This is a genomic window from Leifsonia sp. RAF41 (assembly GCF_052114085.1).
Taxonomy (GTDB): Bacteria; Actinomycetota; Actinomycetes; order Actinomycetales; family Microbacteriaceae; genus Leifsonia.
In genome coordinates this window covers 2,929,212-2,984,726 of sequence record NZ_JBFREB010000001.1, presented here as the reverse complement: position 1 = coordinate 2,984,726, position 55,515 = coordinate 2,929,212, and the positions used below count along the sequence as shown (strand labels likewise).

General features: G+C 69.9%; 54 protein-coding genes (2 of these 54 running past the window's edge). 20 read left to right on the top strand and 34 right to left on the bottom strand.

Translation table 11 applies throughout. The features are described from left to right. Positions 1–2,035 carry the 3' portion of a DEAD/DEAH box helicase gene (locus AB4Y74_RS14490; protein ID WP_441799762.1) on the top strand. It extends 92 nt beyond the left edge of the window, so only the last 2,035 of its 2,127 coding nucleotides appear in the window; the start codon falls outside the window, past its left edge; its stop codon occupies positions 2,033–2,035. A 98-nt stretch (positions 2,036–2,133) separates the two neighbouring features. On the opposite strand, the gene AB4Y74_RS14485 is transcribed toward AB4Y74_RS14490, so the two are convergent. The 3 genes from AB4Y74_RS14485 to AB4Y74_RS14475 all read right to left on the bottom strand — a co-directional run bounded on the left by AB4Y74_RS14485 (position 2,134) and on the right by AB4Y74_RS14475 (position 5,973). Then, on the bottom strand, positions 2,134–2,607 hold the full coding sequence (locus AB4Y74_RS14485) for a MarR family winged helix-turn-helix transcriptional regulator (protein WP_441799761.1): 474 nt from the start codon (positions 2,605–2,607) through the stop codon (positions 2,134–2,136). Positions 2,608–2,685: 78 nt separating this feature from the next. After that, positions 2,686–4,518: a thiamine pyrophosphate-requiring protein gene (locus AB4Y74_RS14480; protein WP_441799760.1), complete on the bottom strand. Its 1,833-nt coding sequence runs from the start codon at positions 4,516–4,518 to the stop codon at positions 2,686–2,688. 123 nt (positions 4,519–4,641) lie between these two features. Beyond that, positions 4,642–5,973: an NAD(P)/FAD-dependent oxidoreductase gene (locus AB4Y74_RS14475; RefSeq protein WP_441799759.1), complete on the bottom strand. Its 1,332-nt coding sequence runs from the start codon at positions 5,971–5,973 to the stop codon at positions 4,642–4,644. A 238-nt stretch (positions 5,974–6,211) separates the two neighbouring features. On the opposite strand from AB4Y74_RS14475, the gene AB4Y74_RS14470 reads away from it, so the two are divergent. Beyond that, positions 6,212–7,585: an NAD-dependent succinate-semialdehyde dehydrogenase gene (locus AB4Y74_RS14470; RefSeq protein ID WP_441799758.1), complete on the top strand. Its 1,374-nt coding sequence runs from the start codon at positions 6,212–6,214 to the stop codon at positions 7,583–7,585. 154 nt (positions 7,586–7,739) lie between these two features. Next, positions 7,740–8,060: a DUF7882 family protein gene (locus AB4Y74_RS14465; protein ID WP_441799757.1), complete on the top strand. Its 321-nt coding sequence runs from the start codon at positions 7,740–7,742 to the stop codon at positions 8,058–8,060. Positions 8,061–8,072: 12 nt separating this feature from the next. On the opposite strand, the gene AB4Y74_RS14460 is transcribed toward AB4Y74_RS14465, so the two are convergent. Continuing rightward, positions 8,073–8,948 carry an aminoglycoside phosphotransferase family protein gene (locus tag AB4Y74_RS14460; RefSeq protein WP_441799756.1) on the bottom strand — a complete coding sequence of 292 codons (876 nt, stop codon included), beginning with the start codon at positions 8,946–8,948 and terminating at the stop codon, positions 8,073–8,075. Positions 8,949–9,087: 139 nt separating this feature from the next. Between AB4Y74_RS14460 and AB4Y74_RS14455 the strand changes: the two genes are divergently transcribed. After that, the gene (locus AB4Y74_RS14455) at positions 9,088–10,467 is read left to right on the top strand and encodes a pyridoxal phosphate-dependent decarboxylase family protein (RefSeq protein ID WP_441799755.1); all 1,380 of its coding nucleotides are present in this window, start codon (positions 9,088–9,090) and stop codon (positions 10,465–10,467) included. A gap of 63 nt (positions 10,468–10,530) precedes the next feature. Here the strand turns inward: AB4Y74_RS14455 and AB4Y74_RS14450 are convergent, their stop codons facing one another. From AB4Y74_RS14450 to AB4Y74_RS14440, 3 genes are all read right to left on the bottom strand, one after another. After that, a complete protein-coding gene (locus AB4Y74_RS14450; protein WP_441799754.1) occupies positions 10,531–10,785 on the bottom strand; it encodes a DUF6458 family protein in 255 nt (84 codons plus the stop codon). 12 nt (positions 10,786–10,797) lie between these two features. Further along, positions 10,798–10,962: a hypothetical protein gene (locus tag AB4Y74_RS14445; RefSeq protein ID WP_285115337.1), complete on the bottom strand. Its 165-nt coding sequence runs from the start codon at positions 10,960–10,962 to the stop codon at positions 10,798–10,800. Positions 10,963–11,031: 69 nt separating this feature from the next. Further along, entirely contained in the window at positions 11,032–11,523 is a 492-nt protein-coding gene (locus AB4Y74_RS14440; protein ID WP_441799753.1) for a MarR family winged helix-turn-helix transcriptional regulator, read from the bottom strand. Positions 11,524–11,620: 97 nt separating this feature from the next. On the opposite strand from AB4Y74_RS14440, the gene AB4Y74_RS14435 reads away from it, so the two are divergent. Further along, entirely contained in the window at positions 11,621–12,940 is a 1,320-nt protein-coding gene (locus AB4Y74_RS14435; protein ID WP_441799752.1) for a protein kinase domain-containing protein, read from the top strand. 60 nt (positions 12,941–13,000) lie between these two features. After that, positions 13,001–13,981 (top strand): diacylglycerol/lipid kinase family protein, encoded by a 981-nt coding sequence (locus AB4Y74_RS14430; RefSeq protein WP_441799751.1) that lies wholly within the window; start codon positions 13,001–13,003, stop codon positions 13,979–13,981. Positions 13,982–14,048: 67 nt separating this feature from the next. Here AB4Y74_RS14430 and gap read toward each other — a convergent pair whose 3' ends face one another. The 5 genes from gap to AB4Y74_RS14405 form a co-directional block, all read right to left on the bottom strand. Further along, complete coding sequence (gene gap, locus AB4Y74_RS14425; RefSeq protein WP_441799750.1) at positions 14,049–15,047, bottom strand: type I glyceraldehyde-3-phosphate dehydrogenase; 999 nt, start codon at positions 15,045–15,047, stop codon at positions 14,049–14,051. A gap of 211 nt (positions 15,048–15,258) precedes the next feature. Next, positions 15,259–16,203, bottom strand: coding sequence for a GlxA family transcriptional regulator (locus AB4Y74_RS14420; RefSeq protein ID WP_441799749.1), 945 nt, complete (start codon positions 16,201–16,203; stop codon positions 15,259–15,261). Beyond that, complete coding sequence (locus AB4Y74_RS14415; protein WP_441799748.1) at positions 16,200–16,631, bottom strand: MarR family winged helix-turn-helix transcriptional regulator; 432 nt, start codon at positions 16,629–16,631, stop codon at positions 16,200–16,202. Before AB4Y74_RS14415 ends, AB4Y74_RS14420 begins: the two co-directional genes overlap by 4 nt. Positions 16,632–16,688: 57 nt before the next feature. Beyond that, a complete protein-coding gene (argG, locus tag AB4Y74_RS14410; RefSeq protein ID WP_441799747.1) occupies positions 16,689–18,122 on the bottom strand; it encodes an argininosuccinate synthase in 1,434 nt (477 codons plus the stop codon). Between the two features lie 25 nt (positions 18,123–18,147). Then, positions 18,148–18,327: a hypothetical protein gene (locus tag AB4Y74_RS14405; RefSeq protein ID WP_441799746.1), complete on the bottom strand. Its 180-nt coding sequence runs from the start codon at positions 18,325–18,327 to the stop codon at positions 18,148–18,150. A gap of 73 nt (positions 18,328–18,400) precedes the next feature. Here AB4Y74_RS14405 and AB4Y74_RS14400 point away from each other — a divergent pair, with 73 nt between their 5' ends. Then, positions 18,401–18,859 (top strand): hypothetical protein, encoded by a 459-nt coding sequence (locus tag AB4Y74_RS14400; protein WP_441799745.1) that lies wholly within the window; start codon positions 18,401–18,403, stop codon positions 18,857–18,859. 4 nt (positions 18,860–18,863) lie between these two features. Here AB4Y74_RS14400 and AB4Y74_RS14395 read toward each other — a convergent pair whose 3' ends face one another. Next, positions 18,864–19,481: a M15 family metallopeptidase gene (locus AB4Y74_RS14395; RefSeq protein ID WP_441799744.1), complete on the bottom strand. Its 618-nt coding sequence runs from the start codon at positions 19,479–19,481 to the stop codon at positions 18,864–18,866. Positions 19,482–19,652: 171 nt separating this feature from the next. Next, positions 19,653–20,129: a MarR family winged helix-turn-helix transcriptional regulator gene (locus tag AB4Y74_RS14390; RefSeq protein WP_441799743.1), complete on the bottom strand. Its 477-nt coding sequence runs from the start codon at positions 20,127–20,129 to the stop codon at positions 19,653–19,655. Positions 20,130–20,188: 59 nt separating this feature from the next. Between AB4Y74_RS14390 and AB4Y74_RS14385 the strand changes: the two genes are divergently transcribed. Then, complete coding sequence (locus tag AB4Y74_RS14385; RefSeq protein ID WP_441799742.1) at positions 20,189–20,806, top strand: NAD(P)-dependent oxidoreductase; 618 nt, start codon at positions 20,189–20,191, stop codon at positions 20,804–20,806. A 194-nt stretch (positions 20,807–21,000) separates the two neighbouring features. On the opposite strand, the gene AB4Y74_RS14380 is transcribed toward AB4Y74_RS14385, so the two are convergent. Next, positions 21,001–22,701, bottom strand: a complete 1,701-nt coding sequence (locus tag AB4Y74_RS14380) for an amidase (RefSeq protein ID WP_441799741.1) — start codon at positions 22,699–22,701, stop codon at positions 21,001–21,003. Beyond that, the gene (locus AB4Y74_RS14375) at positions 22,698–23,750 is read right to left on the bottom strand and encodes an agmatine deiminase family protein (protein WP_441799740.1); all 1,053 of its coding nucleotides are present in this window, start codon (positions 23,748–23,750) and stop codon (positions 22,698–22,700) included. The genes AB4Y74_RS14380 and AB4Y74_RS14375 overlap by 4 nt, the downstream gene beginning before the upstream one ends. Before the next feature lie 79 nt (positions 23,751–23,829). On the opposite strand from AB4Y74_RS14375, the gene AB4Y74_RS14370 reads away from it, so the two are divergent. Continuing rightward, positions 23,830–24,444: a TetR/AcrR family transcriptional regulator gene (locus tag AB4Y74_RS14370; protein ID WP_441799739.1), complete on the top strand. Its 615-nt coding sequence runs from the start codon at positions 23,830–23,832 to the stop codon at positions 24,442–24,444. Between the two features lie 37 nt (positions 24,445–24,481). On the opposite strand, the gene AB4Y74_RS14365 is transcribed toward AB4Y74_RS14370, so the two are convergent. The 5 genes from AB4Y74_RS14365 to AB4Y74_RS14345 all read right to left on the bottom strand — a co-directional run bounded on the left by AB4Y74_RS14365 (position 24,482) and on the right by AB4Y74_RS14345 (position 29,806). After that, positions 24,482–25,534, bottom strand: coding sequence for an alpha/beta fold hydrolase (locus AB4Y74_RS14365; RefSeq protein ID WP_441799738.1), 1,053 nt, complete (start codon positions 25,532–25,534; stop codon positions 24,482–24,484). Beyond that, positions 25,531–26,448: an alpha/beta hydrolase gene (locus tag AB4Y74_RS14360; protein ID WP_441799737.1), complete on the bottom strand. Its 918-nt coding sequence runs from the start codon at positions 26,446–26,448 to the stop codon at positions 25,531–25,533. The genes AB4Y74_RS14365 and AB4Y74_RS14360 overlap by 4 nt, the downstream gene beginning before the upstream one ends. Continuing rightward, positions 26,445–27,191 carry a 3-hydroxybutyrate dehydrogenase gene (locus AB4Y74_RS14355; RefSeq protein ID WP_441799736.1) on the bottom strand — a complete coding sequence of 249 codons (747 nt, stop codon included), beginning with the start codon at positions 27,189–27,191 and terminating at the stop codon, positions 26,445–26,447. Before AB4Y74_RS14355 ends, AB4Y74_RS14360 begins: the two co-directional genes overlap by 4 nt. 80 nt (positions 27,192–27,271) lie before the next feature. Then, positions 27,272–28,252, bottom strand: a complete 981-nt coding sequence (locus tag AB4Y74_RS14350; RefSeq protein WP_441799735.1) for a Gfo/Idh/MocA family protein — start codon at positions 28,250–28,252, stop codon at positions 27,272–27,274. 30 nt (positions 28,253–28,282) lie between these two features. Continuing rightward, on the bottom strand, positions 28,283–29,806 hold the full coding sequence (locus tag AB4Y74_RS14345) for an ATP-dependent DNA ligase (RefSeq protein ID WP_441799734.1): 1,524 nt from the start codon (positions 29,804–29,806) through the stop codon (positions 28,283–28,285). Between the two features lie 67 nt (positions 29,807–29,873). Between AB4Y74_RS14345 and AB4Y74_RS14340 the strand changes: the two genes are divergently transcribed. Both AB4Y74_RS14340 and AB4Y74_RS14335 read left to right on the top strand, forming a co-directional pair. Further along, the gene (locus AB4Y74_RS14340) at positions 29,874–30,242 is read left to right on the top strand and encodes a cupin domain-containing protein (protein WP_441799733.1); all 369 of its coding nucleotides are present in this window, start codon (positions 29,874–29,876) and stop codon (positions 30,240–30,242) included. A gap of 93 nt (positions 30,243–30,335) precedes the next feature. Beyond that, a complete protein-coding gene (locus AB4Y74_RS14335) occupies positions 30,336–30,917 on the top strand; it encodes a TetR family transcriptional regulator (protein ID WP_441799732.1) in 582 nt (193 codons plus the stop codon). A gap of 129 nt (positions 30,918–31,046) precedes the next feature. On the opposite strand, the gene AB4Y74_RS14330 is transcribed toward AB4Y74_RS14335, so the two are convergent. Both AB4Y74_RS14330 and AB4Y74_RS14325 read right to left on the bottom strand, forming a co-directional pair. Continuing rightward, on the bottom strand, positions 31,047–31,481 hold the full coding sequence (locus AB4Y74_RS14330; protein ID WP_441799731.1) for a VOC family protein: 435 nt from the start codon (positions 31,479–31,481) through the stop codon (positions 31,047–31,049). Positions 31,482–31,520: 39 nt separating this feature from the next. Beyond that, complete coding sequence (locus AB4Y74_RS14325) at positions 31,521–33,071, bottom strand: molybdopterin-dependent oxidoreductase (protein WP_441799730.1); 1,551 nt, start codon at positions 33,069–33,071, stop codon at positions 31,521–31,523. Between the two features lie 147 nt (positions 33,072–33,218). Here AB4Y74_RS14325 and AB4Y74_RS14320 point away from each other — a divergent pair, with 147 nt between their 5' ends. Next, positions 33,219–33,815: a fasciclin domain-containing protein gene (locus AB4Y74_RS14320; RefSeq protein WP_441799729.1), complete on the top strand. Its 597-nt coding sequence runs from the start codon at positions 33,219–33,221 to the stop codon at positions 33,813–33,815. A gap of 56 nt (positions 33,816–33,871) precedes the next feature. Here AB4Y74_RS14320 and AB4Y74_RS14315 read toward each other — a convergent pair whose 3' ends face one another. The 4 genes from AB4Y74_RS14315 to AB4Y74_RS14300 form a co-directional block, all read right to left on the bottom strand. Then, a complete protein-coding gene (locus AB4Y74_RS14315; RefSeq protein ID WP_441799728.1) occupies positions 33,872–34,642 on the bottom strand; it encodes an alpha/beta hydrolase in 771 nt (256 codons plus the stop codon). Then, entirely contained in the window at positions 34,639–35,166 is a 528-nt protein-coding gene (locus AB4Y74_RS14310; protein ID WP_441799727.1) for a hypothetical protein, read from the bottom strand. The genes AB4Y74_RS14315 and AB4Y74_RS14310 overlap by 4 nt, the downstream gene beginning before the upstream one ends. Before the next feature lie 137 nt (positions 35,167–35,303). Continuing rightward, positions 35,304–35,777: a hypothetical protein gene (locus AB4Y74_RS14305; protein WP_441799726.1), complete on the bottom strand. Its 474-nt coding sequence runs from the start codon at positions 35,775–35,777 to the stop codon at positions 35,304–35,306. 68 nt (positions 35,778–35,845) lie between these two features. Beyond that, positions 35,846–36,964: an endo-1,4-beta-xylanase gene (locus tag AB4Y74_RS14300; protein ID WP_441799725.1), complete on the bottom strand. Its 1,119-nt coding sequence runs from the start codon at positions 36,962–36,964 to the stop codon at positions 35,846–35,848. 190 nt (positions 36,965–37,154) lie between these two features. On the opposite strand from AB4Y74_RS14300, the gene AB4Y74_RS14295 reads away from it, so the two are divergent. Both AB4Y74_RS14295 and AB4Y74_RS14290 read left to right on the top strand, forming a co-directional pair. Next, positions 37,155–38,900, top strand: a complete 1,746-nt coding sequence (locus tag AB4Y74_RS14295) for an MFS transporter (protein WP_441799724.1) — start codon at positions 37,155–37,157, stop codon at positions 38,898–38,900. Then, positions 38,884–39,366 carry a MarR family winged helix-turn-helix transcriptional regulator gene (locus AB4Y74_RS14290; protein WP_441799723.1) on the top strand — a complete coding sequence of 161 codons (483 nt, stop codon included), beginning with the start codon at positions 38,884–38,886 and terminating at the stop codon, positions 39,364–39,366. Before AB4Y74_RS14295 ends, AB4Y74_RS14290 begins: the two co-directional genes overlap by 17 nt. Positions 39,367–39,456: 90 nt before the next feature. Here AB4Y74_RS14290 and AB4Y74_RS14285 read toward each other — a convergent pair whose 3' ends face one another. Both AB4Y74_RS14285 and AB4Y74_RS14280 read right to left on the bottom strand, forming a co-directional pair. Then, a complete protein-coding gene (locus tag AB4Y74_RS14285; RefSeq protein ID WP_441799722.1) occupies positions 39,457–40,365 on the bottom strand; it encodes an EamA family transporter in 909 nt (302 codons plus the stop codon). Further along, on the bottom strand, positions 40,365–40,928 hold the full coding sequence (locus AB4Y74_RS14280) for a dihydrofolate reductase family protein (RefSeq protein WP_441799721.1): 564 nt from the start codon (positions 40,926–40,928) through the stop codon (positions 40,365–40,367). The genes AB4Y74_RS14285 and AB4Y74_RS14280 overlap by 1 nt, the downstream gene beginning before the upstream one ends. A gap of 96 nt (positions 40,929–41,024) precedes the next feature. Here AB4Y74_RS14280 and recQ point away from each other — a divergent pair, with 96 nt between their 5' ends. Beyond that, complete coding sequence (gene recQ / locus AB4Y74_RS14275; RefSeq protein ID WP_441799720.1) at positions 41,025–42,998, top strand: DNA helicase RecQ; 1,974 nt, start codon at positions 41,025–41,027, stop codon at positions 42,996–42,998. Between the two features lie 69 nt (positions 42,999–43,067). On the opposite strand, the gene AB4Y74_RS14270 is transcribed toward recQ, so the two are convergent. After that, on the bottom strand, positions 43,068–45,383 hold the full coding sequence (locus tag AB4Y74_RS14270; RefSeq protein ID WP_441799719.1) for a lamin tail domain-containing protein: 2,316 nt from the start codon (positions 45,381–45,383) through the stop codon (positions 43,068–43,070). 301 nt (positions 45,384–45,684) lie between these two features. Here AB4Y74_RS14270 and AB4Y74_RS14265 point away from each other — a divergent pair, with 301 nt between their 5' ends. Next, entirely contained in the window at positions 45,685–46,173 is a 489-nt protein-coding gene (locus tag AB4Y74_RS14265) for a DapH/DapD/GlmU-related protein (protein WP_441799718.1), read from the top strand. Positions 46,174–46,351: 178 nt separating this feature from the next. Then, on the top strand, positions 46,352–48,457 hold the full coding sequence (locus AB4Y74_RS14260) for an acyl-CoA dehydrogenase family protein (RefSeq protein WP_441799717.1): 2,106 nt from the start codon (positions 46,352–46,354) through the stop codon (positions 48,455–48,457). A gap of 208 nt (positions 48,458–48,665) precedes the next feature. On the opposite strand, the gene AB4Y74_RS14255 is transcribed toward AB4Y74_RS14260, so the two are convergent. Then, positions 48,666–49,655: a malate dehydrogenase gene (locus tag AB4Y74_RS14255; RefSeq protein WP_441799716.1), complete on the bottom strand. Its 990-nt coding sequence runs from the start codon at positions 49,653–49,655 to the stop codon at positions 48,666–48,668. Positions 49,656–49,735: 80 nt separating this feature from the next. On the opposite strand from AB4Y74_RS14255, the gene ypfJ reads away from it, so the two are divergent. After that, a complete protein-coding gene (ypfJ, locus tag AB4Y74_RS14250) occupies positions 49,736–50,623 on the top strand; it encodes a KPN_02809 family neutral zinc metallopeptidase (protein ID WP_441799715.1) in 888 nt (295 codons plus the stop codon). 32 nt (positions 50,624–50,655) lie between these two features. After that, positions 50,656–51,624 carry a prolyl aminopeptidase gene (gene pip / locus AB4Y74_RS14245; protein WP_441799714.1) on the top strand — a complete coding sequence of 323 codons (969 nt, stop codon included), beginning with the start codon at positions 50,656–50,658 and terminating at the stop codon, positions 51,622–51,624. Here the strand turns inward: pip and AB4Y74_RS14240 are convergent. The 3 genes from AB4Y74_RS14240 to AB4Y74_RS14230 all read right to left on the bottom strand — a co-directional run bounded on the left by AB4Y74_RS14240 (position 51,613) and on the right by AB4Y74_RS14230 (position 54,213). Next, positions 51,613–52,035 (bottom strand): adenylyltransferase/cytidyltransferase family protein, encoded by a 423-nt coding sequence (locus tag AB4Y74_RS14240; RefSeq protein WP_441799713.1) that lies wholly within the window; start codon positions 52,033–52,035, stop codon positions 51,613–51,615. The two genes, pip and AB4Y74_RS14240, sit on opposite strands and share 12 nt — an antisense overlap. A 23-nt stretch (positions 52,036–52,058) precedes the next feature. Beyond that, positions 52,059–53,579, bottom strand: coding sequence for a sugar transferase (locus tag AB4Y74_RS14235; RefSeq protein ID WP_441799712.1), 1,521 nt, complete (start codon positions 53,577–53,579; stop codon positions 52,059–52,061). 226 nt (positions 53,580–53,805) lie between these two features. Beyond that, positions 53,806–54,213, bottom strand: a complete 408-nt coding sequence (locus AB4Y74_RS14230) for a hypothetical protein (RefSeq protein WP_441799711.1) — start codon at positions 54,211–54,213, stop codon at positions 53,806–53,808. Between the two features lie 188 nt (positions 54,214–54,401). On the opposite strand from AB4Y74_RS14230, the gene AB4Y74_RS14225 reads away from it, so the two are divergent. Continuing rightward, positions 54,402–55,515 carry the 5' portion of an endo-1,3-alpha-glucanase family glycosylhydrolase gene (locus AB4Y74_RS14225; protein ID WP_441799710.1) on the top strand. Its footprint extends 1,004 nt past the window's final position, so 1,114 of the gene's 2,118 nt are visible here — the first part of the coding sequence; it begins with the start codon at positions 54,402–54,404; the stop codon falls past the right edge of the window.

Below are 55,515 nucleotides of genomic sequence, written 5' to 3'. Positions count from 1 at the left end.
CGCCGAAGAGCCGGCCGACGGCAAGAAGGCTCGCTGGAGCACCGAGGAGCGGGCCGCTCGCGGCCGCTCCACGTACGGCACCCGCGACGGCGGCTCCGGCCGCGACGGCGGCTCCTCCCGCGACGGCGGCTCCGGCCGCGGCGCCAGCTCCGGCCGCGGCGCCAGCTCGCGCGGCGACCGCCCCAACTGGGAGCCCCGCGGCAAGGACGCCCGCCGCACCGAGCGCGAATGGGACGACCGTTCGCAGCGCCAGGACCGGCCCCGTCGCTCGTTCGACGACCGCGCCGAGCGTCCGCGTCGCGACCAGGACGACCGTCCGCGCCGTCAGTTCGACGACCGTGCCGACCGTCCGCGTCGTGACTTCGGTGACCGCACGGAGCGTCCGCGTCGTGATCAGGATGAGCGTCCGCGTCGTTCGTTCGACGACCGCGCCGAGCGCCCGCGTCGTGACTTCAACGACCGCGCGGAGCGTCCGCGCCGTGACTTCAGCGACCGCACTGACCGTCCGCGTCGCGACCAGGACGACCGTCCGCGCCGTCAGTTCGACGACCGTGCCGAGCGTCCGCGTCGCGACTTCAGCGATCGTACGGAGCGTCCGCGTCGCGACTTCGACGAGCGTCCGCGCCGTCAGTTCGACGACCGTGCCGAGCGTCCGCGTCGCGACTTCAGCGACCGCAGCGACCGTCCGCGTCGCGACTTCGACGAGCGTCCGCGCCGCCAGTTCGACGACCGTGCCGAGCGACCGCGTCGCGACTCCTCCTTCTACCCGTCGCGCGACGAGAAGCCGGCCTTCACGCCGACCGAGGATGTCGTCCTCGATCGCCTCGAGGCCGATGCCATCCAGGCCAAGGATGTCGAGGGCGTGACCTTCGCCGACCTCGGCCTCGGAGGCAACATCGTCCGTGCGCTCGCCGACCTGGGGGCGGAGAAGCCGTTCCCGATCCAGGCCGCCACCCTGCCCGACGTGCTGGCCGGCAAGGACGTCCTCGGACGTGGCCGCACCGGTTCCGGCAAGACGATCGCCTTCGGTGCCCCGCTCGCCGAGCGGCTGATGCAGCTGTGGGCCGAGTCCGGCAAGGCCGGTGGCAAGCGCCAGCTGGGCCGCGCCCCGCGGGCGCTCATCCTCGCGCCGACGCGCGAGCTCGCGCTCCAGATCGACCGCACTGTGCAGCCGATCGCCCGCAGCGTCGGTCTCTTCACCACGCAGATCTACGGCGGCGTCCCGCAGGGTCGCCAGGTCGGTGCGCTGCAGCGCGGCGTCGATATCGTGATCGGCACGCCGGGCCGCATCGAGGACCTCCTCGAGCAGGGCCGACTCGACCTCAGCGAGGTGCAGATCACCGTCCTGGATGAGGCCGACCACATGTGCGACCTCGGGTTCCTCGAGCCGGTGCAGCGCATCCTGCGTCACACCGCCGACGGTGGCCAGCGTCTGCTCTTCTCGGCCACCCTCGACTCGGGTGTCGCCAAGCTGGTGGACGAGTTCCTCGTCGACCCGGCCGTGCACGAGGTGGCGGGCGAGGACCAGCAGTCCTCGACCATCGACCACCGCGTCCTGGTCATCGAGCACCGCGACAAGGGCGCCATCATCGAGCAGCTCGCGGACCGCGACGGCAAGACCCTCGTCTTCGCCCGCACCCGCGCGTTCGCCGAGATGCTCGCCGACCAGCTGGACGACGCCGGCATTCCGGCCGTCAGCCTGCACGGCGACCTGAACCAGTCCCGCCGTACGCGCAATCTCGCCCAGCTCACCAGCGGTCGCGTGAACGTGCTGGTCGCGACGGATGTCGCCGCCCGCGGCATCCACGTCGACGACATCGACCTGGTGATCCAGGCCGACGCCCCGGACGAGTACAAGACGTACCTGCACCGCTCCGGCCGCACCGGCCGCGCCGGCAAGCAGGGCACCGTCGTGACGCTCATCCCGAAGCAGCGTCAGCGCCGCATGACCGAGCTCCTCGGTCGCGCCGAGATCGCCGCGGACTTCGTCCCCGCTGCCCCCGGCGACGACGTCCTCCTCACCCTCGGGCAGTAACCGCCCGCGCGCACTCCGCCCACCGCCGAGTCCGCGAAGATTGCACAGACACGCCGCCTGGCGTGTGCAGTCTTCGCGGACTCGACGGTGGGCGTTTGTCAGTGGGAGGCGGGCTGCTTCAGGGTGAAGCGGCCGTCTTCGGAGGGCTCGACGCCGGCGGCGGCGGCGAACGCGGCGAACGACAGTGCGGCGGCCTCGCGGTCTGCCGGATCCATCGCTGCGAACACCTCGGCCAGGGCGTTGCGCCGGTGCGCGATCACCCGCTCCACCAGCTTCTCGCCCTCTCGCGTGAGGGTGAGTTGCACGTAGCGCCGGTCCTGCGGATCCTCGCGCCGCTCGAGGAGTCCGGCGCGCACCAGCTTCTCGCTGGTCCGCGTCGCGTTCGACGCGTGGACGCCCAACTCGACCGCGATGTCGCCCGGGTTCTGTGGGCCGCGCGTCGCGATGAAGACCAGCACACGGAGCTGCGGCGAGCTGACGAGGTGCTCGACCTCCATCACCGAGCGTGCGGCGACGTGCATCAGCACATCGGCTGCTCGCAGGGCTGCATCGACCTGTTCCTCGTCGCTCACGACTCCTTTTTACCGTGAAAGCCTTGCGGGGCCGCAAGCCTTGCGCGATTTTGCGCACCCCGCCGCATCCCGGCCTTCCTATTGGACGTCGTCGCCGTCGTGATCGCGCCGCACGGCGCTCTTGACGCGCTCCACTCCCTCCGTGACGAGGGATACGGCCGAGTCCTTGATCGCTCCGAGTCCCTCCGGGTCACCCTTCATCAGCGCCTTGGCGGTGTTCACCGCGAACTCGGCCGTGATGTGCGGCGGAAGCGGCGGGACGTTGCGACTGGTGTGCGCGTCGATCAGGGTCACCCCGCGGTGGGCGAACGCCGCATCCCACGCCGCCGCGACATCGTCATCACCGGTGACGGTGATGCCGTTGAAGCCGAGCAGCCGCGCCCAACCGGCGTAGTCCACCGATTCGACGTCCTGAGAGGTGGACCAGACCGGGTTGCCGTCCTCCGTCCGCATTTCCCACGACACCTGGGTCAGATCGTCGTTGTGCAGGACGAGCACGATGAATGTCGGGTCGGACCAGCGCGACAGGTACTTCTTGAGAGTGATGAGCTCGTTCATGCCGAGCATCTGGAAGGCGCCGTCCCCGATGGTGCAGACCACGGTGCGATCGGGGTACGCGAACTTGGCCGCCTCGGCGTACGGCATCGCCGCAAGCATGCTCGCGAGCCGTCCGGAAAGGTCGCCGAGCATCCCGTCGTGGAGGCGGATGTACTGGCCGTACCAGTCGGCGCTGGTTCCCGCGTCGGCGGTGACCACCGCGCCCGCCGGGAGCCTCTTGTTCAATTCCTGGTACACGCGGCGCGGGTTCACGCCGTCGTCGTAGACCTGCTCCGCCTGCGCGGTGAGCTCGTCGTCCCACTTCGCCATGTCGCTGGCGACCTTCTCCTGCCATGACAGGTCGTCCTTCCGCGTCAGAAGGGGGATGAGTCCAGCCAGCGCCGTCTTCACGTCGGCCCACATGCTGACCTCGGTCGGGTATCGCAGGCCCAGCTGCTCAGGCCGGAGGTCGATCTGGACGGCGCGCGCCTGCCCGGTCGCGGGCAGGAACTGCCCGTACGGGTAGTTGGTGCCGAGCAGGACGAGGGTGTCGCAGTCCTTCATCTGCAGGTAGCTCGCGCGGGAGCCGAGCAGGCCCAGCTGCTGGGTGTGGAACGGCACGTCGGATGGCACCACCTGCTTGCCGCGCAGGCTGGTGATGATGCCGGCGCCGGCGAGCTTCGCCGCCTCCAGTACCTCCGCCGTCGCGCCGTTCGCGCCGTGCCCGACCAGGAAGGTGACACGTTCGCCGGCGTTGATGATGTCGGCGGCCGCCCGAAGCTGCTCCTCCGGCGGTGCGATGGCGGTGGAGGGCGCGACGGCGCTGGAGCGGGAGTGCCACATCTCGGCGCCCGGCTCCACCATCTTCTGGCCCTGCACGTCGTGAGGCAGGATGATCACGGTCGGCTGGAGGCGGGTGATCGCCGTGCGGAAGGCGGTGTCCACCACCGCTTGCGCCTGGGCGGGCGAGACGATGGTCTGCACGTACGCCGCGACGTCCGAGAACGTCCGCTCGAGGTTGCTCTCCTGCTGGTTGAAGGTCCCCAGCGAGTCGAGGCCCTGCTGGCCGACGATGGCGACCACCGGCTGGTTGTCCATCTTGGCGTCGTACAGCCCGTTGATGAGGTGAAAGCCGCCCGGGCTGGAGGTTGCGATGCACACGCCCACCTCGCCGGTGAACTTGGCGTGCGCCGTCGCCATGAAGGCGCAGATCTCCTCGTGCGTCGGCCGGATGTACTCCAGGCCCTCTCCGGCGCGTTCCGCCTTGCCGAGTGCACCGTCGAACTCCCCGATCCCGTCTCCGGGGAATCCGAAGACGCGTCGCACGCCCCACTCCCGGATGCGCTCGATCACGAATTCGCTCACGGTCGTCATGGTCTCTCCTTGTCGTTCGGCTCCCCCTCGCCATCCAACGCTTCGAGGGGCGCGCGTCAACGGCCCATCGCGACGACCGATGGGCGGCGCGGGCGAGCGGCTCCTAGCTGCCTCTCGGCGACCTCAGGGCTCGGACTGCTCGCGAGCTGCCTCTCGGAAGCGCTCGCGAGGCTGCGGGAACGCGCTCACCGGGGCGTCGTCCCGCGGTGTGAGCCCGTTTCCGATCCAGCCGAGGACCAGCCGGAACCGGCGACCCACGCTCGGAAGGGCGATCGCGTGATAGACCTTGTCGACGGCCCACGCGGGGAACCCCCGGAGGGGCACCCCGCGGACGACCGCCGCCCCGTGCATGCCGCCATAGCTGGCCAGCGTGCCGAGCGAGCGGTGCCGGTATTCGACCAGTGGTCGACCGCTGAGTGCTCGACGCAGGTTGTCTGCGAGCACGCTGGCCTGCCGGATTGCGTTCTGCGCGTTGGGCGGGTAGTACGCGGGCTGGCTGGGAGCCATCAGGTCGGGCACTTGCGCGTCGTCTCCGAGCGCCCACACCCCGTCGACCGGTGTGCCGTCGGCGGACACCGCCTGCAGGGTCGCGGCGCACTGCACATGGCCTTTCTTCCCGCGCGGGACGTCCGTACGCTCCAGCACGGGATTCGGCCTGATGCCGGCGACCCACACGATCGTGTCTGACGGATGGGTCTCACCGTTGCTGAGCACGACGTCGCCGTCCTCGCACGAGTTCATCTCGGTGTCCAGGAGCACCCGGATGCCGCGCCGGCGTAGCAGCTGCAGCGTCCAAGCGGAGAGCGCCTCGGTGAGCTCCGCCGCGATCCGGCCCGCCGCCTCGACCAGCAGCCAGGTCATCCGCTCGCCGTCCAGATTCCGGTACCTGCCGAACTCGGCGGACGCGAGACGCTGCAACTCAGCGATCGCTTCGACGCCGGTGTAACCGCCCCCGACGAAGACGAATGTCAGTGCGCGTCGTCGCGCCTCCGGGTCAGCCGTCGCCGCCGCGAAGCGGATGCGCTCGAGCACGTGATCGCGAAGGTATCCAGCCTCCTCGACGCTCGAGAAACCGACGGCGTTGGCGGCGAGTCCAGGGATGGGCAGGGTCTTGGTCACCGCGCCCAGAGCGAACACCACGTGGTCATACCGAAGCGCCCTCTCCGTGCCGTCGAGGACGCGCACGACGGCCACCTTCGCGACTGTGTCCACCGACTCCACCGAACCGGCTACCAAGTCGACATGCTTCAGTTGGCGGCGCAGCGGCACAACGCTGTTGGCCGCCTGTGTCTCGCCGCCGGCCACCTCGGGTAACAGCGGTTTATAGGTGAGGTACGGCTGCGGGTCAACCACGGTGAGTCGGAGGCGTTTCGACGCGGCGTCCCGTCGCAGCGCGCGGGCGAGGGCGAACCCCGCGAACCCTGCTCCCAGGATGACGATGTGCGGCTCAGCCATCGGCCACTCCTTCCCGTTCGGGATACGGCCCTGATCTCACTCCATTGAACGCCGCGCGTGCCCTCATGGGGCGTACCGATTCGAAAGCTCGCGCACGAGGATCCGCGAAGGGGCTCGACGGTTGGACGCGACGTCGAGCGTTCCGGGAGCGGCTGGACGCTGTGGCGAGTCACAGTGGCCCCGGAGGCCGTACTGTGAGGATGGGCTAGACCCGTTTCAGCGAAGAATGAGGAGTGCCATGAGCTACGCCGTGACCAACCCCGCCACCGGCGAGACGGTCAAGACCTTCGACACCATCAGCGACGCCGACCTGACGGCCGCGATCGCCGCCGCCGACGACACGTTCCGCACGTGGTCGCGTTCGACCACCGGGCAGGAGCGCGCCGCTCTCATCCGCCGCGTCGGCGAACTGCACCTGGAGCGCCGCCAGGAGTTGGCGGACATCATCGTGCTCGAGATGGGCAAGCCGGTCGAGCAGGCGCTCGCCGAGGTCGATTTCGCGGGTGCGATCTACGAGTATTACGCCGACCACGCGGACGAGTTCCTGAAGGACGAGCCGATCACGCTGCTGGACGGCGACGGCACCGCCGTCATCCGCCGCTCGGCTCTCGGAGTGCTGCTCGGCATCATGCCCTGGAACTTCCCGTACTACCAGGTGGCGCGCTTCGCCGGCCCGAACCTGGTGATCGGCAACACCATCCTGCTCAAGCACGCGGAGCAGTGCCCGGAGTCGGCGGCCGCGATCCAGCAGATCTTCCTCGACGCGGGCTTCCCCGAGGGCGCGTACATCAACATCTACGCCGACCACGACCAGATCGAGACCGTCATCGCGGACCCACGTGTGCAGGGTGTCTCGCTCACGGGCTCGGAGCGCGCCGGCGCGAAGGTCGCCGAGATCGCCGGCCGCAACCTGAAGAAGGTCGTGCTCGAGCTCGGCGGTTCCGACCCGTTCATCCTGCTCTCCACCGACGACCTGGATGCGGCCGTGCAGAACGCGGTGGATGCGCGTCTCGACAACAGCGGCCAGTCCTGCAACGCGGCCAAGCGGTTCGTCGTCATCGACGAGCTCTACCCGTCGTTCCTCGAGAAGTTCACGGCCAAGCTGGCCGAGGTCGAGGCCAGTGACCCGACCAGCGACGAGTCGGCGCTCGGCCCGCTCTCGTCGCTGAAGGCGGCGGAGAACCTCGACGAGCAGGTGAAGCGCGCGGTCGAGAACGGCGCCACCCTGGTCCGCGGCGGAGGCCGTAACGGAGCGTTCTTCGAGACCACGGTGCTCACCGACGTGACGCCGGAGAACCCGGCGTCGCAGGAGGAGTTCTTCGGACCGGTCGCGCAGGTCTTCCGCGCGCAGGACGAGGAGGAGGCGGTCCGCATCGCCAACGACACCCCGTTCGGACTCGGCTCCTACCTCTACACCACCGACAAGGAGCAGGCCGAGCGCGTCGCGAACCGCATCGAGGCCGGCATGGTCTTCGTCAACGTCGTCCTCGCCGACGGAGCCGAGCTGCCGTTCGGTGGCGTGAAGCGGTCCGGTTCGGGACGCGAGCTCGGCCGGTTCGGCGCCGACGAGTTCGTCAACAAGAAGCTCATCCGCGTCGGCAACGACTGGTAGGGCACCCAGCAGCCTCTAAAAACGGAGGAGGTCACGGTCGATTCGGTCGTGACCTCCTCCGTTTTCCGTTGCCCGGCGCCCAGGCAGCGCTCGACGCCCTCGCGAGCGCTTCAGTAGCGTACGGTGAGCGTGGAGGTGCCTTGTGGGATACCTGATGTACGACAGCAGCACGCAGATCTCGTTCGAGGACCGCGTGCTGGCACACCTCGAGGTGGTGATCGTCTCGAAGCTGCGCCGCAAGGAGTCATTCGCCCTCAGTTGGCGGGAGGCTTCGGAGAACGGGGACGGGCGGACGACCATCTGGATCGACCCGTCGATCCCGCTGCGGTTCCGCTACAGCGGGTCGCGTCTGCCGTCGCTGGATCGCGACTGGGTCGAGCGGCTGGCCACGGCCGCGGCGAGTTCCAGCGGGCTCATCGCCATCGACGAGGACGGCCAGCCGGTGACCGGGTCCACGCACGAGCGCGGGATGTAGCGCCCGCTCCGCTCACTCCTCCAATTGCTCCAGCGCGTGCCGGGCCAGTGCGGCCATGCGCGGATTGTCGTCGGAGGCCGTCGCGAGTGCCGAGGCCATCGCCACGGCCCAGCCGCGCGCACGTCGCCAGGTGGCGGCGTCAGGTTGGTGGTTGAGCGCTCGCCGGAAGCGCCCGCGGGCGTCCCCGTCGAATGTCAGCCACGCGGTCGCCAGATCGGTCGCGGGATCGCCAGAGGTCACATCCCCGAAGTCGAGCACCGCGGCGAGCGAACCGTCGGGACCGAGCAGCAGATTGCCCGGGTGCAGGTCGCCGTGGAGCAGAATGGGCGGACCGTCCCAGGCGGGGGCGTCGAGCGCTCGGCGCCACGCCTCCTCCAGGTGCGCCACCTCCATCCGTCCGGCGAGGGACCTCAGGCGCGTTCGCACTGCCTCGTGCCGCGAGGCGAGCGGCACGCCGCGGACCGGGTTGCGGGGCGCATCCGGCGCGGGGATGGCGAGCTCGCCGACGAAACCGGCGAGCGGCTCCGCCAGGGGCGTGCGGGCGTCCGTGCCCACCGAGGCGCCGTCCGTCCCGTCGAACCACTCGACGACGCTCCAGGGCCACGGAAAGGTCGCAGAGGGGATACCGACGCGGATCGGCACGGGCACCGGTGCGCTGACGCGCGCGGCGATGCCGGGCAGCATGAGCTGCTCATGCTCGATCAGGTGTGCGGCGACCTCCCGGCGGGGGACTCGGACGGCGAACCGCTCGCCCAGCCGGTACAGCTGGTTGTCCCAGCCGTCGGACACCAGGCGGAGCTCCGCCCGAAGCTCCGGATGCTGCTCGGCGATGAGGCGATCGACGAGCGCCGCGTCGGTCGGGATGTCGGCCGCGGGTGTGTCACTCACCGCTCGAACGTAGCAGAACGAGCGATAGCGGAGCCGATCACGCGTGATTCGTGCGTCTGCGCACGCGATGCGCAACGTCGTTGCAGATGAGGGCAAACGGATGCTCGATCTGTGTGAAAGCATATCCGTCGGAGGTTCCATGTCCCAGAAGCCCACCCCGCTCCACGACCGCATGCACGCGGTGACGCCCGAGACCCGGGAGCTCGTCGACCTCGTGCTCGACTACTCGCGCCGCCGCATCCTGAGCGAGGACACCCCGCTCGACAAGCCGTTGCCCGAGTTCGAACTGCGCCGGCTTGCCGGCCAGACCGTCTCCGAGACGGGAATCGGCGCCGAGCGCGCCCTCGCCCTGTTCGAGCACGTCCTCGCGCCCGCCTGCATCACCACGGACCACCCGCGCTACCTGTCGTTCATCCCGACCGCGCCCACGAAGGCGGCGACCGCATTCGACCTGGTCGTGTCCGCGAGTGCCGTCTACGGCGGATCGTGGCTGGAGGGCTCCGGCGCCGTTTACGCCGAGAACCAGGTGCTCTCCTGGCTGGCGGGCGAGTTCGGGTTGCCGTCCACCGCTGGCGGCGTCTTCGTGCAGGGCGGGACGCTCGGCAACCTGTCCGCCCTGGTCGCCGCGCGCGACGCGGCCCGGACCGAGCGCGGGAACCCCGCCGGTCGCTGGGTGATCGTCTGCAGCGCCGAGGCGCACTCGTCCATCTCGTCCGCCGCCCGGGTGATGGATGTGGAGGTCGTCGCCGTCTCGCCCGGCGAGTCCGGCGTCCTGACGGGTGATGTCGTGCGTCCGGCGCTCCAGGAGTACGGGGATGCGGTGTTCGCGGTGGTCGCAACCGGCGGCTCCACCAACTTCGGCATCGTCGACGACATCGCGTCGGTGGCCGCACTGAAGTCGGAGTTCTCGTTCTGGCTGCACGTCGACGGCGCGTACGGCCTCGCCGGCATGCTGTCTCCGCTCGCGCGGGACCGGTTCGCGGGGGTCGAGCACGCAGACTCCGTCATCGTCGACCCGCACAAGTGGCTGTTCGCGCCGTTCGACGCGTGCGCGCTCATCTACCGCGACCCCGAGGCCGGTCGGCGCGCGCACACCCAGCACGCCGAGTACCTGGACACGTTGACGGACAACACCGAGTGGAGCCCCTCCGACTACGCCGCGCACCTGACCCGGCGCGCCCGCGGCCTGCCATTCTGGTTCTCGCTCGCCTCGCACGGTGCGGCGGCCTACCGCGACGCGGTCACCGCGTCCATCCGGCTGGCCGAGCAGATCGCCGACGAGATCGAGCGGCGCGACGGCTTCCGCCTGGTGCGCCGACCGCAGCTCTCCGTGGTGGTCTTCGAACGGGACGGCTGGAGCAAGGAGGACTACGCCGTGTGGTCCGCCCGTCTGCTGGACGAGCAGCGCGCGTTCGTCACCCCGAGCTCGCACGCGGGCCGGCCGAACACGCGGTTCGCCATCCTGAACCCGCTCACGACGTTCGACGACCTGGCGGGCATCCTCGACACGATGGACTGACGCCGGAAATGCAGAAGACCCCGTGCCGTGAGCACGGGGTCTTCTGGGTTTCAGAGAGGGGTGTCAGACGATGTCGTCCGACTCGCCCGTCCGGCGCGTGATCCGCTCACCCGTCGCAGGATCGACGGCCGTACGGGTGGTAGCGACGGAAGTGCGACGCCGGGTGAGCAGCACGATCCCGATGATGATGCCGATGACTCCGGCCACCATCAGGATGTACCCCACCAGGTGCAGGTCGATCCAGCCGACCTGGAGGTTGAGGGCGAACGCGAGGATCGCGCCCACCACGACGAGGAAGATCCCCGCGCCGAGACTCATGGGTGCCTCCGCCTAGACTCGACGGCTCCCCGTGAGCAGCCGCACCAGCCAGACGATCACAGCCAGGACGAGCAGGATGATGCCGACCCACAGGAGGAAGTTCAGCGAGGAAACGAACCCACCGGTGAGCAGCAGGATGATCGCGATGATCGCGACGATGATGAGCAGGATGTTCATGGAGAAGTGTCCTTTCCTAGACGGGATCCACGAAACAACTACTTCAAATGCCTAGCAATCCCCTTGACTTCAGGTTCGTTTGGTTCTAGCGATGCGTTCCGCCGCGATGCGGTCGACCGTTTCGCGCATCTTGGTGAGGAAGCGTGTCACGGTCTCCGCTTCATCCGGGCTCAACTCCGCTGTCGCGGCCGCGATCTGTTCCTGCGCCGCCGCGAGAAGGGGACCGGTGTCGCCCAGAGCCGCGCGGGTCGGGAGCAGCTCGACGGAACGCTTGTCGATGCGGCTCGGCCGCCGCTCGACGAAGCCGGCGCGGGCCAGCCGGTCGACGAGCAGGGTTGTGGAGGCGCTGGAGACGCCGAGGTACGCACTGATGTCCTTCGCGAAGGTGGGCCGCCCGGCCGCCGTGTTGTCGAGGATGAGGCGGAGCGCGAGCAGATCGTTCTCGCCGATCCCCATAGCCGAGCCGGTGCGTCGGCGCATGGCCGCCTCCGCCGCACGATAGACCTGCAGCGCCTCGAGAACGCCCGTGTCGGGCGGAGTCGCTTCCGGTTCGTGCTTCACCCTCCCCAGTGATGCCCTCCTCTGCCCGGGACGCAACGGGGGTGGACCTTACTGTCGGCGGATTCACGGCCACAAGATGGGCGCGTATGCTCGCGCGGTGGATGAAAGAGTGCTCCTCGAGCGGTACGAGTTGCACGACCAACTCGGTCGTGGCGGAATGGCGACGGTTTTCCGTGCGCTCGACCGCCGGCTGAACCGAGAGGTCGCCGTCAAGGTGTTCGCCGCGGGAACCGCCGTGGATGACGCCCGGCGGAGCACCGAAGCCACGATGCTCGCGCGGCTGAGTCACCCGCACCTGGTCGCCCTGCACGATGCCCACCTCGCCTCCGACGGCGACGCGACGCCCAGCTTCCTGGTGATGGAGCTGGTGGACGGCGAGGACCTCCGGAGTCGCCTCCAAGGCGGTCCCCTGCCGACCGAGGAGGCGATCGAGGTGGCCGCCGGTATCGCGGAGGCGCTCGTCGTCGTGCACGACGCCGGGATGGTGCACCGCGACCTGAAACCGGGCAACATCCTGTTCGCCGACTCCAGCATTCCCGGCGGCCGGCCGGTCGTTAAGCTCGCCGACTTCGGCATCGCGCACCTGGTCGGGTCCGAGCGGATCACGACCATCGGCACGGTCATCGGAACGGCCGGCTACCTCAGCCCCGAGCAGATCTTCGCCGGCGAACCGGGGCCGGCGGCGGACATCTACTCCCTCGGACTGGTGGTGCTCGAGTCGCTCACCGGCGTGCGCGAGTACCCGGGCAACCCGGTGGAGGCCGTGGCGGCGCGGGCGGCGCGCGACCCGCGCATCCCCGCATCTCTCCCGGAGGACTGGCGCGGGCTGCTCGCCGCGATGACAGCGCGGGATCCCGATCTGCGGCCGAACGCGATGGAGGTTGCCGTGATGGCCCGGGAGCTTGCGCCGCAACTGGCCGGCTGGGCACCCGAGGCGCCGGAAGACGTGGCGACCGTGCCGATGTCGTCATTCGGCGGTGTGCCGGTCGCGGCGGCTGCGGGCGTGACGACTCCCGTCGCGGAGAGCGAGACCGGGCCGACGCGGGTGCTGCCCGCTCGGCGGACGACGCGCTCGCGGCCGGAGCCGCGCCGCCGTCGCGGTCTCGTCGCCGCCGGTGCCGTCGCCGGGTCGATCCTGGTCGTCGCCTCCGCGCTTGCGCTCGGAAGCGTGATGGCGCCGGGGTCGGCGGAGCCGCAGACCGTTCCCACGACCCCGCGGCCGACCCCGAGCGTGCAGGCCCCGCCCGCGACGGTTGCCCCCGCCGTGGCTCCGACCCAGGAACCGACACAGACCGTCCCGCAGCAGCCGGTGCAGCAGGCACCGGCGAAGCAGGAGCCAGCGAAGCCGGCTCCTGGCCCGGGCAAAGATAAGACTCCTCCTGGGAAGGGGAAGGACAAGGGCAAGGGCAAGGGCTGACCGCCCTTCGCGTCTTCGCTCCGCTTCCGCAGCCGCCCCATCGCCGGTACTGTCCGGGGTATGCCCGAGCAACCGAGAACCGCTGCCATCGTCGTGAACCCGGTGAAGGTGGATGAGCCCGCGTTGCGCGAAGCGCTCGCGGCCGCCGAGAAGCGCTGGGGCTGGGCAGAGACCCTCTGGCTCGAGACGACCGAGGACGACCCGGGGACAGGCCAGGCGAAGGAGGCCCTCGAACGCGGCGTCGACGTCGTGATCGCTGCCGGTGGCGACGGGACGGTGCGCACGGTCGCCGAAACCCTGCGCGGCACGGGGGTGCCGATCGCCTTACTGCCCTCCGGCACCGGCAACCTGCTCGCCCGCAACCTCGATCTGACCCTGGACGACGTGGAGAACGCGCTCGACTCAGCCTTCGACGGCGGCGATCGGGCGATCGACATGGGCGTCGTCGAACTCCGCGACGGCAGCGGACCCACCCGGCGGCACGCTTATCTGGTCATGGCGGGGGTCGGTATCGACGCCCAGATGATCGCCGCGACCGACGACGACCTCAAAGCGCGCCACGGCTGGCTCGCCTACGTGAAGGCGATAGGGAAGGTGCTGCGCGACAAGAACGAGCTCCGCATCCGCTACCAGCTCGACAAGGGCGGGCAGCACTCGGCGCGTGCCCACACCGTCCTGATCGGCAACTGCGGCTCGCTGCCCGCCAACGTCCTCCTGCTTCCCGACGCGGCCGTGGATGACGGCGAGTTCGACATCATCGTGCTGCGGCCCGAGGGCTTCATCGGGTGGGTGCAGATCGCGGTCAAGATCTTCTGGGAGAACGGCGTCCTCCGCCGGACCAGCGTGGGCCGGCGCCTGATGGGCGCCGACCACGAGGTCCGCGCGATGAACTACCTGAAGGGGAGCGAGTTCGTCATGCGGTTGAGCCGCGCTGAGGAGGTGGAGCTGGACGGCGACCTGTTCGGTCGCGCGTCCGCGCTCCGGACCTGGGTCGACCCGTCGAGTCTCACGGTGAAGGTGCCGCGCGCGGTGGAGCTATAGGGCAGCGCGGAGCGGTGCCGCGGCCCCAGCGCCGAGGGAGCCTGCGACCGAGGTAACGGTGGCCTGATCAGGCGCGCGCCAACAGCTCCAGCGTGTCGACGACGCGGTTGGAGAAGCCCCACTCGTTGTCGTACCAGGCGACGACCTTGATGTGGCGGCCGTCCACCCGCGTGAGAGCGGCGTCGAAGATCGACGAAGCCGGCTGACCGGTGATGTCGCTGGAGACCAGCGGCTCGTCGGCGTAGTCCAGGATGCCGCGCAGTCGGCCGTCGGCGGCCGCGCGGTACGCGGCGAGCACCTCGTCGCGCGTGACATCACGGGCGACCGTGGTGTTCAGCTCCACGATGGACCCGACCGGGACGGGGACGCGGATGGAGTCACCCGAGAGCTTTCCGTCGAGCTGCGGCAGCACGAGACCGATGGCCTTGGCCGCGCCGGTCGTCGTCGGGACGATGTTCACAGCGGCCGCACGCGCACGGCGGAGGTCGCGGTGCGGGCCGTCCTGCAGATTCTGCTCCTGGGTGTACGCGTGAACGGTCGTCATGAAGCCGTGCTCGATGCCGGCGAGGTCGTCCAGCACCTGCGCGAGCGGAGCGAGCGCGTTCGTCGTGCAGGAGGCGTTGGAGACGATTACGTGATTCTCCGGATCGAAGGCGTCGGTGTTGACGCCGTAGGCGAGGGTGACGTCCGCGCCGTCGGCGGGCGCGCTCACCAGGACGCGCTTCGCGCCAGCGGCGATGTGAGCGCGGGCAGCGCCGGCGGAGGTGAAGCGTCCGGTGGACTCGAGCACCACATCCACCCCCAGCTCCGCCCACGGCAGGTCGGCGGGCTCGCGCTCGGCGAGCACGCGGATGCGGTGGCCGTCGACCACCAGCGCGTCGCCGTCGACCTCGACGGTGCGGCCCAGGCGGCCGAGGGAGCTGTCGTACTTCAGCAGGTGAGCGAGCGTCGCGGGGGCGGTGAGGTCATTGATGGCGACGACCTCGAGGTGGGAGTCGCGCTCCAGCAGGGCGCGGAGGGTGTTGCGGCCGATGCGGCCGAAGCCATTGATGGCGATGCGGGTCATGGGGTTCCTTTCGTGTACCGCATCCATGCTCCGTGAGCCTCCGTGAGCTCGCCAGAGGCACGAATGACACGTATCGCAAGCATCCCGCCAGACATTGCGCCACCTACCGTAAGTATCCCGCCAGGCACCTCCCGGGGCCGCGGTCGAGTCGTGAGTAGATGCCGTAACGGGGGCCGAGTTGCGACATGATGTCGCAACTCGACGCGAGAGGTCAGGCCGAGAAGGTGTGACGGTACTCCGTCGGCGATGTGCCCAGGATGCGCTGGAAGTGCAGGCGGAGGTTCGCGCCCGTCCCGAGTCCCACGCGGGCGGCGATCTGCTCGACGCCCAGATCCGTCCGCTCCAGCAGCTCGCGCGCCAGGTCGACGCGGGCGCGCAGCACCCACTGCATCGGTGTGTAGCCGGTGTCCTCGACGAAGCGTCGTGAGAACGTCCGAGGGGAGACGTTCGCGTTCCGGGCGAGCTCCTCCAGCGTCAGCGGTTCGGCGAGGCGGGCGAGCGCCCAGTCGCGGGTCTCCGCGAACAGGTCGCCGAGCGGCTCCGGGACGCTGCGCGGCACGTACTGCGCCTGCCCGCCGCTCCGGTACGGAGCCGCAACCAGTCGCCGGGCGACCCTGTTCGACAGTCCGACCCCGTGATCCCGCCGCACGAGGTGCAGGCAGAGGTCGATTCCGGATGCGGCACCGGCCGAGGTGAGGATGTCGCCCTCGTCGACGAACAACACGTTCTCATCGACCCGGACGAGAGGATGCCGCTCCGCCAGCGCGCGCGTGTAATGCCAGTGCGTCGTCGCCCGCTTACCGTCGAGCAACCCTGTCGCCGCCAGGGCGAACGCTCCGGTCGAGATCGCAGCCAGTCGCGCGCCGCGTTCGTGAGCCGCGAGCAGGGCGCCGACGACCGCCGCGGGAGGGTCCGTCGTGGCCGGGTTGCGGTAGCCCGGCACGAACACGGTGTCCGCCTGCGCGAGGGCCTCCAGACCATCGGCCACGTGGTACGACAGCCCGTCCCCTCCCGTCACGAGGCCGGGCGCCGCCCCGCACACGCGCACCTCGTACGGCATGCTCTCCCGGTGCGAGAACACTTGCGCCGGGATGCCGACGTCGAGCGGCTTCGCGCCCTCCAGCACCAGCACGGCGACGCGGTGGGAGGCGGTCATGACCGCGCGGAGACGATCTGCACGAGCGCGGCGCGCAGGGCGGCCGGGTCGCCGACGTCGGGGAAGACCTCGTCCTCCAGGCCCCGCACACCGGCGAACGCCGTGCGCCCCTCCGGCGTGATCGCCAGGACGTGGCGCCGGCGGTCGGCCGGGTCGGGCGTCCGGGTGACGAGCCCCTCCCGCACCAGCCGGTCGACCGTGCCGGACATGGTCTGCGGCTCGACCTGCGCCATCCGCGCCAGATCGGATTGCGAGTCGAAGCCCAGCTCGAGCAGGTGCAGCACGATCAGGCCGGCGTGGGTGAGGCCGCGTGCCTCGAGAGCATCCGCCCAGGCCCGCTCGACCGCCCGGGATGCGGCACCGAGCAGCCGGCCGAGGGGCCAGTTCTCAGGGCGGTGCTCCTCCGCCTCCGCCGCGCGCGCGTCCATACCCTCATGGTACGGATCGAACGAGGATGTGGCGCTCGGTGCGCCGCATCCGACAGCTCAGTCGGTGCCGGAGTCGAACGCCGCGCCCTCGGAGCTGAGGTCGATGTCGCGCGAGAGCGCCTCGTCGATCGGCTCGACGCCTTCGAGGATCGCGCGGGCGCGTCCCGCCTCCAGCTCGCCGACCAGCTCACCGGTCGGGCCGCCGATGAGGCCGGACGCCGCGTACTGCTCCAGGCGGGAGCGGGAGTCGGCGATGTCGAGGTTGCGCATGGTCAGCTGGCCGATGCGGTCGCCCGGGCCGAACGCCGAGTTGCCGACCCGCTCCATGGATAGCTTCTCGGGGTGGTAGCTGAGCGCGGGGCCGGTCGTGTCGAGGATGGTGTAGTCGTCGCCGCGGCGCAGGCGCAGGGTGACCTCGCCGGTGATGGCGGAGCCGACCCAGCGCTGCAGGGACTCGCGGAGCATGAGCGACTGCGGGTCCAGCCAGCGGCCCTCGTACATCAGGCGGCCGAGGCGGCGGCCCTCGTTGTGGTAGTTCGCGACGGTGTCCTCGTTGTGGATCGCGTTCAGGAGCCGCTCGTAGACGATGTGCAGCAGCGCCATGCCCGGCGCCTCGTAGATGCCGCGACTCTTCGCCTCGATGATGCGGTTCTCGATCTGGTCGGACGCGCCCAGCCCGTGACGGCCGCCGATGGCGTTCGCCTCCAGCACGAGGGCCACCGGGTCATCGAACTCGACGCCGTTGATGGCGACGGGACGCCCGGCCTCGAAGCGCACGGAAACCGTCTCCGGCGTCACCTGCACGTCGTCGCGCCACGCCGCGACCCCCATGATCGGGTCGACGATGTCGAGCCCGGCATCCAACTCCTCCAAGCGCTTCGCCTCGTGGGTGGCGCCCCAGATGTTGGCGTCCGTCGAGTACGCCTTCTCGGTCGCGTCGCGATACGGGAAGCCGCGGGCGACGAGCCACTCGCTCATCTCGGTCCGGCCGCCCAGCTCCTCCACGAACGCGGCGTCGAGCCACGGCTTGTAGATGCGGAGGCGCGGGTTGGCGATGAGGCCGTAGCGGTAGAACCGCTCGATGTCGTTGCCCTTGTAGGTCGAGCCGTCGCCCCAGATCTCGACGCCGTCATCCATCATCGCGCGCACCAGCATGACGCCGGTGACCGCGCGGCCCAGGGGAGTGGTGTTGAAGTAGGTCTTGCCGCCCGAGCGGATGTGGAACGCGCCGCACTGCAGCGCGATCAGGCCCTCTTCGACGAGCGCGCGCTTCGCATCCACGAGCCGGGCGATCTCGGCTCCGTACTCGTGGGCACGACCCGGGACGGCCGCGATGTCGGGTTCGTCGTACTGGCCGATGTCGGCGGTGTACGTGCACGGCACGGCGCCCTTCTCGCGCATCCATGCGACCGCGCAGGAGGTATCGAGCCCTCCCGAGAACGCGATTCCGACTCGTTCACCGACGGGCAGACTGCTCAATACCTTGGACACGCGCTCCAGTTTAGTGAGCGTGTCACTATGCTGCGGCCAGGGGTCGTTTCATACCGAGGGGGATGGTTGTGGCGGGAGTGAGGGCGCGCGGATTCGCGCTGGTGTGCGCGGTGGCGCTCACCGTGACGATGGCCGGATGCACGGGGGTGGATGCGGAGGCGGAGATGCCCAGGGCTTCGGCATCGCCGACGCCTTCCGCAGCCACGACTGCGACTCCTCCCCCGACTCCTACGCCGACGCCTACCCCGTCGACGGACCCGGCCGATCCGGCCACGTGGGTGATCTCGTTCGACGCGATCGGACCGCTCGTCTCGGGGGCGCCGCTGGCGGACGTTCCCGGTGAGCTCGCCGCCTTCCGGCAACTGCGCGCTCCGGACGCGGAATGCTCGGCTTTCGTGTACGTCCTGACCGGTCAATTCAATGCCAGTGTCCGCGCCGAGCGCGGAGACCCTTCCCGGGCCGCGGAGTCCACCGTCTTCTGGAAGGGGACGGCGGCGCCCGCCGCGGCCGACGTCGAGCGCTCGCCGCGCACGGCCACCGGGATCGGGATCGGCTCCTCGCTCGATCAACTGAAGGCCGCCTACCCGGAGCTCCGCGTGACGCAGGAGAGCGGCGTTCCGACCTACGGGATCACGGACGGCAGCCGCTGGATGCTCTTCCGCGATCTCTACGCGGGTGGCACCGTCACGGCCATCCAGGTGGGCACCAACACCATGATTGCCAACGAGGTCTGCTGACGGATCAGCCGCGGCCGTCGGGTGACTGGGCGGGGCACTCGCCGCCGGGCTGCGTGCGCAGCTCGAAGTGCCAAGCCTCGTTCGCGTAGACCTGGCACAGCCCCCAGGCGGAGCCGTACCGGTTGAGGTAGTCCATCGCTCCGGCGTCCGCGATGTCGACCGCTTCGCCGCGTACGTGGGCGGAGTCGCTTCCGCGCTTCACCCACTTCTCGGCCTCCTCCTCGCTGCCGTAGTCGCGCACCGCCTGCGCGAACAGGTGCTCCTGGTAGCGCTCGGATCGCCAGCCATCGGCGATGGTGATCCCGGAGCCGCTGCCTTCCTCCTGCATGGCGCGCTGCGCATCGCGGAGGGCCGACAGCAGTTCAGGGTCGAGCCGGGTCACGGCCGGGAGGTCGCTGTCGAGGGGCACTGATGAGCCGTCGGCGATGTAACCGTCGTCGTCGGACAAGCCACCGTCGCCGCCCGGCACCGCACCCGCCTGCAGGGATCCGCCTGCGCTCGCAGGCTGTGCGAGCGCTCCGCTCGTGACGGCCGAGCATCCCGACAGGGCGACGCTCAGCGCGACGGATGCGGCGGCGACGGACAGGGCTGCGCCGAGGATGCGTGACTTCGTGGAGTGCATACCCCCACGCTCGCAGTCACGAGAGGGGACGCGCGTCCATCCCCCGGCGCATCCGCATCACCCCTCCGACGGACGCGCGGCGCACGATTTGCGCCAAATGAAGGGAATGCGGTGCCGATAACCGCGACTTGGCGCAAATCTCGACGGGGCGGGAGCGGGGGTGGGCGCGGGTCAGTGCCGCCCGCCGAGGCCGGGGTGGACGCCCGTGCGGTAACCGGCAGCCGCGACCAGCCGGGTCAGGGTCTCGAGCAGCTCAGCGCGCTGGCCGGCGTCGAGCGGTGCCAGCAGCGCCTCCTCCTGCTCCGCGGCGAGCCGGTCCCCGGCGGCGAGCACCTCGCGCGCGGCCGGGGTCAGGTGGATGGCGTAGGCGCGGCGATCGTCCGGGTGCCGTCGCCGTTCGACGAGCCCGCGCTCCTCGAGGTCGTCGATCATCCCGACCATCGAGTTGCGGTGAAGCCCGAGAGCGGTGGCGAGCTCCTGCTGCGTTCGACCCTCCTGGCGGGCGAGGTGGGCCAGCACGCCGAAGCGGTTGGGGGTGATCCCGAGCGGTGCGAGTGCAGCCGTGAAGCGCTGCGCGCTCTGCAACCCGAGCTGCGACAGGAGGAAGCTGGCGCGCGCTTCGAGCGGGGCGATCTCCGGTTCCGGCATCTCAATATCGTACCGAACCGTGATTGCACGGCGATGTGATTATCACTTATCATGACGACATGAGAATCGTCATCTTCGGAGCCGGCGGACGAACCGGCACCCAGCTCGTATCCCAAGCGCTCGAACGTGGCGACGAGGTCACCGCCGTCGTGCGCCGTCCGACGAGCCTCCCCGCCGGCGCGACGGAACGCATCGTGCCCGATCTGGCCGACACGGCAGCCGTGCGTGCGGCGATCGGGGAGGCAGACGCGGTTCTCTCCGCGATCGGGCCGCGCTCGCGTGCCGATGCTCCCGTCGCCGCCCCCGCGACCCGGCACATCCTTGCGGCCGCCCCCGGTCGCATCGTCGTCATCAGCGCAGCGCCCGTGGGACCGCCCCCCGCCGACGACAGCTTCATCAGCAGGAGGATCGCCCTCCCGCTCGTCGGACGCGCACTGCGGCCGGTCTACGACGACCTCCGCGAGATGGAGGAGGCGCTCGCCGCATCCGACACCGTCTGGACCGCCCTGCGGCCGCCGATGCTGACGAACGGTCGGGCCACGGGTCGTTACCGCACGCGTGTCGGCGGCGCCGTCCCGCGCGGGTTCACCATCTCGCGCGCCGACCTCGCCGCCGCGATGCTCGAGGCGCTCGGTCGGCCTGACACGGAGCGCCGCGCGGTCGGCGTCGCCGGCTGAGCCACGGCTGAGAGGCCGTCACTCGTTGCCCGAGCCCGAGATTTGCGCCAAATCGCGGTAATGCCGCTCCGATAACCACCATTTGGCACAAATCGCGAGCTCCGAGCGCGGCACATTCGTGCCGAATTTTCGCTTTGGACCGCCCATAAGCGACATTCGGCACGAATCGGAGCGTGCGGGCTACGCAGGCGCGGCTACGGGAGGCGCGGCGTGCGCGGCGGTTCCGTGCGGCGGGCGCCGGTGGCCTCGAACGCCGCGGCCAGCGACAGGAGCGCCGAATCGTCGTAGGCCCGGCCGGCGAACGTCAGGCCGACGGGCATCCCGGTGTCGGCCATCGTTCCCATCGGAACAGTGACGGTGGGGATGCCGAGGTGCCGCGGCACGAGGTTGCCATTCGCGACCCACACGCCGTTGCGCCACCCGAGGTCGGCCGAGGCGGGGTTCACGTCCATGTCGGCCGGAGCCACGTCCGCGACGGCCGGGAAGACCACCGCGTCGAGTCCGAGCCCATCCATCCACTCCTCCAGGTCGACCCGGCGCGTCTCCTCCAGGCCGCGCAGACCGTCGGCGAGCTCCGGGATGTCGTCGAGCGTCGTGCCGGGATGCTCGCGCACCCAGGCGGGGTAGTCGGCGATGTCGTCCTCGAAGCCGTCGTAGCGGTCGGGGAGGGCGCCAGCAGGCTGGGGGAAGATGCGCGCACCGTCGACGTCGGCGAGCGTACGGAGTTCCGGATCGCCGTTCGCGGCGAGGAAGTCGTCCCACGCCCAGGCCGAGAGGTCGACGATCTCGCGACGCAGGAACTCCGGCGTCACCAGACCGCGCGTCGCGATCGTGGGGGCTCCCGGCCGGTCGCCCTCGTAGTTCGAGACCACCGGGAAGTCGACCTCGATGACGGTCGCACCCGCCGCCTCGAGGTCCCGCCGTGCCTCCTCCCAGAGGGCGATGACGGACGCGCGGGTCTCGATGCGCCGCCCGGTCGCGCCGCCGATTCCCGGATGCTCGGCCGTCCCTGCCGCGGGGTCGGCGTTGATGTACATCCGCGGGATGCCGAACCGTCGCCCGGCGAGTGAGCCGGCCTCGGCCAGCCGACGATACGACGCAGGCCGCAGCTCGGAGGCGGCGGGCAGCGGCACCCACGGCTGCGCCCGCCAGAAGTCGCCGCGGGTCTCCGTGTCGTCGGCGACGATGACGTCCAGCACTTCGAGCAGGTCGGCCATGGTGCGCGTGTGCGGCACCACCACATCCATCGTCGGCACCAGGGGCCAGTTGCCCCGCACCGAGATGATGCCCCGCGACGGCGTGTAGGCGCAGAGGGCGTTGTTGGATGCGGGAGCGCGACCCGACGACCAGGTCTCCTCACCGAGGCCGAACGCGGCGAAGCTGGCGGCCGTAGCGGTGCCGGATCCGTTGGAGGAGCCCGACCCGAACGCGGCGGTCAGGTAGTCGCCGTTGTACGGCGACTCCGCCCTCCCGTAGACCCCGCGCTGCGTCCCGCCGTTCGCCATCGGCGGCATGTTGGTGAGCCCGAGCAGGATCGCGCCGCCCGCGCGCAGCCGCTCGATCGTGAAGGCGTCCCGCTGCGCGACCAGGTGCTCGAAGGCGGGCGAGCCGGCCGCGGCCGTCAGTCCGCGCGCCAGGTAGCTGTCCTTCGCGGTGTAGGGGATGCCGTCCAGCGGCCCCAGCGTCTCCCCGCGAGCGCGCCGCTGGTCGGAGGCGCGCGCCTCCGCGAGAGCGTCGGGGTTGCGGACCACGACGGCGTTGAGCATCGGGCCCGACGCGTCGTACGCGTCGATCCGCGCAAGATACGCCCGGACCAGGTCCTCGCTCGTCGTCCGGCCGGACTCCAGCGCTCGCCGCAGGTCGGCGATGGACGCCTCGACGACGTCGAACGTCATCGTGTCGCCTCCTGCGCCTCCGGGAGGGCGGGCTGCTGCTGGGTGATGCAGTGGATGCCGCCGCCGCGCGCGAAGATCGGCCGCGAGTCGATCATCGTCACCCGTCGTCCCGGGTACACCGCCTCCAGGATCTCGGTCGCCTCGGCGTCCGCACGCTCCTCGCCGAAGCCGCACGCCACGATGCCGTCGTTGACGACCAGGTGGTTCACGTAGCTCCAGTCGACGAAGCCTTCCTCGTCGCGGAGGGTCGCCGGCGCCGGGAGGTCGACGATGTCCCAGCTGCGGCCCGCGGCATCCGTCGTCTCCGACAGCAGCGCGCGCAGGTCGCGAGAGACCGCGAAGTCGGGGTGCTCGGCATCGCGCTGCGCGTGCAGTAGCAGAGTGCCGGGCGAGGGAATGGTCGCCACGATGTCGACGTGGCCGTTGGTCCCGAAGTCGTCGTAGTCGCGGGTCAGGCCGCGGGGCAGCCAGATGGCGTGGGTCGCGCCGATGGTCCGGGCGAGCTCCGCCTCCACGCGCGCCTTGTCGGCGTACTTGTTGCGCCGGGGGTCCAACTGGACCGTCTCGGTCAGGAGCACCGTGCCCTCGCCGTCGACGTGGATGCCGCCGCCCTCGTTCACGAGGAGCGAGCTGATCAGCTCTGCGCCGGTCTGCTCGGCCACGAAGCGAGCGATCTCGGCGGACTTCTGCCACTCCGCCCACCCCGGCTCGCCCCAGCCGTTGAACGTCCAGTCGACGGCGCCGAGGACGCCGGGGCGCTCGTCGTCGACGACGAAGGTGGGGCCGAAGTCGCGCATCCAGAATTCGTCCAGCGGTGCCTCCACCTGCTCCACGTGGCTGCCGAGCATGCGTCGTGCGCGCTCGCGCTCGCTGGGGTCGACGAGCATCGTGAGCGGCTCGTACTCGGCGACGGCGTGCGCGACAGCGGTCCAGGCGGCGTACGCCTCCTCAGCGGACGCGGCGTCGTCTCCGAGGGTGAGCCCGGCTCGCGGGAACGCCATCCAGGTGCGCTCGTGGGGAGCCGTCTCGGCGGGCATGCGCCAGGTCATCGTGTCCTCCGTCGGTCGGCGACCATTTGTTGATCAAATGATCAATAGGTGTCATGAAGTTACCTATACTGGGCGAACCATGTCAAGAGCAGCCCGCCGACCGCCCGAGGAGCGCCGCGCCGAACTGGCCGCCGCGGCGCGCGATCTGGCGCTCGCCGATGGTCTCGCCGCCGTGACCCTGCGGAGCGTCGCCGCTCGCGCCGGCGTGACGCCCGCGCTCGTCGCCCACTACCATCCCGCGATGGATCAGCTCGTCGCGTCCGCCTTCACCGCTGTCGTGGGTGCCGAGCTCGCCGAGGTGCGGGCGCTGCAGCAGGAGGCAGGGAGCCCCGAACGCCGACTCTCCGCTCTGCTGAGCACCCTGCTCGACGGTTCGCGGGACGACGTGACAGTCGTCTGGGTGGAGGCCTGGGCGCTCGGCCGCCGCAATGAGGCGCTCGCCGAGGCGGTCCGGGACCAGATGGATGCGTGGCAGGCGCACATCCACGGCGTGATCGCCGACGGTGTCGCCGCCGGCGTGTTCGTCACCGACGACGCGGCGGCCGCCGCCTGGCAGCTTCTCGGGATGATCGACGGCTTGAACGCGCAGGCGCTCGTCCGCTGGCCCGCGACCACCGGTCGTGCGGCCGCGCTCGCCCGTGCCGTCGAGGGAATGCTGGGGCTGGAGGCGGGGAGGCTCGACACCACGGTGTGACGCGAGATCGTCAGGTGGCGTCTCCGCGCCGCGTGTCTCAGCTGATCCAGGCGAGCAGCTCGGCGCGGAACTCCTCCGGCTTCTCGATGTGGGCGGAGTGTCCGCAGTTCTCGAAGACCACCTCCCGTGTCTGTCCCCCAGCCGCCGCGTAGCGGTCCAGGACGGCGCGCGTCTGGGCGAGCATCGGCTGCGGGGGAGCCACGTCGGCGCCGGGCCAGCCGGGGATGATGCCCGCCGCGCCCAGCTGGTTGAGGTCGAAGAAGGAGGCGTCGCCGACGATCGCATCCACATCCCCGTGGATCCACAGGATCGGCGGCTTCACCGGCGCATCCACGATCGCGGACGTATCGAAGTAAGTGGGGGCCAGCGTGTTCAGGATGCCGCGGGTCCCCGGGCCGAAACCGGGCCAGTGCTCCGATGTGCCGGCGTCGCCGGGGTAGTTGTCGGGGCCGGTCGCGGTGGAGAGCATCGACTCCACCCAGAGGTCCTCGTACTCCGAGACGAAGCCCGGCGCCACGTACGAGGATCGGTAGACGGCCCGCGGGGAGGTCGGTGACTCCTCGCCGGTGTCACCCGCCTCCAAACGTGCGACGAAGTCCGGATTCGCGCCGCCGCCGCCCGTACCGGACGCGTCCGGATTGAGCAGGGACCCGTCCGCTGCCGTGCCTCCGAAACCGTACGGCGACACCGGCGAGACGAGGGTCAGGCTCGCGACCAGCTCCGGCCGGTCGAGCTGCAGCTGCATGACGACGCCGCCACCCAGACTCCAGCCGACGATGTGGACGGCACCCAGGCCGAGCGCGTCGGCGACCGCCGCGACATCGTCGGAGAAGTCGCGGACGCCGCGCGTCGCATCCACGGGGAGGATCTCGCTGTCACCGAAGCCGCGCAGGTCGACCGCGAACGCACGAACGCCGCCCGGGAGCGAGAGCATGAGCGGCTGCCAGAACAGCGACGACGACACGTTGCCGTGCACGAACAGTACGGTCTGGAGCGGTTCGCCGTCGGCCGGGCGCTCCAGGACGTTGCCGGTGTAGCGGTCGGTGCGGACGGTGCGGGCGTCGATGCCGGGCAGCAGCGTTCCACTCATGCGGGTGACTCCTTCGGGTCGGAAGCGGGCGGTTCAACAGCGGGCGGATCGAGCAGCGGCAACACATGCCGCAGTCCGTGGTCGGTCATCAGGATCGTGTAGTGGTTGACATCGTCGGCTTCGTGCACGCTCATCCCCGGCAGCCGTTCCTTCCACTCGGCCACGACGGTCGGCTGGTACAGCGGCGGTCCGTCGAGCAGCCCGCGCGGAGCGCGGATGAACGCGACCGGCAGGCCGAGCCCGGCGAGGGCCTCCGCGTAGCCGCCGTCGCCGTACAACTCGACCGAGTTGACCGACACGGCCTCCTCGCTGACGCTGGACCGCAGAGTCGGCGCCTCGCCGACGAGGTCGTAGGCGACGTACCTGGCGAACGTGTCGTTCCACCAGGGCCCGATTGCGGGATGCTGCCGCCAGAACTGCTCGTAATCCTCGGCGGACGCGAAGGTGCGCCGCAGCCGTTCGAGGGCGGGCCCCAGCGCCACCGCCGTCACCTGCTCGGGCGGGATGTCCCGCGGCCACGGGATGGGCAAGCCTCCGTCGACGAGCACCAGCCTGACCACCCGCTCGGGGTGGCGCTCGGCGAAACGCACCGCGACGAAGGCTCCCATCGAATGACCGGCGACGACTGCGCGCTCCACACCCAGTGCGTCGAGCATCCCGGCAAGGTCGTCCGCGAGGTCGTTGAGGGTGAAGGGGCCCGGGAGTTCGCCGCTCCGTCCGCGGCCGCGGAGGTCCGGCGCGATCACCCGGGTGTCCGGCAGCGCCGAGGCCACCAACTGCCAGGACAGGTGATTCGCGGTGATCCCGTGGAGCGCCAGGACGGGAAGCCCCGGCGCGTCCGGATTCCAGCTGCCGCCGGCGAGCTGCCCGCCGGCAACGGTCGCGGTCACAGCTGCGTAGGGGGTGCCGCTCATCGAGCGCTCCAGCCGCCGTCCATCGTGTAGCTCGCGCCCGTGACCATCCCGGAGTCCGGGCCGACCAGCCACAGCGCGAGGCTGCCCACCTCGGCGGGCTCGACCAGGCGCTTGATCGCGGCCTCGGTCAGCATGACCTTCTCGACCACCTCGTCCTCCGGGATGCCGTGCAGGCGCGCCTGGTCGGCGATCTGCTTCTCGACGAGCGGCGTTCGGACGTAGCCGGGGTTGATGCAGTTCGAGGTGACACCGTGCGGACCGCCCTCGAGTGCCGTCGTCTTCGAGAGGCCCTCAAGCGCGTGCTTGGCCGTCACATACGCGGATTTGAACTCCGAGGCGCGCAGGCCGTGGACGCTCGAGATGTTGACGATACGGCCGAAGCCGCGATCGTACATCCCGGGCAGCGCGGCGCGGATGAGGAGGAACGGAGCCTCGACCATGATCCGGAGCATGAGGGAGAAAGTCTCCGGCTCGAACTCGGGGAGGGGTCGGACGTGCTGGATTCCGGCGTTGTTGACGAGGATGTCGGTCTCCACCGAGACATCCGCGAGGGCGGCGGTGTCGGCGAGGTCGACCTCCCATGCTTCGCCCCCGAGCCGCTCCGCCACGTCGCGCGCGGCGGCGCCGTTGAGGTCGGCGATGGTGACCCGCGCCCCCGCGGCGGCGAAGGCCTCCGCGCAGGCCAGCCCGATGCCGCTGGCGCCTCCCGTGATGAGCGCCCGCCTGCCGGAGAGATCCGTCATCCTCGATGCTCCTTCCCGCCGGGCCAGCGGCCCTCGCCGCACTCTAACTCCGTGCCTGGCGCAGGCGGAAGGGTTCCGGCCTATTCGTAGTCGAGCCCGATGCGTTCCCGGATGGTGTCGAGCGTGCCCATGATCGCCACCGTCTGCGAGAGCGGCAGCCGAACGTCCTCGCCGCCTCCCGCGGCGATGAGCCGCTCGATCGCGCGGGCCTGGTACTGCATCCCACGTCCGTCGATGCGCGACTCGTACGTCTCGATGACGTGGCCCTTCGGGTCGACGACGCGAAAGCTGGTCGGCGCGTAGAACGTCGCGTCGAGCTCGACCCGGGCGTCCGTCCCGACGATGACGGCGCTGTTGTCGCCGGCGGCGTCGAGCTCGGTCGTCAGGGCCGCCTGGGCGCCGCTCTCGTAGCCCAGAAGGATGGAGGTCTGGCGGTCCACGCCCGTCGCCGTGGGGGTGGAGAGGGCGAGAACCTCGCTCGGGGCGCCGAGCACATCCCAGGCGAAGGACACCGGGTAGATGCCGAGGTCGAGCAGCGCGCCGCCGCCGAGCGACCGTTTCAGCATCCGGCCCTCCGGGTCGGGATTGGTGAGCTGGACGTGGTGCGCCACGACCGACCGCAGCTCGCCGAGGGTGCCGTCGCTGATGATCTCCTGCAGCCGCTCCATGTGGGGCAGCCAGCGCGTCCACATCGCTTCGAGTGCCACCAGGCCGCCGGCGTGGGCGGCGTCGGCGATCTGCCGGGCCTCCCGCTCGTTCATGGTGAACGGCTTCTCGACCAGCACGTGCTTGCCGGCGGCGAGGGCGAGCAGGGCGTTCGGGGCGTGCTGGGGATGCGGAGTCGCGACGTAGACGATGTCCACATCCGGATCGGCGACGAGATCCTCGTAGCTGCCGTGCGAGCGCGGGATGGCGTTGGCTGCGGCGAACCGGGCCGCCGACTCCGCCGTGCGCGAGCCGACCGCGGCGACGGTGTGGCCGTCGAGCTGCAGGTCGCGCGTCATGGCGGCCGCGATGCCGCCCGTTCCGAGGATGCCCCAGGCGGGGGAGGAGGTCGTCATGCGGTCATCGTACCGATGGGTCGGCCGGCGCTACTCGCGCAGCAGGGACCGCAGTGTCGCGATCGTGTCGGCCTCGCCCGCGTCCTTGTCGTCGCGGTAGCGCTTCACGCGCGCGAACCGCAGCGCGATCCCTCCCGGGTACCGGCTCGAGCGCTGCACGCCGTCGATCGCGATCTCCACCACGGTCGTCGGCGCGACCCACACCGTCCCGGCGGTGCGACGCACCTCGATCTCCTGGAAGTGCTCGGTCTGCCAGGCCAGCACCTTGTCGGTGAGCCCCTTGAACGTCTTGCCGACCATGACGAACCCGCCAGGCTCGCCGAAATCGCCGTCCGGATCGCGGGCGCCGAGGTGGATGTTCGAGAGCAGGCCCTGGCGTCGTCCCGACCCCCACTCCACCGCCAGCACGACGAGGTCGTAGGTGTGGACCGGCTTCACCTTGATCCAGCTCGACCCGCGACGGCCGGCGGCATACAGCGAGTCGATCGCCTTGACGACCACCCCCTCCTGACCGGCGGCGAGTGCATCCCTCGAGACGCGTTCCGCGACCTCCGGGTCGTCGGTGATCTCGCCGGGGATGCGGTGCTCGCCCGCGACCCGCTCCAGCTCCGCGAGGCGGACGGACAGCGGCTCATCGAGGAGGTCGCGTCCGTCGACGTGCAGCACATCGAAGAACCACGGGTGCAGCACGGTCTCCCGCGCGGCCTCCGCGCCAAAACGCGACATCGTCTCCTGGAACGGCCGCGGCGCGCCCTCCTCGTCGAGTGACAGTGTCTCGCCGTCGAGGATCACATCCTGGACGGGGAGCCGCCGCACCACCTCCACCACCTCCGGCAGCCGGTGGGTGATGTCGGCGAGGTTGCGGGTGAAGACCCGCACGTCGTCGCCGTGCCGGTGCACCTGGATGCGCGCGCCGTCGAGCTTGTACTCGACCGACGCCGTCCCGGTGGTGCTGAGGGCCTCGGTCGGCGTCAACGCGGACGCCGCGAGCATCGGCAGCACCGGCCGTCCGACCAGCAGGCCGACCGCCTCCAGCTCCTCCGCACTGCCGGTCAGCGCCAGCCGAGCCGTTTCGCCGAGGTCGCCCGACAGCATCGCGGCGCGGCGGACGGTCTCGCCGGGGCGTTCGGAGGCGCGGGCGATCGCATCCATCAGCACACCCTCGAGCGCGCCGGTCCGCATCTCGCCCAGCAGGACGCGGGCGACGAAGTCCTGCTCGCGGACGGTCGCCCGCTCGGTGAACTCGCGCAAGGCACGGTTGCGCTCGCCCGCGGAGCCGGAGCCCGAGAGGGCGGCGAGCCGGTCGAGAAGCGCATCCAGGTCGTCCACGGTCAGCGTCGGCTCCGCCGCCGGCTCGCCCATCGCCCCGTTCAGCCCGCGCCAGCCGACCCCGACCCGCCCCTGTCGCGCCTTGCCGACGAGGAACCCCACAGCCGGGGCGATCTCCTCCGGATCGAGGCGGCCGAGCAGCGCGGCCAGCGCATCCACCTTCGCCAGGCGGGAGCGGGTGGAGGCGACGGCCTCGGTCGTCGTGACGAGCGTGTCGAGGAGCACGACCCCATCCAACCACCGGCCTCCGACGGCGCGACCGCGGAGACGCGAGCCCGCCTAGGCTGGCGGCATGGACGCATCCGTCGCCAGCCTCTCCACCGCCTTCGACCTCATCCGCGAGCCGTGGCAGCCGCACCGGCTCGCCAGCGTCAACGACCACGACGTGAAGGTCGCGCGTCTCGCCGGCGAATTCGTCTGGCACGCGCACCCCGACAGTGACGAGCTGTTCCTCGTCGTCGAGGGGCGGCTGACCCTGCAACTGCGGGATCGCGACGTAGAACTCGGCGCGAACGACGTCTTCGTGGTTCCGGCCGGTGTGGAGCATCGTCCCCGCACCGACGGCGAGGCGCTCGTGGTCATGGTCGAGCGCGCCGGAACGGTCAACACCGGCGACAACCCGGGCGAGCGTACGACCGAAGTGCGCGAACTGCCGCGCTGAGAGCCGCTCGCGGTGTCCTCTTGTCACCAGACCTGGGGGTGCCCGCGATATCGTCGTCTCGAGCACATCACTTCGGAAGACGGGCGACGCGGGATGCCGAGACAGGAACGCGCCGAACGCACGCGGATCGCTATCCTCGATGCTGCCGCGGTGGAGTTCGACGAGCACGGCTACGAGGGCGCCCGTCTTGAGCGGATCGTGGAGCGAACGGGAGCCACCAAGGGCGCCGTCTACTTCCACTTCCGATCGAAGCTCGACATCGCGCAGGCGCTGGTCGCTGACAAGTACGGCAACTGGCCGGTGATCATCGCCGAGGTCGCGGAGTCAGGACTGCGTGGGCTTGCCGCTGCCGAGGAGCTGACGCAGAGGGTGGCTGCGGTCTTCGTTGACCAGGTACGGGTCCGCGCTGCGATGAAGCTGACGCAGACGGTGTTCCCGCCGGCACCGGATGAGAACCCCTACGACCGCTGGGTCGTGGTCATCGGCGGCCTGTTGCAGCAGGAGATCGACGACAGGCACCTCGAACGAGTGGACGCTGCCGCGCTCGCCCGGGTCGCCGTCCAGGGCTTCTTCGGCGCGTACATGATCGCGGACGAACTCGGGACGCTGGAGGGGCTTCCGTCGGATGTGGCTCGGCTCTGGCAGGCGCTCAGACCCGCGTTCGAGGCGTCGTGACACAACGGTTGCGACCAAACCGGTAAGTCCGTATGTTTTAAACCGGGGATACGGACGGCACTCGCAGCCGTCATCCGGGGGAGTGCGCCCCGTCTCGTGCGTGAGTCGGGGCGTGCCCCCGACCCGGCGTCACTTCGTCAGGTCCTCGGCGAACATCACGATGATGCCGCTCGGACCACGCACGTAGCTGAGCTTGTAGACGTCCTCGTAGGTCGCGACGCCTCGCAGCGGCGCGAACCCGTGCTTCGCGGCGATCGCGAGGGCTTCGTCGATATCGTCGACCGAGAAGGCCACGCGGTGCATCCCGATCTCGTTCGGACGCGTGGGCTCCGTCTCGATGGCGTCCGGGTGGATGTACTCGAACAGCTCGAGCTGACCGCCTCCGTCGGGCGTCTGCAGCACCGCGATCTTGGCGTGGTTCCCGTCCAGCCCGACGGCAGTATCGGCCCACTCGCCGCTGATCGTGTCACGGCCGACGACCGTGAGGCCGAGGTCGGTGAAGAAGGCGATCGTCGCTTCGATATCGCGGACGGCGATGCCGACGTTTTCCAGTTTGATGGGCATGCGTCGCATCGTATCGAGCGAACTACGCGTGAGGAGGTGTCACCCGACGCGGACGAACGTCTGCTGCCAGCCGGTCGACCCGTTCGGTGCGATGGGCGCGCGCTTCTGCTCCTGCATGCGTCCGGCGCGGTCGGTCGCGCGCACCGAGAGGGTGTGACTGCCTGCGGTGGCGTCCCAGTCCAGCGACCACTGAACCCAGGTGTCGGTGTTGACCGGGGCGGAGAGGGTCGCCTCTTTCCACTCGCCGCTGTCGATCTGCACCTCGACGCGCTGGATGCCGACGGTCTGCGCCCACGCGACCCCGGCGATCTTCGTCGGGCCGGCCGACACCGGCTTGTCGACCCGCGGAGTGTCGATGCGGCTCGACAGCTTGATCGGCGCCTTTGCGCTGTAGCCGCGCGGTGTCCAGTAGGCCTGGTCGGCGGCGAACGTCGTGACCTTCAGCTCCGTCAGCCATTTCGTCGCAGAGACGTAGCCGTAGAGGCCGGGCACGACCATCCGCACCGGGAAACCGTGCTCGAGGGGAAGCGGCTCGCCGTTCATCCCGACGGCCAGGATGGCGTCGCGCTTGGCGTCGGTCAGGGCTCCGAGCGGAGTGCCGGCGGTGAAGCCGTCGATGCTCCGGGAGAGCACCATGTCGGCTCCGGAACGCGGGCGGGCCATCGCGAGCACCGACCGTACCGGGATGCCGAGCCAGCGGGCCGAGCCGACCAGGTTGCCGCCCACTTCGTTCGAGACGCAGGTCAGGGTGACGGAGTACTCGTCGAGGCCGAGATCCAGCAGATCCTGGAAGGAGAGTTGGATGCGCTTCTCGACCATCCCATCGATCGTGAGGCGCCAGGTGGCCGGGTCGATCGACGGCACGGTGAGTGCCGTATCCACCCGGTAGAAGTCCTTGTTCGGGGTGAACAGCGGGGAGATGCCCGGGATCTTCAGGTCGGCACCGTCCGGGACGCGGACACGGGAGCCGGGGGCAGGCAGCTTCACGGCGGCCCGGATCGCGGCGATGGACGAGGTGGCGGCCGAGCCGAGCCGGGACCCGACTCCTGCGACGGCCGCTCCCAGTGCGGCGACCGACGTGAGCAGCAGGAACCGGCGGCGGTCGACGCCCGTCGCGGCAGTACCCGCCGCATCCAGGCCACCCTCGCGCCAGCGGCGCAGGCTGCTGATCAGGAGCCGCAGCATGACGGCTCCGGCGACCGCCCCGACCGCAGACGGCAAGAAGGCGAGAGGGCTCGCTGCGGCACGCGTCACCGTCGCCACGACAGCAGCGATCCCCGCCAGCGCGAACAGGGTGACGCCCACCCAGCGCCGCCACAGCTCCAGCACCCCAGCCGCCGCGGCCGCGACCAGTACCGCGAGGCCGAGAGAGGACAGCAGAAACAGCTTGTCGTTCGAGCCGAACAGGTTGATGGCGAGTTCTTTCGCCCAGCGGGGCACGATGTCGACCACGAACGAGCCGACCGCGAGGATCGGCCCGGCATCCCGGGCGACCAGCAGCGCGACCAGCTCGGCGGCGGCGAGAAAGACACCGCCGCTCACCGCACCGGCGAGCGCTGCCCAGGCGATGGTGGCGATTCTCTTCTTCACTGGCTTCTGCGCTGTCACGTCCGGTGTTCGTCGCCGAAGAGGGTGATGGATTGGTCCAATCCGATTCCGCGGCCACCCCGAACCCCTCATGACCGTCCACGGCGACGGTCTCTCGATCAGCACCATCCCTCGAAGGAGAAGAGAACAATGCGCACCTCCGCCCGTCTCGCAGCGGCCGGCCTCCTGGCCGCAGCCGCACTCGCACTCACTGCCTGCTCGTCCGGAGCCGGCACGTCGACCAGCGACTCCAAGGCCCCGATGGCCTCCTCCAGCCCGTCCGCATCGTCGTCGGCGATGGACCCGGCCGCCGACCTCGTCGGCCCCGGCTGCGCCGCCTACGCCAAGCAGGTCCCGTCGGGCTCCGGCTCTGTCTCCGGAATGGCGGAGGACCCGGTGGCGACCGCCGCCAGCAACAACCCGCTGCTGACCACCCTGGTCGCGGCCGTCTCCGGCAAGCTCAACCCGAACGTGAACCTCGTTGACACGCTCAACGGCGGCCAGTTCACGGTCTTCGCGCCGGTGGATGACGCCTTCAAGAAGATCGACCCGGCGACCATCGAGACGCTGAAGACCGACGCAGGCGCCGCAACCCTGACCTCGGTCCTCACGTACCACGTCGTCCCCGGCCAGGTCTCGCCCAAGGACATCGTCGGCACCCACAAGACGGTCGAAGGCTCTGACGTGACCGTCAGCGCCGCTTCTCGCGTCCCTGCCCCTGCCCCCCGCCATCGCTTCCTCGCTTAATCCGCTCCCGCCGCGCGTGTCGTCGGATTAAGTGAGGAAGCGACTGTGGGGGAGGGTCAGAAGAAGTCGGAGAGGGCGTCGGTGAGGCGGGCGCGGGCGGTCTCGTCGTCGATGGTGGCGGAGTTGTCGCCGGGCTGCGAGCCGTAGTCACCGAACTGGCCGTGGTTCATGCCGTCGATCTCGACCAGGCGGGCATCAGGGGGGAGGAGGTGGCGGGCGGCGGCGATCTTGTCGGGCGTGCTGAGGCCGTCGCGACCCCCCGCTATCGAAAGCACCCGCAGGTCACTGTCGCTGAGGTCGTTCGCGCAGTATGAGCCGAAGAGGACGAGTCCCTTCACAGCGGGGTCGTCGGCGAGTTGGCACGCTCGCACCCCGCCGAGGGAGTGGCCGCCGACGTACCAGTCGGTCACGTCGGGAGCGTGCGCCGTGAACGTCGACAGCGGACGCTGGTCGAAGAACGCCAGGTTGAGAGTCGGTTTGGTGATGACGACTGTGAGCCCCGTCTCCTCGACGGCACCGGACAGCTTGTAGAGGTACGCGTACGGATCGACGAGCGCTCCCGGCACGAAGACGAGACCCGTTCCGGACGCCTCGCCGCTCGGAGCCAGGACGACGGAGTCGCCGGCGTCATGGATGGTCACCGCGGGATCGCGCCACGCCTCCAGGGCGGCGCTGCGGTCGCCCATCATCGGCGTGGACGCCCAGGCCAGGAAGCCGACGACGACCAGCGCGAGCACTCCGAGCACCGTGATGACAGTGTTCCGGATGCGGTGGCGACGCCGTCGGGGCCCGCCCCCTCTGGGCTGCTCCGCGGCCGTGCTGGTCACTCCTCTTCGTCGACCGGCTTGAGGTCGCCCGGTCGACGCTGCAGGTCGGCGCGGATGCCGTCGAGCACCGCGCGCACGGACACCTGCTTCGCCTCGGTGTCGATAATGTTCGCCGGTACGGTCACCGTCAGACCGGACTGGTAGTAGGCCCGGATGCGGAACCCTCCGGACCAGGATGCCTCGGACGCGTTGTCGGCCTCGCTGCCGCCCGAGAGCTCGAACCGCAGCAGTCCCGCGCGGCTCTCCACGCGGGTGACGACCTGGGCACCGGGGGTGCCATCGTCGATGACTTCGCTGGCCACGACGACGTGATCGGTGAAGATGCCGACGCGCAGGGTCACGGTGGACAGCCCGGTGGCGACCGCGGCCCCGAGATAGATGATCCGCTGGTCGCCGACGGCGAGTTCGAGCTGGCGGATGAGCACCGGGTACCACGCCGGCTCAGGGCGGAGCAGGTCTTCGAGGCCGCGCTCCGCGTCGAGAAGCGTGCGGAGCTGATCCTGGATTGCGACCGGGTGGGTCATCGGCGTCCCCTTCGTTCTGTGAGCGCCAAGCTGGCCCAGCATATCGCTAGCCAGGCTAGAAGACCGAACCGCCGTTTCCCCTCAATGTTCTCGCAAGCGGGGGCGGCGCGGGGGAAGGGACCCGATCTGAGACGTCTTCACTGATGGTCGTCGGTCGCGTTTCGCCTCATCAAGACGGCCTTATAGAAACAGAACAGCAGAGCAGACCACAACGGCGTTGCCTGCACGAGGCTGAGAAACAGGAACACAGCGGTTGTTCCAACCAGGTCGCTGTAGAGGTTCCCGACGTTGGCCTCGAAAACGGCCGCACTCACAGCGGAACCGACCAACGCTGCCGAGATGCCGACGAGGGAGCCGCACGCAGCCGCGACCCAGTAGCTACGCGCGTCGACGACCCTCGTGAGCACGACGGCGCCCGCATAGAAGACGATCGAAAACACCCACCAGTAAGGCCAGAGCAGCGGGTCCAACCCATGGCCCAGAGCATCAATTGCGGGCATGCCCTGGGCCATGGTCCTCGCCAGGAAAGTGACGAGACAGGATCCCAGCAGGAGGATTATTGCGACTGGCAGAGCCAGGAGAGCACGGTTCTTGGCCAGAGGAGTCGCCACCACCTGAGGCTAACGGCTATACGACACCGTCGCCGAGAATGCTCGAGCGGCGGCGGTGCTCAGTTCACTCAGTGCCGCGGATCCGAGCGACCCGGGGCCCCTGCGGCCAGCGCGAGCGTCTGCTGCAGCGCCGTGTACTCCGGCTTCGGCTGCAGGTTCTCGTCGTAGATGGTCGCCGCACCCTCGCCCGGGAATACGCCGGGCACCCACGAGTACGCGTCGCCGAATCCCCACACGGTGTAGGACAGGCACGCTCGCACGGCCAGGCAGGCCTGCAGCGTGGAGGTGTACCCCGCCACCTGTGCGTTCTGCTCCACCGGAGTCACGGGGAGTGTCGTGCGGACATCCACCTCGGTCTCGGCGACCTTCAGGCCGAGGTCGGCGAAGCGCTGCAGGTTGTTCTGCAGATCCGGCAGTGGGTACTGGGTGTCGAGGTGCGTCTGGAAGCCCACGCCGTCGATCGGGACGCCCTTCGCCTTCAGATCCTTCACGAGCTGATAGACCGCGTTGCTCTTCGGGCCGGTGTACTCGATGTTGTAGTCGTTGTAGAACAGCAGCGCCTTCGGATCGGCCTGGTGCGCCCAGCGGAACGCATCGGCGATGTAGTCCGGGCCGAGCTTCTGCAGCCAGATGGTGTCGCGCAGGGTTCCGTCATCGTTGAACGCCTCGTTGACGACGTCCCACTGCCACACCTTGCCTTTGAAGTGGGTGACCTCGTCGATGACGTGCTTCTTGAGGATCGCCCGCAGCTGGTCGGCGCTCATCGACGGCGCAGCCGCAGTGAGCCAGGCCGGGAGCTGGTTGTGCCAGACGAGCGTGTGGCCGCGCACCAGCTGCCCGTTCTGCTGGGCGAACGCGACGAGCCGGTCCGCTTGTCCCCAGTCGTAGGTGCCCTGCGTGGGCTCGACCACCTCCCACTTCATCACGTTCTCGGGCGTTACCGAGGAGAACTGGGTCGCTGCGATCGCCCGGTAGGGACTGTTCGAGGCGAGCTGGTCGGTGTCGATGGCGGTGCCCACGCGCAGCCCGACCTGGGAGGCGAGCTGGCGGAGGGTCCCGGCTGCGGCCGGCGTGTGGTGGTCGGGGGCGGCGGGAGGGGCGGCGAATGCCGCACCCTGGGCGAACAGGACTGCTCCGGCCCCGATCACCGCAGTGGTGATGAGACCGACTCGTAGACGTCGTGACACGCTGATACTCCTTTGTAAGCGTCGGACGGATATGTTGCGTGTCCCAGCAAAAGCGTCACCCGTTCGGGTGTCAAAAGTTTTGGAAAAGTGATCTTCGCTCGGGGAATGCCTGCGCGTCGTCGGTTATATAGTTGACGCATATAAACAACCGCATCTCCACGTACTCGCGCGCACTCTGACAAGGACTTCCGTGGCCCGCTCCGGCATCTTCACCAAAGACCACCCGCACTACCGCTGGGTGGCGCTCTCCAACACCACCCTCGGCATGCTGATGGCGACGATCAACTCGTCCATCGTTATCATCTCTCTGCCCGCCATCTTCACCGGCGTGAAGCTCAACCCGCTCGAGCCGGGCAACGTGTCCTACCTGCTCTGGATGCTGATGGGCTACATGCTCGTCACCGCGGTATTGGTCGTGATGTTCGGCCGGATGGGCGACCAGTTCGGCCGCGTCAGGATCTACAACCTCGGGTTCGTGATCTTCACCCTGGCGGCCATCGCGCTCTGCCTCGACCCGTTCAGCGGCGGGCCCGGCGCGATGTGGTTGATCGTCTTCCGCTTCGTCCAGGGCGTCGGCGGTGCGATGCTGTTCGCCAACTCGACGGCGATCCTGACGGACGCGTTCCCGGCCAACAAGCGCGGCTTCGCCCTCGGCCTCAACCAGGTCGCGGCGATCGCCGGAAGCTTCATCGGCCTCATCCTCGGCGGCGTGCTCGCCGAGATCGACTGGCGCGCGGTGTTCTTCGTCTCGGTGCCGTTCGGGGTGATCGGCACCATCTGGTCCATCAAGTCGCTGCATGAAGTCGGCCAGAAGAATCCCGGCCGGATCGACTGGCTCGGCAACGCCACCTTCGGCATCGGCCTGATCGCCCTGCTCACCGGCATCACCTACGGCATCCAGCCCTACGGCGGTTCGAGTCAGGGATGGGGCAACCCGTGGGTCCTCGGGTCGATCATCGGCGGGATTCTGCTGCTCGTCGCCTTCGTCTTCGTCGAGCTGAAGGTGCCGGCGCCGATGTTCGACATGCGGCTGTTCCGCATCCGGGCGTTCTCCTCCGGAATCTTCGCCGGGTTCTTGGCCGCAATCGGTCGAGGTGGGCTGCAGTTCATGCTGATCATCTGGCTGCAGGGGATCTGGCTGCCGCTGCACGGGTACAGCTACGAGGCGACCCCGCTGTGGGCCGGCATCTACATGCTGCCGATCACCATCGGCTTCCTCATCGCCGGTCCGATCTCGGGTGCGCTCTCCGACCGGTACGGCTCGCGGGGGTTCGCGACCGTCGGCCTCCTGCTCGTGGCGGCGACCTTCGTGGGGCTGCTGCTCATTCCCGTGAACTTCGAATACTGGCAGTTCGCGCTGCTGACCGGCCTGAACGGTATCGGCTCGGGACTCTTCTCGTCGCCGAACCGGACGGCCATCATGAACAGCGTGCCGGCGAATGAACGCGGGGCCGCCTCCGGGATGGCCGGCGTCGCCCTGAACGCCGGAAGCTCGCTCTCGATCGGCATCTTCTTCTCCCTGATGATCGCCGGGCTCTCGGTGGCTCTGCCCAGCGCTTTGACGAACGGACTGACCTCCCATGGCGTCCCGGCGGCCGTCGCAACGCAGGTGGGCAACACCCCGCCGGTCGGCTCGCTGTTCGCCGCGTTCCTGGGCTACAACCCCATCCAGAGCCTGCTCGGACCGACCGGCATCCTCACCGCGCCGCACGTCGACGGGGCCACCCTGACGGGCAAGGAGTTCTTCCCGCAGCTCATCTCCGGGCCCTTCCACGACGGTCTCGTCGTCGTCTTCATCGCCGCCGCCGTCATGAGCGTCATCGGCGCTATCGCCTCTTTCCTCGGCGGAGGCAAGTATGTTCATGAGGAGGCCGCCGCGCCCGAGCGGCAGGCGGCCACCGAGGAAGGCGAGGAAGTCGGTGCCCACAGCGCATGAAGCTGACGATCGGCCGGCGGCCGGACGCGACGACGAAGGCGTCGACGAGGTGTCCGGCCGTCTGGCCCTGGCCGTCGGGCGGCTGAACCGCCGCATCCGCTCCTCCACCGGAGGACTCAGCCACGGGCAGCTCTCCGCCCTGTCGACGATCGTCCGGAACGGTCCGCTGCGCCCCAGCGAGCTCGCCGCCATCGAGGTGGCGGCCGCACCGACCATCACGCGGATCGTCGCCGAGCTGGAAACCCGCGGGCTCGTGGAACGCACACCGGACCCGCAGGACCGCCGGTCCCTGTTCGTCACCGGAACAGAAGCCGGGAAGGCCCTGCTGCTGGAGGCCCGCTCCGACCGGGCCCGCGCGGTCGCCGACGTGCTCGGCGAGCTGAGTCCGGAGCAGGTGGACGCGCTCCGTGCCGCCATCCCCGCCCTGGAGCAGGCGGCGCAGGTCGTTCCGCCCACCGCCCACTGACCGCCCTTCGCCGAGTGGTGACAACACGTCGCAACTCGGCTGCGATTGGGACATCGACTCGCATCTCGCGGCTCCGCGCATCCGGGTGCCTCAGCTGACGGCGAGGAGCGCGGCGGCGACGATCGCGAGGACGAGGCCGGCCCACTGCACCGGCGCCACACGCTCGCGCAGCACGACGGCGGCGAGCAGCACGGTGCCCGCCGGGTAGAGCGCGGTCAGCACCGAGACGGTCGTGAGGTCGCCGAGTCGCAGCGCGATCAGGAGGAGGAGGTTGGCCGTCGCATCCAGCAGACCTCCGCCTGAGGCGATCCGGACCCCGCGGGTCTCGAGCCGCATGCCGCTCCGCGCGCTTTCCGTGAGCCCAGCCGCCGGCCCGCGTCCCGCGTCCACCGGCACGCGTGACCGCGCACGCACGACGACGATCGCCACGACGGTCCACATCATGGCCGCATTGGTGAGGCGGTTGGCGATCAGCGGGACGACGCCGGAATCATCCGGAGTCTGGTCGAGGATGATGAGGAACACCCCGATCATCGCGCCCGCGGCCACCGCCATCACGAGCGCGCGAGTCTGCGGACGCACGGCTCCCTTCTCGGGCACGAAACCGACCAGCACCACCGCGACCAGGGCGAGACCCAGCGCGAAGTACCCGATCGGCTCGAACCGGTCGCCGCCTACGAGCCCCCAGGTCACCGGCACCAGTGCCGATACCAGCGCGGTCAGCGGCGAGAGGATGCTCATCGGCCCGATCGCGAGACAGGCGTAGAGGAGGGCGACGGCCACCGCTCCCGCCAGTCCGGAGAGCGCACCCCAGCCCAGCGCGGCGGCAGACCAGGTGCCGCCGACCAGCGGAAGCGCGATCAGGAGCAGTACGAGCCCCGCGACGGCGCCGACCGCGGTGGTCCGGAGCGGCCCGATCCGGCGCGCGGCCAGGCCCCCGAGGAAGTCGGCGGACCCGTAGACGAAGGCGCCGAGCAGCCCCAGGATGGCTGAGCCCATCAGCTCCCGGCCAGACGGTACGTGTGCAGGACGGCGCCCGATGCGAAGCGGTCGAGCTCGGCGAGTTCGAACGTCCACTTCTCTCGGTCGTCCGGGAAGATCCGCAAGCCGCCGCCCACCATCACCGGGTAGGTGAGGAGCCGCAGCTCGTCCACCAGCCCCCACACCAGCAGCGAGCGAGCGAGGGATGCGCTGCCGGCGACGAGGATCGGCCCCCCGTCGCTCTCCTTCAGCGCCGAGATGCCCGCGCGGACCGGCTGGTCGACTGGTGTGGCGTTCCAGGTGAGTTCGGCGGGTCGGGAGGTGACGACGTGTTTCGGCATGGCGTTCATCTTCTCGGCGAAGACGCCCTCGCGCGGTGGCCAGGCGTCGGCGAACTGCTCGTAGGTGCGCCTCCCCAGCAGGAGCGACTCGGCCTCCTGCACCTCCCGCAGCTTGAACGCGCGGAGGTCATCGGTGCTGAAGGGCATCGTCCAGCCGGAGTGAGGATGCGTGGGTTCGCCGCCGGGAGCCTCCACGACCCCGTCGAGGGTCATGAACTCGGTCACGATCAGGCGGCGCATGTGGGCGATGGTACCCGAGCGCGGGTGTGGATGAGGGGTTCTCCACAGATCCGCGACGGCCGGAACGTCGTCGGCGGCCGCCGTTACGATCGAGGTATGAGCTCCGCCACCGACTGGGTCCCCGACGACAGGGACGCGCCTCCTCTCGACGAGGAGCCGCCTCCCGAGTTCGACGACCCGTACGCACGGGCGGGTCGGGTGGCCGCGCCCGTCGCCGCGCCCGTCGCTGCGCCCGTCGTTCGGGCGACCCCGGCGCGGTTCCAGACGGCTCAGGATGCGCTGCGCACGGTGTTCGGCTACGACACGTTCCGTGGGCAGCAGCAGGAGATCATCGAACGCGTGGCCGGCGGCGGAGATGCCGTCGTCCTGATGCCCACCGGCGGCGGCAAGAGCCTGTGCTACCAGATCCCCTCCCTGTTACGAGAGGGGACGGGGGTGGTCGTCTCGCCACTCATCGCCCTCATGCAAGACCAGGTAGATGCGCTGAAGGCGGTCGGCGTTCGCGCGGCGTTCCTGAATTCCACGCAGGATGCGTCGGCGCGGTCCGCGGTCGAGCGCGCGTACCTCGGCGGTGAGCTCGACGTCCTCTACGTCGCTCCCGAACGGCTGTCGTCCGAGTCGACCAAGCGCTTCCTCGAGCGCGGGAAGGTCGCTCTCTTCGCCATCGATGAGGCGCACTGCGTCTCGCAGTGGGGGCACGACTTCCGTCCCGACTACCTGGCGCTCTCCGAGCTGGCCGATCGCTGGCCGGATGTTCCACGCATCGCCCTGACTGCAACGGCGACCGAGGCGACCCATCGCGAGCTCACGACACGCCTCAAGCTGGAGGGTGCGGAGCACTACGTCTCCGACTTCGACCGGCCCAACATCCAGTACCGGATCGTCCCGAAGGCCGAACCGCGAAAGCAGCTGCTCGACTTCATCACACGGGAGCATCCCGGCGACGCCGGAATCGTCTACGCCCTGTCCCGCAACTCGGTGGAGAAGACGGCCGAGTTCCTCTCATCGCGCGGGCTGACGGCTCTGCCGTACCACGCGGGCCTCGAAGCCGGCCAGCGAGCCGCGACGCAGGCGCGCTTCCTTCGCGAGGAGGGCGTCATCGTCGTCGCCACCATCGCGTTCGGCATGGGGATCGACAAGCCCGACGTCCGATTCGTGGCGCACATCGACCTCCCGAAATCGGTCGAGGGGTACTACCAGGAGACGGGCCGCGCTGGCCGAGACGGACTCCCGTCGACAGCATGGCTCGCCTACGGCCTTCAAGACGTCGTGCAGCAGCGCCGGATGATCGACGACTCCCCGGGCGACCTCGCGCACCGCAGGCGGCTGACCCAGCACCTCGACGCGATGCTGGCTCTGTGCGAGACGGTCCAGTGCCGCCGAGTCAATCTGCTCGCCTACTTCGGGCAGTCGTCCGGACCCTGCGGCAACTGCGACACCTGCCTGACGCCGCCCGAGAGCTGGGACGGCACGGTTCCGGCGCAGAAGCTCCTCTCGACGGTGGTACGACTGAAGCGCGAGCGCAACCAGCGCTTCGGAGCGAGTCACCTGATCGACATCCTGCGCGGCAAGCGGACGGCGCGCGTCGAGCAGTACGGTCACGACCAGCTGTCCACGTGGTCGATCGGAGACGACCTGAGCGAAAGCCAGTGGCGCGGCGTCGCCCGGCAGCTGATCGCGCAGGAGCTGCTCAAGCCGGAAGGCGAGTACGGCGTCCTGACGATCACACCGGCGAGCACCGAGGTGCTCTCCGGAGGCAGGCAGGTGGTCCTGCGGACCGAACCCGATCGTCCCGAACGCTCGACACGGTCGTCTCGCAGCGTCGCCTCGGGCGACCTCGCGGCGCAGGACGAACCGCTGTTCGGCGCGCTCCGCGCCTGGCGCGCCGAGGCGGCACGGGAGCAGTCGGTGCCCGCCTACATCGTCTTCTCCGACGCGACGCTGCGGGCAGTGGCCGCGGCTCGTCCCGGCTCGCTCGCCGACCTCGACGGCATCCCCGGAATCGGTGCCAAGAAGCGGGAGGCATACGGGGAGGCCCTGCTCTCGGTGGTTGCGTCCGTTTCAGACTGAGGGTTCGAGCGGTTCGAAAGCGCAGAGGGCCCGGCCGCGCGGCGGCCGGGCCCTCTGTCTACGCCAGGGTCAGGCGGAGCGGCGGCGGATGCCGCGAGCCAGCAGCAACCCGCCGCCGGTCGCCCCGAGCAGCAGCGCGGCGCCCAGCGGAAGAGTCACATCGGAGCCGGTCGATGCCAATCCGGCAGCGCCACCGTTCACCGCAACCGCTGCGGCGGTCACCGTGATCGCAACGGACGCCGTCGCTCCCGACGACTGCCCCCGCAGCACGATCGTGTGAGCGCCGGCGGGGGTCGTCGCCGGGATGGTGACCGTTGCCGAGACCGCACCGGTCGGTCCAGCCGTCACGACGGCGAGCAGCACAGGATCGGAGTGCAGCCACACCTCCACCTTCTCGCCAGCAGCGAAGCCGCTGGCCGAGACCGTGACCGCGCCGCCCGGCGCGACCGACCCCGTGGAGACCGTCACCGCAGGTGCGGCGGGCGTCCCGCCGCCGTTTCCGCCACTACCCCCGTTGCCCCCGTTTCCGCCGTTGCCCCCGTTCCCGCCGTCGCCGCCACCCGGCAGCACCGTGCACGCCACGGTCCCCTGCCGCAGCGCGTTGCCCCCGTCGTTCGTGTCGTCGGACCAGATCGCCGGCTTGAGCCCGTCCACGCACTCCGCCTGGGGAGCGACGGCGAAGCCCTCATTGTTGTAGTCCGGCATCCCGGCGGGCCGCGAGAACGTCTGGGCCACCTGGAACGACCCCGCAGACGTCCCCGACGGCGAGACCGTCAGCAGCTCGTGCTGCCCGTGACAGGTGTCGTCACAGACCGCCCAGATCGCCTGGCGCTCGACGTCGAACTGCAGCTCCATGACTCCCGGCATCCCTGTCGAGATGGTCGCCACCCGGGCGAAGGCTCCGGAGGTGCTGAGCGCGTAGGCGTACACGGATCCGTTCGCCTCGAGCCCGGTGAAGAACAGGCCGTCGCCGTGACCCGGGTACACCGCCGGGTCGTACGCGAGGCCGGTCTTCTCGTCCTTGAACCCGTGCTGCGTCAGATAGCTGTCGGGCACCCAGGTGACCGCCTCGAGGCCGAGGTTCGGCCCGACGACGGGGAGATCGGCCGTGACGTTCCAGTCGGCCGTCGCGGTGAGCGAGGTGCCCGCCTGCGCCGGGTCGAAGCGGAGGACGGCGGGACGGCTGACCGTGTTGGCCGCATTGTTGCGTTCGGTGGAGACGTAGATGCCGCCGTCCGGGCCGGCGCCGGTGATCGTCACGCCCTCCGAGTCCGGGTCGCCCGTTCCGTCCGTGTAGTGCAGCGCCTTGCCGTTCGCCCAGCCGTTGGCGGTGTCCGGCGTCCAGACGGTTCCGTTCCAGAGCAGGCGGTACAGCGTCCCCGGCCCGTTCTTGACGGCCCACAGCACACCGGGCGCGGCGGTCCCGGAGGCCTGGTAGTACAGCCCGCTCATGTTGCCGCCGAGCACGTTCGCGGCGTCGACGGTGCGGACGTCGGTCCCACCCGGCCACGCGGCGAGCACGACGTCGCCGGGGCACGCGTTCGGCCCGTTCTTCGTCGGCGCGCTCGTCGTAGCGAAGGCGCCGGTGCCGTTCGGGCAGCGTCCGTACGTGGTGGTCGCGTGGGCGGTCCAGGCGTACGAGTCGACGAGGGTAGAGCCGTCCGGCGCGAACAGCCGCGCCTGGTCGGCGCTGCCCAGGCCGAAGAACGCCGACACGTCCGCCGTGTAGTAGCCGCCCGGCGCCACCGAGGTGCCGGTCGGGATGACGAACGCGTCCGCGTCCTTGTCGTCGCGCAGGATGTAACCCCCGAGGTCGGCCGGGGCCGTCCCGTTGTTGATGAGCTCGATCCAGTCGGAGGTGTCGCCGTCCGATTCGACCTCGTTGATCTTGACCTGCACGGGCGGCGTGCTGCAGTCGTTCGCCGCGCCCTGCGTCGAGGTGGTGGTGTTGCGGAACGCCCCCGTCCCGTCAGGGCAGCGGCCGTACGTGACGGCGGCGTGCGCCGTCCAGCTGTAGGTGTCGACGAGCGTGTGCGCGGGGTCGTACAGGCGAGCGGAGTCTGCGCCGCCGAGGCCGAAGCCAAGCGTCGCGTCGTCGATGACGAAGTAACCGCCCGCGGCGACGACCGACCCTGACGGGAGCGGCACGGCGGTGTGGGTGTCGTCGTTGTCGAGCACGGACCAGCCGCTGAGGTCGACGTCGTCGACACCGGTGTTCTTCAGCTCGACCCAATCGGGGCCGCCGTTCGGCGCGCTCGACTCGACCTCGTTGATGACGACCGACGGGGCGGTCGCGGCTGTCGCCGGTGCGGCCGCCGCGAGGGCGGCCGTGGCGCAGAGCCCGGCGGCCGCGATGACGGCCAGGCCTTTCCAGTGCGTGCGCACGCGTGTTCTCCTTGACGTTCGGGTGGATGCGCGGGCCGGTCCAGGCGGGCGCCGGCGCGCTGAGAGGATGCTCAGCCGAAGCCTCGGGCAGCCGGGCGAACACCGGTTGAACGGCAGTCGACGCTCCGGTGTCCTCCCGGAAAGCCGGCCGCGCAGCATCCACTCGCCGGAACCCCTTGCGGCGGCGGCCCGGGGGCGTATCGTCCGTCGTTCCACCGGGCGATCAGGGAATCTTTTCGTCGCGCCCGGCGTTATGACATTGAACGATTACCGAGGCGACCTCGGAGGAGGAACGAACTAGATGGCACGAATGATCGAGGAGCTCGAGGACGAGACCGGCGCCGTCGTCAAGTACAAGCGCCACGCGAACGGCCGGGGACTCGTTTCCCCGTCGGCGCGAGTGGCCGAGTCGGCGTACATCGAGCCGACGGCCTACGTGGAGGCGGATGCGCGCGTCGGGATGGATGCGTACGTCGGTGCGGGCAGCTGGATCGACAAGGGCGCGACGGTGGGTGACCGTACCTTCGTCGGCGCGAACGTCCACATTGGCGCGGGATGCGTCGTGGGCTCCGGCGTGAAGATCGGCAGTGGCGCGAAGATCGGCGACAACGCGATGGTCGGCAACGGTGCACGCGTCGAGCGCGATGCGCAGCTCGCGGCCGGGACCGTCGTCGAACTGAAGGGCGCCGCCGCGGCCCGCGCCGCGCTGACCCTCCCGCTCCGGGCCCCGCGCTCCCAGCAGCAGCCGCGCGACCTCCGCACCCGCCGGGCTCCCCGCCGCGCGGCCTGACCAGGCCGTTCGGCGGCTTGTGCGTGGTGTGATGCGGGGGACCACCGCGTTTGGAGGTTTCCGCAAACGCAGGGGGAGACGTAGCGACCGGGGTTTGTAGGCGGCGCACCGACGGTTTCCGCTCCCGGGGCGGCAGCCGTAGCGTGGCGGCACCCCACGATTTTCTGAAGGAGAGGTCATGGTCGACACTGCCGAACGCGTCCCGAACGCGACCCCCGCATCCAGCACCACCGCGACGACGACGCCCGCCGTCCCCGAGCCCGCCCCGATCGGCGTCACGCCGCACGTCGACGTCGAAGCGCTGGGTCGCCAACTGCTGGGTGACTGGGCGGAAGCGCGGCTGGCCTCGCGTGAGCTCTCGTCCCGTCCTGAGATGCAGAAGCAGGAGGGGCTCTCGGTCGCCGACCATCGCAAGCGCGTCTTCGAGCAGCTCAAGCTGCTGGTCGAGAACGGCCAGGTGCACCGCGCCTTCCCGAAGTCGGTCGGCGGCCAGGAGGACAACGGCGGCAACATCGCTGCGTTCGAGGAGCTCGTGGCGGCGGACCCGTCCGTCCAGATCAAGTCGGGCGTGCAGTGGGGCCTGTTCGGCTCGGCCGTGATGCACCTCGGCACCGAGCACCACCACGAGAAGTACCTGCCCGCGATCATGTCGCTCGACGTGCCCGGCGCCTTCGCCATGACGGAGACCGGACACGGTTCGGATGTCGCCAGCGTCGGCACCACCGCGACCTACGACCCGGAGACGCAGGAGTTCGTCATCGACACCCCGTTCCGGGGCGCGTGGAAGGACTACCTCGGCAACGCGGCAGTGGATGCCACCGCCGCGGTCGTGTTCGCGCAGCTCATCACGCAGAACGTCAACCACGGCGTGCACGCCTTCTACGTGCCGATCCGGGATGCGAACGGCGACTTCCTGCCGGGCATCGGCGGCGAGGACGACGGCCAGAAGGGCGGACTGAACGGCATCGACAACGGCCGGCTGCACTTCACCGGGGTCCGCATCCCGCGCACCGACCTGCTGAACCGCTACGGCGACGTCGCGGAGGACGGCACCTACAGCTCGCCCATCCAGAGCCCCGGCCGCCGGTTCTTCACCATGCTCGGCACGCTCGTGCAGGGCCGCGTCTCGCTCGACGGTTCGGCCGTCATCGCGTCGAAGATCGGCCTCAAGATCGCAATCACGTACGCGGACCAGCGCCGCCAGTTCACGGCGGGCAGCGACTCCGACGAGGAGGTCATCCTCGACTACCAGCGCCACCAGCGCCGGCTGCTCCCGCGCCTGGCGACGACGTACGCGGCGAGCTTCGCGCACGAGGTCTTCCTGCGGAAGTTCGACGACGTCTTCAGCGGCGCCCACGACACGGACACCGACCGCCAAGACCTGGAGACCATCGCGGCGGCGCTCAAGCCGCTCAGCACCTGGCATGCGCTCGACACTCTGCAGGAGGCGCGCGAGGCCTGCGGCGGGGCCGGCTTCCTCACGGAGAACCGGCTCACCTCGCTGCGGCAGGACCTGGACATCTGGGTCACCTTCGAGGGTGACAACAATGTCCTGCTGCAGCTGGTCGCCAAGCGACTGCTCACCGACTACAGCCGCAAGTTCGCGAAGGCGGACGCCGGCGCGCTCGCCCGGTACGTCGTCACCCAGGCGGCGGGGAAGGCATACCACGGGTCCGGTCTGCGGAGCGTCGCGCAGACGGTCCGCGACTTCGGCTCGACGGCCCGCGCGGTCAACTGGCTGCAGGAGCCGACGACACAGCGGGAGCTGCTGACGGCCCGCGTCGAGACGATGATCGCCCAGATCGCCGGCAAGCTGCGCCCCGCATCCAAACTCGGCAAGAAGGCGGCCGCCGACCTCTTCAACTCGCAGCAGAACGCGCTCATCGAGGCGGCCCGCGCCCACGGCGAGCTGCTGCAGTGGGAGGCGTTCACGGATGCGCTCGAGCAGGCTCCGGACGAGGGGACCAAGCAGGTGCTCACCTGGTTGCGCGACCTGTTCGGCTTCTGCCTGATCGAGAAGCACCTGGCCTGGTACCTGATGAACGGCCGCCTGTCGCCGCAGCGAGCCCAGGCCGTCGAGGCGTACATCGACCGGCTGCTCACGCGCATCCGCCCGCACGCCGTCGACCTGGTGGATGCGTTCGGGTACGGTCCCGAACTGGTCCGGGCGAAGATCGCGTCGGGCGCGGAGGCCGAGCGCCAGGCCGAGGCCCGCGCCTACTACGCGGAGCACCGTGCCGCGGGCACGCTCCCCGCCCAGGAGAAGTCTCAGAAGAAGCGCTGACCCGCGCGAGATTTGCGCCAAGTCGCGGTTATGGCGCCGCTATAACCGCGATTTGGCGCAAATCGTTCGTGCGTGCGCATAACGACCCTTCGGGGCGACAAACGTGGCCCGTTGCCTTCGCGACGATTCGGCACGAATTGTCGTTATGGGGCGCGCATAGCGGCAATTCGGCACGAAACTCGGGTGGTGGGGGCGGCGTGGGGCGGCGCTAGAGGAGGCCGAGGGAGCGGACGGCGTCGCGCTCGGCGACCAGCTCCGCGACGGATGCGTCGATCCGCTCGCGGGAGAACGCGTCGATCGCGAGGTCGGGCACGATCCTCCACTCGCCGTCCGCCGACCGGACGGGGAACGACGACACCAGGCCCTCGGGCACGCCGTACGAGCCGTCCGAGACCACGGCGGCGCTCGTCCAGCGGTCGGCGGTGCCGTTCACCCAGTCGTGCACGTGGTCGATGGCGGCGCTCGCCGCGGAGGCGGCGGACGAGGAACCCCGCACCTCGATGATCTCGGCTCCGCGTTTGGCGACGCGAGGGATGTAGTCGTCCGCCAGCCAGCGCTCATCGACCAGTTCGGTCGCCGGCCGCCCGTCGACCGTCGCATGGGTGAGGTCCGGGTACTGGCTCGCCGAGTGGTTGCCCCACACGATGACGCCGTCGATGGACCGCACCCGCACGCGCAGGTGCCGGGCCAGCTGAGCGACCGCGCGGTTGTGGTCGAGCCGGGTCATGGCCGTGAACCGCTCGCGCGGAACGTCGGGCGCGTGCGCGCTCGCGATGAGCGCGTTCGTGTTGGCCGGGTTGCCGACGACCAGGGTGCGAACGTCGTCCGCGGCGCCGGCGTTGATGGCCTCGCCCTGCGGGCCGAAGATCGCGCCGTTCGCTTCGAGCAGGTCGCTCCGCTCCATCCCGGGTCCGCGCGGCCGGGCACCGAGGAGCAGCGCGACGTTCACGCCGTCGAACGCGGCACGCGCATCGTCGGTCACCTGGAGGCCGTGAAGCAGCGGGAAGGCGCCGTCCTCCAGTTCGAGCGCGGTCCCCTCGGCCGAGCGCACCCCGGCAGGGATCTCGAGCAGCCGGAGCCGCACGGGCGTGTCCCGCCCGAGCAGCTGCCCGGAGGCGATGCGGAACAGCAGCGCGTAGCCGATCTGCCCGCCCGCCCCGGTCACGGTGACGGTCACGGGAGTGGGGGAGGCGCTCACGCTGCCGAGCCTAGACCGGGTCTGCTGCCGCAGCGCAACCCCCCGAGTCGTGGCCGCGTCCTCGGCGTACCGTGCGACCTATGACGTTCGATCCGAATGCCGACATCAGTGGCGGCAAGGTGCGCCGCCGCGGCCGTACGACCGGGATCGCCGCCGGTGGCGTGGGCCTCGGCGCGGTCGCCATCTTCCTCATCTCGCAACTTCTCGGGGTCGACCTGACGGGCCTGACGGGCGGCGATACGGGAGGCGGCACGCAGCAGGTGGGCACGGGCGACGCCCTCGTCGACTGCAAGACCGGTGCCGACGCGAATGCCAGCGTGGACTGCCGGATGAAGGGCGCCGCCGCGTCCCTGGAGCAGTACTGGTCGCAGGAGCTGCCCGAGCTCGGCGGCTCGTACTCGTCCCCCCAGTTCATCCTCTTCACCGACCAGACGAGCACGGGATGCGGCGGTGCGACGAGCGCGGTCGGCCCGTTCTACTGCCCGCCCGACCGCACCCTCTACGTCGACACCGGCTTCTACGACGAGCTGCGGACCCGCTTCGGCTCGAGCGGTGGCCCGCTGGCGGAGATGTATGTCGTCGCGCACGAGTGGGGCCATCACATCCAGAACATCGCCGGGATCATGGATCAGCACACCAGCCGCGAGACCGGTCCGGCCTCCGACAGCGTGCGGACGGAGCTGCAGGCGGACTGCTTCGCCGGCAGCTGGGCGGGTGCCGCTTCCACGACGAAGGACGCGAAGGGCCACACCTTCCTGGAACCGATCACCGACGAGCAGATCGCGGATGCGCTCAGCGCGGCCGCGGCGGTCGGCGACGACCGCATCCAGCAGGCCTCGACCGGCCGCGTCGACCCGGAGGGATGGACGCACGGCTCGGCCGAGGAACGCCAGCGCTGGTTCACGACCGGCTACCGCCAGGGCGCGTCCGCCTGCGACACGTTCTCGGTGCCCGCGTCGCGCCTCTGAGCTGTCCCGCCTCCGGCCGGTAGCCTCACCCCATGCGCAGCCTGTACCCGGAGATCGAGCCCTACGACAGCGGCATGCTCGAGGTCGGCGACGACCAGCAGCTCTACTGGGAGGTCAGCGGGAACCCCGAGGGCAAGCCCGTCGTCTTCCTCCACGGCGGACCGGGAGGAGGGACCACCCCGGCGCACCGGCGCCTGTTCGACCCGGAGCGGTACCGCATCGTCCTCTTCGACCAGCGGATGTGCGGCCGGAGCCTCCCGCACGCCAGCGAGCCGGAGGCCGACCTGGCGGTGAACACGACCTGGGATCTCGTGGCGGACATCGAGCGTCTGCGCGAGCACCTCGGTGTGGAGCGGTGGCAGGTGTTCGGCGGCTCGTGGGGGAGCACGCTCGCACTCGCCTACGCCGAGACGCATCCGGACCGGGTGACCGAACTGGTGCTGCGCGGGATCTTCACTCTGCGGGCCCAGGAGCTCGACTGGTTCTACGAGGGCGGAGCCGCCGCACTGTTCCCCGACCTGTGGGAGGGGTTCCTGGAGCCGGTCCCTGAGGCCGAGCGGTCGCACCTGATGCGGGCGTACCAGCGGCTGCTGTCCGACCCCGACCCTGCGGTGCACCGGCCGGCGGCGGTCGCCTGGTCACGGTGGGAGTCGTCGACCATCACGCTGCTCCCGCGTCCGGAGTTGGTGGAGACCTTCACGGAAGCGGCCTACGCCGTCGCCTTCGCGCGCATCGAGAACCACTTCTTCGTCAACGGCGGCTGGTTCGAGGAGGGCCAGCTGATCCGCGACGCTCCGGCGTTGGCCGGCATCCCGACCGTCATCGTGCAGGGCCGGTACGACGTGTGCACGCCGCCGATGACGGCGTGGGACCTGCACCGCGCGCTGCCGGAGGCCGAACTGCGGATGGTCACGGATGCGGGCCACGCGTTCGACGAGCCGGGCATCCTGGATGCGCTGATCGAGACGACGGACCGGTTCGCCGAGGAGTCAGCCGGCTAGCGCCGCGAGCGCCTTCCGCAGTTGCGTCGACGACGTGGTCATCGTGTACGGGAAGTACACGACCTCGACACCGACCGCCGCGAACTCGCGCTCGAGTCGCAGGCCTTTCTCGGTGCCGCGCCAGTCGTCGCCCTTGAAGAACACGTCGAAGTGCAGCTCCCGCCACATGTCGAGCTTGTCGGGTACCGTCTCGGGCACCGCCTCGTCGACGTAGCCGATGCTGCGGACGATCGCGAGCCGTTCCGCCAGCGGGATCACCGGGCTGATGCCTTTGGTGAGCTCGAGCATCTCGTCGGACACCACGCCCGCGATCAGGTAGTCGCACTGGCTCTTGGCGTGCTTCAGGATGTTCAGGTGTCCGATGTGGAACAGATCGAACGCCCCTGCGGCGTAGCCGACACGTCGGGTCACGGGCTTCCCTTTCGTTCGCGGGTTCAATAGGCACCGACCGGGTGGGTCAGCACTCGGATCGTGCGCCAGATGATCATCAGGTCACCGAGCAGCGACCAGTTCTCGACGTAGTACAGGTCGAGCCGCACGCTCTCCTCCCAGGAGAGGTCCGAGCGGCCGTTGACCTGCCACATGCCCGTCAGGCCCGGCTTGATGAAGAGGCGACGGCGCACGTGGTTCTCGTATCCCCGCACCTCCCGCGGCAGCGGCGGCCGGGGGCCCACCACGCTCATGTCGCCGAGGAAGATGTTGGCGATCTGCGGCAGCTCGTCGAGCGAGAACTTGCGGAGAACTCCGCCGAGTCGGGTCACGCGGGGGTCGTTCTTCATCTTGAACAGCACGCCGTTGCCTTCGCTCTGCTGCTCGAGGGAGGCGAGGCGGGCTTCCGCGTCGACGACCATGGAACGGAACTTGTACATCCGGAAGGTCTCGCCGTTCCGGCCGACCCGCTCCTGGCTGAAGAAGACCGGGCCGCCGTCGTCGAGCTTGATGAGAAGGGCGATGATCGCGAAGAGCGGCGCGAGCAGGACGAGAGCTACACCCGAGGCCACGAAGTCGAACGCTCGCTTGAGGATGTGCTTGCCGCCTTCGAACTGCGGGATGTCGACCTGGATGAGCGGCAGGCCTTCGACCGGGCGGAAACGGATCCGCGGTCCCGCCACGTCGGTGAGAGGGGAAGCCAGGACGAGGTTCGTCGCGGTGCCCTCGAGCTTCCAGGACAGCTGCCGCACGTAGTCGCCGCCGCCCAGCGCCCGGCCGGCGACGATCACCGTGTCCGCACCGAGCCGGGCTGCGGCGCTCGCGACGCCGTCGAGGTCGGAGACCACCGGTACCTCGCGGGAGCTGGAGGTGATCTTCCGCTCGAGGGCCGCCTGCTTCTTCGGACCCTTCCGTTTTCCGGTGTCGAGCGAGACGCCCACGATGTTGTACGCGGCGCCCGATGCCTGCTGGATCTGCCGGACGATGTAGTCGACTTCGCGGTGGGTGCCGACGACGAGGGCGCGGGAGAGGTAGTGATCGAAGGCGCGCTGGTGGATGAGCCACTGCCTCCACAGCCAGCGCGAGAACAGCACCGCGACCATGCCGACGGGAAGGGCCAGCACGAAGTAGCCGCGGGCGATCTCCACCTTGCCGACGAGGAAGGCGATGGCGAGGAGGCCGAACGTGAGGGCCGTGGCGCTCACGACCCGCTTGTATTCCTGGACGCCGACGCCCACCACGCGCGGGTCGCGGGTTCGGTAGGCGGAGAGGGTGAACAGCCACGCGGCGGAGATGAGGAGCGACAGCGTCAGGTAGTCGGCCGGGAAGCCGGCCACCTGCGGGGTCGCCTGATCGAAGCCGAAGCGGACGAAGATCGCGCCGATCGTCGACGCCAGGATGATCGCGGTGTCGGTGACGAGCAGGCGCGTCCGGTACTGCCGGGCCCACACCCGCTCGGAGGACAACGGTCGGATCGGGGTCTCGCGGGCACCGATCAGCGAAACTCGGGGCTTGATGACGGTCATTCGTGCGTCCTCCTCGCGCGGGTGACCGAACGACGGCCAGTGCACCGAGGCGTTCGTGAGGTCTCACGGATCGCCGGACGCATTCGGGTCTGCATTCGGGGGCAAGCGGTATGACAAGCGGTATGAAGAGACTCGATATAACTGAATCTTCCTCATCAATTCATAAAGATGAGGTTACCTCGTTTGTAGAGGGGATGGGCTACCCCGTTTTTGGGGGGCACGCAAATCAGGAGACGACCGGCGCGGGCTTCAACGCGATCGTGTGCCCCGCAGCGGCGCACGCCTTCTGTACCTGAGAGTTCGCCGAGTCGTACGCGGAGCGATACTTCGATCCAGGCTCGACGATCCGAAGCGCATTGTCGGGCAGATCGGCCACTGCGGACGTCATCGCCGACTTCACTTCGCCTGTCGCTGTGCGTGATGCCTTCTGCAGTTCCGAGTGCAGATCCGACCGAAGGGACGCGAGGTGTGCGCTCGAGGTCGACGCGGACTGCTCGGCAGTGGCCCACGCGTCTGTCGCGGTAGACCAGCCCGTGCACGCCGTCGCGTTCGGGTCGGGCTGCGAGGTGCAGCCCGTCGCGACCAGCAGCACGGCTGCGGCGGTGGCGACCCACGCGATTCGAGTGATCCTCATTTTTAAATGATAGGTCGGGTCTAAGCTGACGCGCATCCCTCATACGGGGGACACGGCACGATGCACCTGCATGAACTTGACCCCGGCGACTTCGTAGACTTAGCGTGGTCGCAGTTCAAGTCCCCCATAAAGGGGGCAAACCCCCGCATTGGACAGCATCTATGACACACCCCGGTAAGCACCGCTCTGTGCCCCGAACCACCCCATCCACCCCTACCGCCAGCCGTCGTGCCCGACGACGCATCGCTGGCATTGCCGCAGGCGTCGCCGCAGCGCTCATCGCTGCCGTGGCCGTCCCGGTCACAGCGTCTGCCCTCACGGCCGGCTCCGACACGGCGACACTTGCAGCCTCGCAGGCCAGCTGGGTCACCACCCGGCAGCCCGCAAGCACCCACGACAAGCTCCCGTACCTCAGCGCCACCCGTACCGCGGACCGCACTCTGGTGAAGTTCCCGACCGCGTCGCTCCCCGACGGCAAGAAGGTCGTCGCAGCCACCATGACCGTCCGTGTGACCAACACGGCCGCGTCGACCGGCGGTTTCCAGGTGTACCCGACCAGCACCGCCTGGTCGGCGTCCACCCTGACGCAGAACAACAAGCCGGTCCCCTCGGCGAGCACGGTGAACACCAAGCTCGCTCAGGCCCGGAAGGGCGCCACGGTCAGCATCCCGCTGAACGTCTCCGCGGTCTCGACGACCTCGGACGCCGCGTTCGAGCTGGCTTACTCGCAGCCGTACGTGGGCACCACGTTCACGTCGCCGACCCTCTCCCTCACGCTGGGAGACGCCGGCACCCCCACGACGCCGCCGGCGACCCAGACGCCCACGCCGACCCCGACCGGGTCCGGTGAGCCGTCCGCGCCGACGAAGCCGACCCCGCCGCCGACCACCACACCCACGCAGCCGGCACCTCCCGCGACCGGGCCCAACCCGCCCGTGACGCAGCCGACCGCGACCGGAATCGGTGGAGCGTTCCCGATCCCCGCTGCGGGCTCGTCCGCGAAGAAGGTCTTCGCGCACTACTTCCCGCCGTACCCGGTGTCGATCGACAACAGCAACCCCGTCTCCGACTACTACGCGAACAACTACCTCAACCCGAATGGTGAGGGTGGTAAGCACATCGCCTACGGCGGTCTGCTCCGCGACCGTCCGATCGGCCGCGCGCCGCTCGGCGGCGACTGGAGGACCACGGATCTTCAGACCGAGGTCAACCAGGCCGCGGACGCCGGCATCGACGGCTTCACCGTCGACGTCATGAGCTGGTCCGGCCAGAACTGGGACACCACCGTGCGTCTCATGCAGG

Excerpts from the sequence above, each read along its gene's own strand:
- AB4Y74_RS14335 (WP_441799732.1), top strand. The coding sequence starts at position 30,336 with ATGCCGAGACAGGAACGCGCCGAACGCACGCGGATCGCTATCCTCGAT.
- AB4Y74_RS14330 (WP_441799731.1), bottom strand. The coding sequence starts at position 31,481 with ATGCCCATCAAACTGGAAAACGTCGGCATCGCCGTCCGCGATATCGAA.
- AB4Y74_RS14370 (WP_441799739.1), top strand. The coding sequence starts at position 23,830 with ATGTCAAGAGCAGCCCGCCGACCGCCCGAGGAGCGCCGCGCCGAACTG.
- AB4Y74_RS14320 (WP_441799729.1), top strand. The coding sequence starts at position 33,219 with ATGCGCACCTCCGCCCGTCTCGCAGCGGCCGGCCTCCTGGCCGCAGCC.
- AB4Y74_RS14365 (WP_441799738.1), bottom strand. The coding sequence starts at position 25,534 with ATGAGTGGAACGCTGCTGCCCGGCATCGACGCCCGCACCGTCCGCACC.
- AB4Y74_RS14415 (WP_441799748.1), bottom strand. The coding sequence starts at position 16,631 with ATGGACGCGCGCGCGGCGGAGGCGGAGGAGCACCGCCCTGAGAACTGG.
- AB4Y74_RS14355 (WP_441799736.1), bottom strand. The coding sequence starts at position 27,191 with ATGACGGATCTCTCCGGCAGGCGGGCGCTCATCACGGGAGGCGCCAGC.
- AB4Y74_RS14280 (WP_441799721.1), bottom strand. The coding sequence starts at position 40,928 with ATGCGCCGCCTGATCGTGACCGAGTTCATGACCCTCGACGGGGTCGTG.
- pip (WP_441799714.1), top strand. The coding sequence starts at position 50,656 with ATGCGCAGCCTGTACCCGGAGATCGAGCCCTACGACAGCGGCATGCTC.
- AB4Y74_RS14265 (WP_441799718.1), top strand. The coding sequence starts at position 45,685 with ATGGCACGAATGATCGAGGAGCTCGAGGACGAGACCGGCGCCGTCGTC.
- AB4Y74_RS14340 (WP_441799733.1), top strand. The coding sequence starts at position 29,874 with ATGGACGCATCCGTCGCCAGCCTCTCCACCGCCTTCGACCTCATCCGC.
- AB4Y74_RS14350 (WP_441799735.1), bottom strand. The coding sequence starts at position 28,252 with ATGACGACCTCCTCCCCCGCCTGGGGCATCCTCGGAACGGGCGGCATC.
- AB4Y74_RS14455 (WP_441799755.1), top strand. The coding sequence starts at position 9,088 with ATGTCCCAGAAGCCCACCCCGCTCCACGACCGCATGCACGCGGTGACG.
- AB4Y74_RS14475 (WP_441799759.1), bottom strand. The coding sequence starts at position 5,973 with ATGGCTGAGCCGCACATCGTCATCCTGGGAGCAGGGTTCGCGGGGTTC.
- AB4Y74_RS14420 (WP_441799749.1), bottom strand. The coding sequence starts at position 16,203 with ATGACCGCCTCCCACCGCGTCGCCGTGCTGGTGCTGGAGGGCGCGAAG.
- AB4Y74_RS14380 (WP_441799741.1), bottom strand. The coding sequence starts at position 22,701 with ATGACGTTCGACGTCGTCGAGGCGTCCATCGCCGACCTGCGGCGAGCG.
- AB4Y74_RS14285 (WP_441799722.1), bottom strand. The coding sequence starts at position 40,365 with ATGGGCTCAGCCATCCTGGGGCTGCTCGGCGCCTTCGTCTACGGGTCC.
- AB4Y74_RS14395 (WP_441799744.1), bottom strand. The coding sequence starts at position 19,481 with ATGCACTCCACGAAGTCACGCATCCTCGGCGCAGCCCTGTCCGTCGCC.
- AB4Y74_RS14360 (WP_441799737.1), bottom strand. The coding sequence starts at position 26,448 with ATGAGCGGCACCCCCTACGCAGCTGTGACCGCGACCGTTGCCGGCGGG.
- AB4Y74_RS14445 (WP_285115337.1), bottom strand. The coding sequence starts at position 10,962 with ATGAACATCCTGCTCATCATCGTCGCGATCATCGCGATCATCCTGCTG.
- AB4Y74_RS14260 (WP_441799717.1), top strand. The coding sequence starts at position 46,352 with ATGGTCGACACTGCCGAACGCGTCCCGAACGCGACCCCCGCATCCAGC.
- AB4Y74_RS14430 (WP_441799751.1), top strand. The coding sequence starts at position 13,001 with ATGCCCGAGCAACCGAGAACCGCTGCCATCGTCGTGAACCCGGTGAAG.
- recQ (WP_441799720.1), top strand. The coding sequence starts at position 41,025 with ATGAGCTCCGCCACCGACTGGGTCCCCGACGACAGGGACGCGCCTCCT.
- AB4Y74_RS14310 (WP_441799727.1), bottom strand. The coding sequence starts at position 35,166 with ATGACCCACCCGGTCGCAATCCAGGATCAGCTCCGCACGCTTCTCGAC.
- AB4Y74_RS14230 (WP_441799711.1), bottom strand. The coding sequence starts at position 54,213 with ATGAGGATCACTCGAATCGCGTGGGTCGCCACCGCCGCAGCCGTGCTG.
- AB4Y74_RS14450 (WP_441799754.1), bottom strand. The coding sequence starts at position 10,785 with ATGAGTCTCGGCGCGGGGATCTTCCTCGTCGTGGTGGGCGCGATCCTC.
- AB4Y74_RS14235 (WP_441799712.1), bottom strand. The coding sequence starts at position 53,579 with ATGACCGTCATCAAGCCCCGAGTTTCGCTGATCGGTGCCCGCGAGACC.
- AB4Y74_RS14390 (WP_441799743.1), bottom strand. The coding sequence starts at position 20,129 with ATGCCGGAACCGGAGATCGCCCCGCTCGAAGCGCGCGCCAGCTTCCTC.
- ypfJ (WP_441799715.1), top strand. The coding sequence starts at position 49,736 with ATGACGTTCGATCCGAATGCCGACATCAGTGGCGGCAAGGTGCGCCGC.
- AB4Y74_RS14470 (WP_441799758.1), top strand. The coding sequence starts at position 6,212 with ATGAGCTACGCCGTGACCAACCCCGCCACCGGCGAGACGGTCAAGACC.
- AB4Y74_RS14480 (WP_441799760.1), bottom strand. The coding sequence starts at position 4,518 with ATGACGACCGTGAGCGAATTCGTGATCGAGCGCATCCGGGAGTGGGGC.
- gap (WP_441799750.1), bottom strand. The coding sequence starts at position 15,047 with ATGACCCGCATCGCCATCAATGGCTTCGGCCGCATCGGCCGCAACACC.
- AB4Y74_RS14375 (WP_441799740.1), bottom strand. The coding sequence starts at position 23,750 with ATGACCTGGCGCATGCCCGCCGAGACGGCTCCCCACGAGCGCACCTGG.
- AB4Y74_RS14465 (WP_441799757.1), top strand. The coding sequence starts at position 7,740 with ATGTACGACAGCAGCACGCAGATCTCGTTCGAGGACCGCGTGCTGGCA.
- AB4Y74_RS14385 (WP_441799742.1), top strand. The coding sequence starts at position 20,189 with ATGAGAATCGTCATCTTCGGAGCCGGCGGACGAACCGGCACCCAGCTC.